General features: G+C 73.0%; 54 protein-coding genes and 1 pseudogene (2 of these 55 only partly in view). 30 read left to right on the top strand and 25 right to left on the bottom strand.

Annotated elements, in window-relative coordinates; all coding sequences use genetic code 11:
• From qcrA to ctaE, 3 genes are all read right to left on the bottom strand, one after another.
• A protein-coding gene (qcrA, locus tag ACSURM_RS26510; RefSeq protein ID WP_359042591.1) for a cytochrome bc1 complex Rieske iron-sulfur subunit crosses the window boundary here: on the bottom strand, positions 1–922 show its 5' portion. 137 nt of this gene lie to the left of the window's left edge; 922 of the gene's 1,059 nt are visible here — the first part of the coding sequence; its start codon is at positions 920–922; the stop codon falls past the left edge of the window.
• The gene (qcrC, locus tag ACSURM_RS26505; RefSeq protein ID WP_189752509.1) at positions 919–1,731 is read right to left on the bottom strand and encodes a cytochrome bc1 complex diheme cytochrome c subunit; all 813 of its coding nucleotides are present in this window, start codon (positions 1,729–1,731) and stop codon (positions 919–921) included. The genes qcrA and qcrC overlap by 4 nt, the downstream gene beginning before the upstream one ends.
• 61 nt (positions 1,732–1,792) lie before the next feature.
• The gene (ctaE, locus tag ACSURM_RS26500) at positions 1,793–2,413 is read right to left on the bottom strand and encodes an aa3-type cytochrome oxidase subunit III (RefSeq protein ID WP_030783240.1); all 621 of its coding nucleotides are present in this window, start codon (positions 2,411–2,413) and stop codon (positions 1,793–1,795) included.
• Between the two features lie 154 nt (positions 2,414–2,567).
• Between ctaE and ACSURM_RS26495 the strand changes: the two genes are divergently transcribed.
• Positions 2,568–2,969: a hypothetical protein gene (locus ACSURM_RS26495; protein WP_436958254.1), complete on the top strand. Its 402-nt coding sequence runs from the start codon at positions 2,568–2,570 to the stop codon at positions 2,967–2,969.
• 104 nt (positions 2,970–3,073) lie between these two features.
• Here ACSURM_RS26495 and ACSURM_RS26490 read toward each other — a convergent pair whose 3' ends face one another.
• The 4 genes from ACSURM_RS26490 to ctaC form a co-directional block, all read right to left on the bottom strand.
• On the bottom strand, positions 3,074–4,336 hold the full coding sequence (locus tag ACSURM_RS26490) for an Ig-like domain-containing protein (RefSeq protein WP_436958253.1): 1,263 nt from the start codon (positions 4,334–4,336) through the stop codon (positions 3,074–3,076).
• 130 nt (positions 4,337–4,466) lie between these two features.
• The gene (locus ACSURM_RS26485) at positions 4,467–4,865 is read right to left on the bottom strand and encodes a cytochrome c oxidase subunit 4 (RefSeq protein ID WP_030616654.1); all 399 of its coding nucleotides are present in this window, start codon (positions 4,863–4,865) and stop codon (positions 4,467–4,469) included.
• The gene (gene ctaD / locus ACSURM_RS26480) at positions 4,862–6,595 is read right to left on the bottom strand and encodes an aa3-type cytochrome oxidase subunit I (protein ID WP_436958252.1); all 1,734 of its coding nucleotides are present in this window, start codon (positions 6,593–6,595) and stop codon (positions 4,862–4,864) included. Before ctaD ends, ACSURM_RS26485 begins: the two co-directional genes overlap by 4 nt.
• Positions 6,592–7,551: an aa3-type cytochrome oxidase subunit II gene (gene ctaC / locus ACSURM_RS26475; protein WP_391337388.1), complete on the bottom strand. Its 960-nt coding sequence runs from the start codon at positions 7,549–7,551 to the stop codon at positions 6,592–6,594. Before ctaC ends, ctaD begins: the two co-directional genes overlap by 4 nt.
• A gap of 258 nt (positions 7,552–7,809) precedes the next feature.
• Between ctaC and ACSURM_RS26470 the strand changes: the two genes are divergently transcribed.
• Positions 7,810–9,186 carry a cysteine desulfurase/sulfurtransferase TusA family protein gene (locus ACSURM_RS26470; RefSeq protein ID WP_436958251.1) on the top strand — a complete coding sequence of 459 codons (1,377 nt, stop codon included), beginning with the start codon at positions 7,810–7,812 and terminating at the stop codon, positions 9,184–9,186.
• Positions 9,187–9,200: 14 nt separating this feature from the next.
• Here ACSURM_RS26470 and ACSURM_RS26465 read toward each other — a convergent pair whose 3' ends face one another.
• On the bottom strand, positions 9,201–10,175 hold the full coding sequence (locus ACSURM_RS26465; RefSeq protein ID WP_436958250.1) for a carbohydrate kinase family protein: 975 nt from the start codon (positions 10,173–10,175) through the stop codon (positions 9,201–9,203).
• A gap of 129 nt (positions 10,176–10,304) precedes the next feature.
• Here ACSURM_RS26465 and ACSURM_RS26460 point away from each other — a divergent pair, with 129 nt between their 5' ends.
• The gene (locus ACSURM_RS26460) at positions 10,305–10,514 is read left to right on the top strand and encodes a hypothetical protein (protein WP_436958249.1); all 210 of its coding nucleotides are present in this window, start codon (positions 10,305–10,307) and stop codon (positions 10,512–10,514) included.
• A 98-nt stretch (positions 10,515–10,612) separates the two neighbouring features.
• Positions 10,613–12,076, top strand: a complete 1,464-nt coding sequence (locus ACSURM_RS26455) for a hypothetical protein (protein WP_436958248.1) — start codon at positions 10,613–10,615, stop codon at positions 12,074–12,076.
• A 107-nt stretch (positions 12,077–12,183) separates the two neighbouring features.
• Here ACSURM_RS26455 and ACSURM_RS26450 read toward each other — a convergent pair whose 3' ends face one another.
• The gene (locus ACSURM_RS26450; protein WP_030340884.1) at positions 12,184–12,540 is read right to left on the bottom strand and encodes an iron-sulfur cluster assembly accessory protein; all 357 of its coding nucleotides are present in this window, start codon (positions 12,538–12,540) and stop codon (positions 12,184–12,186) included.
• A gap of 264 nt (positions 12,541–12,804) precedes the next feature.
• Between ACSURM_RS26450 and nadA the strand changes: the two genes are divergently transcribed.
• Positions 12,805–13,989, top strand: coding sequence for a quinolinate synthase NadA (gene nadA, locus ACSURM_RS26445; RefSeq protein WP_436958247.1), 1,185 nt, complete (start codon positions 12,805–12,807; stop codon positions 13,987–13,989).
• A gap of 142 nt (positions 13,990–14,131) precedes the next feature.
• On the opposite strand, the gene ACSURM_RS26440 is transcribed toward nadA, so the two are convergent.
• Together ACSURM_RS26440 and ACSURM_RS26435 are read right to left on the bottom strand one after the other, a co-directional pair.
• Positions 14,132–14,812 carry a response regulator gene (locus tag ACSURM_RS26440; protein ID WP_436958246.1) on the bottom strand — a complete coding sequence of 227 codons (681 nt, stop codon included), beginning with the start codon at positions 14,810–14,812 and terminating at the stop codon, positions 14,132–14,134.
• Positions 14,809–16,026, bottom strand: coding sequence for a sensor histidine kinase (locus ACSURM_RS26435; protein ID WP_436958245.1), 1,218 nt, complete (start codon positions 16,024–16,026; stop codon positions 14,809–14,811). The genes ACSURM_RS26440 and ACSURM_RS26435 overlap by 4 nt, the downstream gene beginning before the upstream one ends.
• A 162-nt stretch (positions 16,027–16,188) precedes the next feature.
• On the opposite strand from ACSURM_RS26435, the gene ACSURM_RS26430 reads away from it, so the two are divergent.
• Positions 16,189–16,680: an EF-hand domain-containing protein gene (locus ACSURM_RS26430; RefSeq protein WP_436958244.1), complete on the top strand. Its 492-nt coding sequence runs from the start codon at positions 16,189–16,191 to the stop codon at positions 16,678–16,680.
• Positions 16,681–16,699: 19 nt separating this feature from the next.
• Here ACSURM_RS26430 and pspAA read toward each other — a convergent pair whose 3' ends face one another.
• Both pspAA and ACSURM_RS26420 read right to left on the bottom strand, forming a co-directional pair.
• The gene (gene pspAA / locus ACSURM_RS26425) at positions 16,700–16,978 is read right to left on the bottom strand and encodes a PspA-associated protein PspAA (protein ID WP_436958243.1); all 279 of its coding nucleotides are present in this window, start codon (positions 16,976–16,978) and stop codon (positions 16,700–16,702) included.
• Between the two features lie 33 nt (positions 16,979–17,011).
• Entirely contained in the window at positions 17,012–17,806 is a 795-nt protein-coding gene (locus tag ACSURM_RS26420) for a PspA/IM30 family protein (protein ID WP_436958242.1), read from the bottom strand.
• Positions 17,807–18,090: 284 nt separating this feature from the next.
• On the opposite strand from ACSURM_RS26420, the gene ACSURM_RS26415 reads away from it, so the two are divergent.
• The 3 genes from ACSURM_RS26415 to ACSURM_RS26405 all read left to right on the top strand — a co-directional run bounded on the left by ACSURM_RS26415 (position 18,091) and on the right by ACSURM_RS26405 (position 20,608).
• Entirely contained in the window at positions 18,091–18,687 is a 597-nt protein-coding gene (locus ACSURM_RS26415; RefSeq protein WP_436958241.1) for a DUF3043 domain-containing protein, read from the top strand.
• Positions 18,688–18,770: 83 nt separating this feature from the next.
• Complete coding sequence (locus ACSURM_RS26410) at positions 18,771–19,472, top strand: class I SAM-dependent methyltransferase (RefSeq protein WP_289970452.1); 702 nt, start codon at positions 18,771–18,773, stop codon at positions 19,470–19,472.
• Between the two features lie 56 nt (positions 19,473–19,528).
• Complete coding sequence (locus ACSURM_RS26405) at positions 19,529–20,608, top strand: S1C family serine protease (RefSeq protein WP_436958240.1); 1,080 nt, start codon at positions 19,529–19,531, stop codon at positions 20,606–20,608.
• 73 nt (positions 20,609–20,681) lie between these two features.
• On the opposite strand, the gene ACSURM_RS26400 is transcribed toward ACSURM_RS26405, so the two are convergent.
• Complete coding sequence (locus tag ACSURM_RS26400; RefSeq protein ID WP_436958239.1) at positions 20,682–20,897, bottom strand: hypothetical protein; 216 nt, start codon at positions 20,895–20,897, stop codon at positions 20,682–20,684.
• 79 nt (positions 20,898–20,976) lie between these two features.
• Here ACSURM_RS26400 and ACSURM_RS26395 point away from each other — a divergent pair, with 79 nt between their 5' ends.
• Entirely contained in the window at positions 20,977–22,179 is a 1,203-nt protein-coding gene (locus ACSURM_RS26395) for a bifunctional adenosylcobinamide kinase/adenosylcobinamide-phosphate guanylyltransferase (RefSeq protein ID WP_359042608.1), read from the top strand.
• A gap of 38 nt (positions 22,180–22,217) precedes the next feature.
• On the opposite strand, the gene ACSURM_RS26390 is transcribed toward ACSURM_RS26395, so the two are convergent.
• Entirely contained in the window at positions 22,218–23,201 is a 984-nt protein-coding gene (locus ACSURM_RS26390; protein WP_436958237.1) for a class I SAM-dependent methyltransferase, read from the bottom strand.
• Positions 23,202–23,334: 133 nt separating this feature from the next.
• On the opposite strand from ACSURM_RS26390, the gene cobT reads away from it, so the two are divergent.
• The 11 genes from cobT to ACSURM_RS26335 all read left to right on the top strand — a co-directional run bounded on the left by cobT (position 23,335) and on the right by ACSURM_RS26335 (position 38,723).
• On the top strand, positions 23,335–24,444 hold the full coding sequence (gene cobT / locus ACSURM_RS26385; RefSeq protein ID WP_436958236.1) for a nicotinate-nucleotide--dimethylbenzimidazole phosphoribosyltransferase: 1,110 nt from the start codon (positions 23,335–23,337) through the stop codon (positions 24,442–24,444).
• A gap of 59 nt (positions 24,445–24,503) precedes the next feature.
• On the top strand, positions 24,504–26,303 hold the full coding sequence (locus tag ACSURM_RS26380) for a phosphatidylglycerol lysyltransferase domain-containing protein (RefSeq protein ID WP_436958235.1): 1,800 nt from the start codon (positions 24,504–24,506) through the stop codon (positions 26,301–26,303).
• Between the two features lie 7 nt (positions 26,304–26,310).
• On the top strand, positions 26,311–27,039 hold the full coding sequence (locus tag ACSURM_RS26375; protein WP_436958234.1) for a hypothetical protein: 729 nt from the start codon (positions 26,311–26,313) through the stop codon (positions 27,037–27,039).
• 112 nt (positions 27,040–27,151) lie between these two features.
• Positions 27,152–27,967, top strand: a complete 816-nt coding sequence (locus ACSURM_RS26370; protein WP_436958233.1) for an adenosylcobinamide-GDP ribazoletransferase — start codon at positions 27,152–27,154, stop codon at positions 27,965–27,967.
• A gap of 228 nt (positions 27,968–28,195) precedes the next feature.
• Positions 28,196–29,734 carry a leucyl aminopeptidase gene (locus tag ACSURM_RS26365; protein WP_436958232.1) on the top strand — a complete coding sequence of 513 codons (1,539 nt, stop codon included), beginning with the start codon at positions 28,196–28,198 and terminating at the stop codon, positions 29,732–29,734.
• A 268-nt stretch (positions 29,735–30,002) separates the two neighbouring features.
• Positions 30,003–31,391, top strand: coding sequence for a dihydrolipoyl dehydrogenase (lpdA, locus tag ACSURM_RS26360; RefSeq protein ID WP_436958231.1), 1,389 nt, complete (start codon positions 30,003–30,005; stop codon positions 31,389–31,391).
• 63 nt (positions 31,392–31,454) lie between these two features.
• Entirely contained in the window at positions 31,455–33,260 is a 1,806-nt protein-coding gene (gene sucB / locus ACSURM_RS26355) for a 2-oxoglutarate dehydrogenase, E2 component, dihydrolipoamide succinyltransferase (protein WP_436958230.1), read from the top strand.
• 257 nt (positions 33,261–33,517) lie between these two features.
• Positions 33,518–34,141, top strand: coding sequence for a GntR family transcriptional regulator (locus tag ACSURM_RS26350; protein ID WP_030783170.1), 624 nt, complete (start codon positions 33,518–33,520; stop codon positions 34,139–34,141).
• A gap of 259 nt (positions 34,142–34,400) precedes the next feature.
• Positions 34,401–37,103 carry a pyruvate dehydrogenase (acetyl-transferring), homodimeric type gene (gene aceE / locus ACSURM_RS26345; RefSeq protein WP_436958229.1) on the top strand — a complete coding sequence of 901 codons (2,703 nt, stop codon included), beginning with the start codon at positions 34,401–34,403 and terminating at the stop codon, positions 37,101–37,103.
• 59 nt (positions 37,104–37,162) lie between these two features.
• On the top strand, positions 37,163–38,146 hold the full coding sequence (locus ACSURM_RS26340; RefSeq protein ID WP_436958228.1) for a helix-turn-helix transcriptional regulator: 984 nt from the start codon (positions 37,163–37,165) through the stop codon (positions 38,144–38,146).
• 58 nt (positions 38,147–38,204) lie between these two features.
• Positions 38,205–38,723, top strand: coding sequence for a DUF4240 domain-containing protein (locus ACSURM_RS26335; RefSeq protein ID WP_436961189.1), 519 nt, complete (start codon positions 38,205–38,207; stop codon positions 38,721–38,723).
• Positions 38,724–38,932: 209 nt separating this feature from the next.
• Here the strand turns inward: ACSURM_RS26335 and ACSURM_RS26330 are convergent.
• A pseudogene (locus ACSURM_RS26330) lies at positions 38,933–39,757 on the bottom strand (peptidoglycan recognition protein family protein); the annotation flags it as partial.
• A 108-nt stretch (positions 39,758–39,865) separates the two neighbouring features.
• On the opposite strand from ACSURM_RS26330, the gene ACSURM_RS26325 reads away from it, so the two are divergent.
• Positions 39,866–41,047, top strand: coding sequence for a MarP family serine protease (locus ACSURM_RS26325; protein WP_436958226.1), 1,182 nt, complete (start codon positions 39,866–39,868; stop codon positions 41,045–41,047).
• Between the two features lie 31 nt (positions 41,048–41,078).
• Here the strand turns inward: ACSURM_RS26325 and ACSURM_RS26320 are convergent, their stop codons facing one another.
• Positions 41,079–41,567 carry an N-acetyltransferase family protein gene (locus ACSURM_RS26320; protein ID WP_436958224.1) on the bottom strand — a complete coding sequence of 163 codons (489 nt, stop codon included), beginning with the start codon at positions 41,565–41,567 and terminating at the stop codon, positions 41,079–41,081.
• Positions 41,568–41,655: 88 nt separating this feature from the next.
• On the opposite strand from ACSURM_RS26320, the gene ACSURM_RS26315 reads away from it, so the two are divergent.
• The gene (locus tag ACSURM_RS26315) at positions 41,656–42,534 is read left to right on the top strand and encodes a TIGR01777 family oxidoreductase (protein ID WP_436961188.1); all 879 of its coding nucleotides are present in this window, start codon (positions 41,656–41,658) and stop codon (positions 42,532–42,534) included.
• A 182-nt stretch (positions 42,535–42,716) separates the two neighbouring features.
• Entirely contained in the window at positions 42,717–44,198 is a 1,482-nt protein-coding gene (locus tag ACSURM_RS26310) for an NAD(P)/FAD-dependent oxidoreductase (protein ID WP_436958223.1), read from the top strand.
• A gap of 18 nt (positions 44,199–44,216) precedes the next feature.
• On the opposite strand, the gene ACSURM_RS26305 is transcribed toward ACSURM_RS26310, so the two are convergent.
• The gene (locus tag ACSURM_RS26305) at positions 44,217–45,686 is read right to left on the bottom strand and encodes a regulator (protein ID WP_436958222.1); all 1,470 of its coding nucleotides are present in this window, start codon (positions 45,684–45,686) and stop codon (positions 44,217–44,219) included.
• 240 nt (positions 45,687–45,926) lie between these two features.
• On the opposite strand from ACSURM_RS26305, the gene lipB reads away from it, so the two are divergent.
• The 6 genes from lipB (at position 45,927) to ACSURM_RS26275 (ending at position 51,347) form a co-directional block, all read left to right on the top strand.
• Positions 45,927–46,724: a lipoyl(octanoyl) transferase LipB gene (lipB, locus tag ACSURM_RS26300; protein WP_436958221.1), complete on the top strand. Its 798-nt coding sequence runs from the start codon at positions 45,927–45,929 to the stop codon at positions 46,722–46,724.
• Positions 46,725–46,838: 114 nt separating this feature from the next.
• Positions 46,839–47,804 (top strand): lipoyl synthase, encoded by a 966-nt coding sequence (lipA, locus tag ACSURM_RS26295; RefSeq protein ID WP_436958220.1) that lies wholly within the window; start codon positions 46,839–46,841, stop codon positions 47,802–47,804.
• A gap of 253 nt (positions 47,805–48,057) precedes the next feature.
• A complete protein-coding gene (locus tag ACSURM_RS26290; protein WP_436958219.1) occupies positions 48,058–48,258 on the top strand; it encodes an SCO2195 family GlnR-regulated protein in 201 nt (66 codons plus the stop codon).
• A 70-nt stretch (positions 48,259–48,328) separates the two neighbouring features.
• On the top strand, positions 48,329–49,033 hold the full coding sequence (locus tag ACSURM_RS26285; RefSeq protein ID WP_436958218.1) for a DUF4191 domain-containing protein: 705 nt from the start codon (positions 48,329–48,331) through the stop codon (positions 49,031–49,033).
• Between the two features lie 120 nt (positions 49,034–49,153).
• Entirely contained in the window at positions 49,154–50,239 is a 1,086-nt protein-coding gene (locus ACSURM_RS26280; protein WP_436958217.1) for a right-handed parallel beta-helix repeat-containing protein, read from the top strand.
• 112 nt (positions 50,240–50,351) lie between these two features.
• Positions 50,352–51,347 carry a methyltransferase gene (locus tag ACSURM_RS26275; RefSeq protein ID WP_436961187.1) on the top strand — a complete coding sequence of 332 codons (996 nt, stop codon included), beginning with the start codon at positions 50,352–50,354 and terminating at the stop codon, positions 51,345–51,347.
• A gap of 76 nt (positions 51,348–51,423) precedes the next feature.
• Here ACSURM_RS26275 and ACSURM_RS26270 read toward each other — a convergent pair whose 3' ends face one another.
• The 7 genes in view from ACSURM_RS26270 to ACSURM_RS26240 are tightly spaced (at most 36 nt apart) and all read right to left on the bottom strand, a layout consistent with a single transcriptional unit that may run on beyond the window.
• Entirely contained in the window at positions 51,424–51,756 is a 333-nt protein-coding gene (locus ACSURM_RS26270; RefSeq protein WP_436958216.1) for a TcmI family type II polyketide cyclase, read from the bottom strand.
• A gap of 21 nt (positions 51,757–51,777) precedes the next feature.
• Positions 51,778–52,257, bottom strand: coding sequence for an SRPBCC family protein (locus tag ACSURM_RS26265; RefSeq protein WP_436958215.1), 480 nt, complete (start codon positions 52,255–52,257; stop codon positions 51,778–51,780).
• Between the two features lies 1 nt (position 52,258).
• Positions 52,259–52,513: an acyl carrier protein gene (locus tag ACSURM_RS26260; protein WP_030783119.1), complete on the bottom strand. Its 255-nt coding sequence runs from the start codon at positions 52,511–52,513 to the stop codon at positions 52,259–52,261.
• A gap of 22 nt (positions 52,514–52,535) precedes the next feature.
• The gene (locus ACSURM_RS26255; RefSeq protein WP_436958214.1) at positions 52,536–53,780 is read right to left on the bottom strand and encodes a ketosynthase chain-length factor; all 1,245 of its coding nucleotides are present in this window, start codon (positions 53,778–53,780) and stop codon (positions 52,536–52,538) included.
• Between the two features lie 9 nt (positions 53,781–53,789).
• Positions 53,790–55,049 carry a beta-ketoacyl-[acyl-carrier-protein] synthase family protein gene (locus ACSURM_RS26250; protein ID WP_436958213.1) on the bottom strand — a complete coding sequence of 420 codons (1,260 nt, stop codon included), beginning with the start codon at positions 55,047–55,049 and terminating at the stop codon, positions 53,790–53,792.
• Positions 55,046–55,486, bottom strand: coding sequence for a cupin domain-containing protein (locus ACSURM_RS26245; protein WP_359042632.1), 441 nt, complete (start codon positions 55,484–55,486; stop codon positions 55,046–55,048). The genes ACSURM_RS26250 and ACSURM_RS26245 overlap by 4 nt, the downstream gene beginning before the upstream one ends.
• 36 nt (positions 55,487–55,522) lie before the next feature.
• Positions 55,523–55,826: the 3' portion of a SchA/CurD-like domain-containing protein gene (locus tag ACSURM_RS26240; RefSeq protein WP_436958212.1), read on the bottom strand. The gene runs 779 nt beyond the window's last position; only the last 304 of its 1,083 coding nucleotides appear in the window; its start codon lies beyond the right edge, outside the window — the gene reads right to left on this strand; its stop codon occupies positions 55,523–55,525.

Raw genomic sequence — 55,826 nt, 5'->3', positions numbered from 1 at the left:
CGGTGAGGTCGAAGGTGGACTGGTGGCACGGGCACAGCACGTGGTGCGTCTGCTGCTCGTACAGCGAGATCGGGCAGCCCACGTGGGTGCAGATCTTCGAGTAGGCGACGACGCCCTGGTGCGACCAGTCGAGCTCACGCTTGTCCTTGATGTCGTCCGGCTGGAGCCGCACGATCATCAGCGCCGCCTTGGCGATCTCGTTCTGGAAGTCCTCGTCGTGCTCCGACATCCCGTCGGGCATGGCGAAGGTCAGCGAGCCGACGGCCACGTCCTCCGGACGCAGCGGCTGGCCGGTGTTCATGTTGACCAGGCGCTTGCCCTTGGCCCACATCGTGTGCCGCAGCTTCGTCTTCGGCGCCGGGCCCAGGCCGCCCAGCAGCATCACGCCGGAGAGCGGCACCAGCGCCATCGCGCCGAACATGGTGTTGCGGATCAGCTTGCGGCGGCCGAACCCGGACTCCGCGGCACCCTGGCGGAAGTCCGCGTGGACCTTGGCCCGCACCTCCGGCGTGGCCTCGATCGGGTGCCGGTCGTCGGCGACCTCCACGTCCGACATCAGGGTGCGCGCCCAGTGGACCGCGCCCGCGCCGATGCAGAACAGCGCCACACCCAGCGTCAGGCCCAGCGCGAAGTTCATCGCGCTCAGGTGCCCGATCGGGAAGACGAAGATCGACTTGTCGTTCGGGATCGCCAGGTACGAGACGATGAAGCCGATGGTGGCCAGCATCGACACCGTGAACAGGAACGCCACCGCGCGCTCGGACCGCTTGGCGGCCCGCTCGTCGATGTCCTGGATCCGGTGCTCGTGCGGCGGCAGCCCCGGGTCCGCGAACGGGTTCTCCTCGTCCGCGGTCGCTACCGCGCCGTGCGCGTGGTCCTGCTCAGCGGGCAGGTTCTCTTCAGGAATGTCTTGGCTACTCATGACTTCTTGGCCTTTGCGGTCCGAGCGGCGACCCAGACGGCGACCGCGATCAGCGTGCCGAGGCCGAAGATCCAGCCGAACAGACCCTCACTGACCGGCCCGAGGCCGCCCAGCTCCAGACCACCCGGGTTCTCCGTCTTGTCACCGTTGACCGCGTTCAGGTACGCGATGATGTCCTTCTTGTTCTTCTCCGACATCGTGGTGTCGGGGAAGGACGGCATGTTCTGCGGGCCGGTCTGCATGGCCTCGTAGATGTGCTTCGGAGCGACACCCTCCAGCGTCGGGGCGAACTTGCCCTTGGTCAGGGCACCGCCCTTGCCGGTGAAGTTGTGGCACTGCGCGCAGTTGGTGCGGAACAGCTCGCCGCCCTTGGCGATGTCCGCGCCGTCGGGGCCGTACTGCTGCTTGGTGGGCACGCTCGGGCCGGCACCCAGCGACGCGACGTACGCGGCGAGCTGGTCGATCTGGGCCTGCGTGTAGGTGGGCTTCTTGCGCGGGACCTGGGCGCCCTGCGAGGTCGCGGCGGGCATACGGCCGGTGCCGACCTGGAAGTCGACGGCCGCGGCGCCGACGCCGACGAGGCTCGGGCCGTCGGAGGAGCCCTGGCCACCGGTGCCGTGGCAGCTGGCGCAGCCGACCTCGTAGAGCTTCTTGCCCTCCTTGATGGTCAGGGACTGGGAGGATTCATCGGCCTGCGCCTTGCCCGCGGGCGCGAACGCGGCGTACAGCCCCCCAGTGGCCGCCAGCGCGAGGAGTAGGACGACGACCGCCGCCAGCGGATGGCGTCGTCGTGCGGAGAGCTTTTTCACGGATTACCCCGGTGTCAGGATCTTCTGCGTCGGTGCTTCTGGATGTGCGGGAGCGATCCCGCTACTTGATCAGGTAGATCGTGGCGAAGAGGCCGATCCAGACGACATCGACGAAGTGCCAGTAGTAGGACACGACGATGGCGGCGGTCGCCTGCTCGTGAGTGAACCTCTTGGCCATGTAGGTACGGCCGAGGACCAGCAGGAAGGCGATGAGGCCGCCCGTCACGTGCAGGCCGTGGAAGCCGGTGGTCAGGTAGAACACCGAGCCGTACGGGTCCGAGGACAGCGAGATGCCGTCCTTCTTCACCAGCTCGGTGTACTCGTAGATCTGACCGCCGATGAAGATCGCACCCATGATGAAGGTGATGATGAACCAGCCACGGAGCTTCTTCACATCGCCGCGCTCGGCGGCGAACACGCCGAGCTGGCAGGTGAGGGAGGAGAGCACCAGGATCGTGGTGTTCGTCGCGGAGAAGGGCACGTTGAGCGCGTGCGCCATCTCCTTCCAGTGATCCGGTCCGGTCACCGACCGGAGGGTGAAGTACATCGCGAAGAGGGCCGCGAAGAACATCAGCTCGGAACTCAGCCAGATGATGGTTCCGACGCTGGTGAGGTTCGGCCTATTGACCGACGGGTGCGCGTGCCCGGTTTCTACTGTCGTTGCTGTCGCCACGACCGACATTATGTCGGTCGCTTATCTCGCGCTCACTCCGGGGGGTGCCGTTCGGAGTGTTGCCGCCCGCCGAACCGGTGCTGACGTGGTGTTCGGGGGAGTAGCATCCGCCCAGACGGCCCTGCCCGTCCCGTCCGTACGACGCCGACGTCCCGGAGGAACAATGCAGCCGACCGCCACGGTGCTGGTCTATAGCGACGACTCCAACACTCGCGAGCAAGTACGGCTGGCCGCCGGGCGCCGGCCCGCCCCCGACGTGCCCCTGGTGGAGTTCGTGGAGTGCGCCACCCCCGACGCGGTGGTGCGGGAGCTGGACAAGGGGGGCATCGACGTCTGCGTGCTGGACGGCGAGGCCGTGCCGATGGGCGGCATGGGCGTGTGCCGGCAGATCAAGGACGAGGTGTTCGGCTGCCCGCCGGTGCTGCTGCTCATGGGACGGCCGCAGGACGCGTGGCTGGCCACGTGGAGCCGCGCGGACGCGGCTGTGACGCTGCCGGTGGACCCCGTGGAGTTCGCCTCCGCACTGGCCTCTCTGCTGCGCCAGAAGAGGCTTGTGGGCGCGTAGGAGGGGGGCCGGTAGCGCCTGGGAGCTCGGGGCGCGGAGGAGCGTGCGCGAGTGCGGGCCGGTGGGGCCTTCTCGCGCCGTTCCCCGCGCCCCTCTCGGGGCGCTTACGCGGCCCTCGGCTGTAGGCGCACCGCCTCTGCCGGGGGCGGGCCGTCCGGGGCCTTGTTCGTCAGGGCGCTGCCCGTGCGCCACTTCTTCCAGTCGACGTTCCAGTCGCCGAAGCCGTTGCCGAAGGGCTCCATGGTCTGGCCCTGGGAGTTGACGACCTTGACGATGTCGCCCTCGCGGATGTTGTCGTAGAGCCACTCGGCGTTGGACGTGCTCATCCCGACGCAGCCGTGGCTGACGTTCTCGTAGCCCTGCGAGCCGACGGACCAGGGCGCGGCGTGGACGTACTCGCCGGACCAGGTGACCCGGGTGGCGTAGTACACCGGCAGGTCGTAGGAGTCCGAGGTGCCCTCGGCGATGCCGACGGTGGTGCCGCGCATCCGTACGAAGTACTGCTTCTCCAGTACGACCTTGACGCCGTTGCGGGTCTCGAAGCCCGCCTTGCCGGCGGTGACCGGGATCTGCTCGATGGGCTGGTCGTTCCTGTAGTACGTCAGCTGGTGGGCGGCGGCGTCCGCGACGACCTCGACCTTGTCCCCCGTGGTGATCTTCAGCGGCTTCGACTTCGCGCCCCACAGCCGGTCGCCCACGCGGACGCCCTCCAGGTTGCTGTGCACCCGGATGGTCGCGTGGGCCGGCCAGTACTCCTTGGGCCGGTAGTGGAGTTCCTTGTCGTTCACCCAGTACCAGGAGCCCGGCACGGCCGGCAGGGACTCCACCCGCAGGGCACGCTCCACGACGGCGCGCTGCGCCTTGTCCTTGACCCCCTGGTCCAGTTGGGCCGTGATGGGCTGTCCGACGCCGTAGGTGCCCGCGCCCGGCCCGAAGGCGACGTTCAGGCGCTTCTTGCCGGCGGGCTCGCCGGTGTCGAACGCGAGGGTCTTGCGGCCGGGCGCGCCGTCCTCGTCCTCGGTGCTCACCGTGACCGTGTAGTGGGCGCCGGCGGCCAGCGGGGAGGTGCTGTGCCAGCGGCTGCCGTCGGCGGCCAGTTCGCCCGTCACATAGCGCCCTGTGGAGTCCCGGGCGGTGACGTCCGTGATCCGGCCCTCACCGCTGTTGGCGGTGACCTCCAGGGGCTTGTCCGGGTCGGCTCGCTTGCCCGCTTCGGTGGGGCCGTTGAAGGAGATCAGGTCCGCTGCGTCGTACGGCCTGGCCGACAGGGGGTTGCCGTCCGAACCGCAGGCGGTGACGCCCGCCCCGAGGGCAATCACCAGCAGGGTGCAGCCGACGACGGTACGGGTCCGCACAGTGTGGTTCATGCGATCACGTTATGAGATCAAATGATTACCGGCACGGTGGGTCATTCATCCGAGCGAACGATGCTCCGGCAAACGAGGAGAGCCCGGACCCTCCGTGAGGAAGGTCCGGGCTCCCGGTGCGTCCGGCGCCCTACTGGGTCCGGTTCTCACCGTGGTAGTACTCGAACACCCAACCGAACAGGCCGATCAGGATGAACGGGGCGGAGAAGTAGATCAGCCACCAGCCGACCGCGATGCTGAGGAAGGCGATCGCGCCGCCGAAGCCCAGCATGAGCGGCTGCCAGCTGTGCGGGCTGAAGAAGCCCAGCTCGCCCGCGTCGTCCGCGACGTCGGCCTCCTTGTCGTCCTGGGCGCCCGCGTCGACCCGCCGGGCGGTGAAGCCCAGGTAGAAGCCGATCATGACGGCCAGGCCGAAGGCCAGGAAGAGCGCGGTGGTACCGGCCGGCTCCTTCGACCACACGCCATACACGATGGCCATGATCAGGATGAAGACGCTCAGCCAGATGAACATCCGACCCTGGATCTTCACTTGCCGGCCTCCTTGCTGCCCGCGACGGCGGTGCCGTGACCGGCGTGCTCGAGCTGCTCGAGCGCGGCGATCTCGGGGTGGTGCAGATCGAACGCCGGGGATTCGCTGCGGATCCGCGGCAGGGTGAGGAAGTTGTGCCGCGGCGGCGGGCAGGAGGTCGCCCACTCCAGGGAGCGGCCGTAGCCCCACGGGTCGTCCACGCCGACCGGCTTGCCGTACTTGGCCGTCTTCCAGACGTTGTAGAGGAACGGCAGGATCGACAGGCCGAGCAGGAAGGAGCTGATGGTCGACACCGTGTTCAGCGCGGTGAAGCCGTCGGCGTTCAGGTAGTCGGCGTACCGGCGCGGCATGCCCTCGGCGCCCAGCCAGTGCTGGACCAGGAAGGTGCCGTGGAAGCCGATGAACAGCGTCCAGAAGGTGATCTTGCCGAGGCGCTCGTCCAGCATCTTGCCGGTCCACTTCGGCCACCAGAAGTGGAAGCCGGAGAACATGGCGAAGACGACCGTACCGAAGACCACGTAGTGGAAGTGGGCCACCACGAAGTACGAGTCGGAGACGTGGAAGTCCATCGGCGGCGAGGCCAGGATGACACCGGTCAGACCACCGAACGTGAAGGTGATCAGGAAGCCGGTGGCCCAGAGCATCGGCGTCTCGAAGGACAGCGAGCCCTTCCACATCGTGCCGATCCAGTTGAAGAACTTCACACCGGTCGGCACGGCGATCAGGAAGGTCATGAAGGAGAAGAAGGGCAGCAACACCCCGCCGGTGACGTACATGTGGTGGGCCCACACGGTCACGGACAGACCGGCGATCGCGATCGTCGCGGCGATCAGGCCCATGTAGCCGAACATCGGCTTGCGGGAGAACACCGGGATGACTTCGGAGATGATGCCGAAGAACGGCAGGGCGATGATGTACACCTCTGGGTGTCCGAAGAACCAGAAGAGGTGTTGCCACAGCAGTGCGCCGCCGTTGGCCGCGTCGAAGATGTGGGCGCCGAACTTACGGTCCGCCTCCAGGGCGAACAGCGCGGCGGCCAGCACCGGGAAGGCCAGCAGGACCAGCACACCGGTCAGCAGCACGTTCCACACGAAGATCGGCATGCGGAACATGGTCATGCCCGGGGCACGCATGCAGATGATCGTGGTGATGAAGTTGACCGAGCCGAGGATCGTGCCGAAGCCGGAGAAGGCCAGACCCATGATCCACATGTCGGCGCCGACGCCCGGCGAGCGGACCGCGTCCGACAGCGGGGAGTAGGCGAACCAGCCGAAGTCGGCGGCACCCTGCGGGGTGAGGAAGCCGGCCACCGCGATGAGCGAGCCGAACAGGTACAGCCAGTAGGCGAACATGTTCAGCCGCGGGAACGCCACGTCGGGCGCGCCGATCTGGAGCGGCATGATCCAGTTCGCGAAACCGGCGAACAGCGGCGTCGCGAACATCAGCAGCATGATCGTGCCGTGCATCGTGAACGCCTGGTTGAACTGCTCGTTCGACATGATCTGCAGGCCCGGACGGGCCAGCTCGGCGCGCATGACGAGCGCCATCACGCCACCGATCAGGAAGAACGCGAACGACGTCGCCAGATACAGCGTGCCGATCGTCTTGTGGTCGGTGGTCGTCAGCCACTTCACCACGACATTGCCGGGTTGCTTGCGCCTGACCGGCAGCTCGTCGGCGTACGAGCCTTCAGCTGCCGCGGCACCCTGGGGTTCGTTGAGGATGCTCACAGGTTGTTCGTCTCCCGGTTCTTCTCGTGGCTCGTCTGCGCGATGCCGGCGGGAATGTAACCGGTCTGCCCCTTCTTGGCGAGGTCCTTGAGGTGCTGCTCGTAACGCTCGGGGGAGACGACCTTCACGTTGAACAGCATCCGGGAGTGGTCGACGCCGCAGAGCTCGGCGCACTTGCCGAGGAAGGTGCCCTCCTGGTTGGGGGTCACCTGGAAGGCGTTGGTGTGGCCCGGGATGACGTCCTGCTTCATGAGGAACGGCACCACCCAGAAGGAGTGGATGACGTCACGCGAGGTCAGGACGAAGCGGACCGTCTTGCCCTTGGGGAGCCAGAGCGTCGGACCGGGGTTGTTCGTCTGCGGGTTCCGCGTGCCGGGCGTACCGACGTCGTAGACGCCGCCGGCGTTCGCCGGGAATTCCTTCTTGAACCGGTCCGGAATGGCGTCCAGGTTCTTGTCGGTCTTGGCATCGCCGGTGGAACCGGGGACGTTCTCGATGTAGTTGAAGCCCCAGCTCCACTGGAAGCCGACCACGTTGACCGTGACGTCGGGCTTCTTGGAGGTGTCCAGGAGCTTCGACTCGTCCCGGGCCGTGAAGTAGAAGAGCACCGAGATGATGATGATCGGGACCACGGTGTACAGGGCCTCGATCGGCATGTTGTACCGGGTCTGCGGAGGAACCTCGACCTTGGTGCGGCTGCGCCGGTGGAAGAAAGCACTCCACAGGATCAGGCCCCACACCAGCACGCCGACGGCGAGCGCGGCAGCCCAGGAGCCCTGCCACAGGGAGAGGATCCGCGGAGCCTCTTCCGTGGTCGGGGTGGGCATGCCAAGGCGGGGGAAGTCCTTGTATGTGCAACCGGTTGCGGTCGCCAGGACCAGGCCCGCGGTCAGTGCCTGCAGCAGCTTCCGCCGCATCGGGCGCCGCGGCGAGCGGTCGGAGCCGTTGGGACTCACGTAGCGCCTTCCCGAGAGTCTCGCCCGCGCGGTCGGCTGCGGCCTTCTCGCTGGTCGGTCGCCGCCCTGCGTCGGGCAGGGGTTTGGATGTTTATGCGGACCAAACCCTAGCCCACCCTCTCCGAGGGTTCGCGAGGAGGGGTGCCTACTAGGTGGGGTGGTTCGCTTGATTGGCGGCTGCGGGTGCGTTGTGGCTGGTCGCGCCGTTCCCCGCGCCCCTTCGGGGCGCTGCCCTGACCGGCGGTTTAGCGTTGCCGTATGGCCTACTTTGACGCTGCCTCCGCCGTTCCTCTTCACCCTGTTGCCCGACAAGCTCTGTTGGCCTCCCTGGATGAAGGATGGGCCGATCCCGCGCGGCTGTACCGGGAGGGGCGCAAGGCTCGGATGTTGCTGGACGCGGCCCGGGAGGCGGCCGCGGAGGCCGTCGGCTGCCGGGCCGACGAGGTGGTGTTCACGCCGTCCGGGACGCGGGCCGTACACACCGGTATCGCGGGGGCGTTGGCCGGGCGGCGACGGGTGGGACGCCACCTGATCGTGTCAGCCGTCGAACATTCCTCCGTACTCCATTCGGCGGAGGTGTGGGAGGCGGACGGCGGGACCGTCACCCAGGTGGCCGTCAACCGGGCGGGAGCCGTCGACCCTTCGGGGTACGCGGAGGCGCTCCGGGCCGACACCGCGCTGGCCTGCCTCCAGTCGGCCAACCACGAGGTGGGCACCGAGCAGCCGGTGGCCGAGGTGGCCGAGGTGTGCCGGGCCGCCGGGGTGCCGCTGCTGGTGGACGCGGCGCAGTCGCTGGGCTGGGGGCCGGTCGGGGGCGACTGGTCGCTGCTGACGGCCAGCGCGCACAAGTGGGGCGGGCCCTCGGGGGTCGGGCTGCTCGCCGTCCGCAAGGGGGTGCGGTTCGCCGCCCAAGGGCCGGTGGACGAGCGGGAGTCGGGCCGGGCGCCCGGTTTCGAGAACATCCCGGGCATCGTGGCGGCCGTGGCCTCGCTGCGCGCGGTACGGGCCGAGGCGGCCCGGGAGGCGGTACGGCTGCGGGAGCTGACGGAGCGGATCCGGGCCCGGGTGCCGGAGCTGGTGCCGGACGTGGAGGTGGTCGGCGACGCCGGGCGCCGGCTGCCCGGGATCGTCACCTTCTCCTGCCTCTACGTCGACGGCGAGGCCCTGCTGCACGAGCTGGACCGGGCCGGCTTCTCGGTCTCCTCCGGCTCCTCGTGCACGTCCGGCACACTGACGCCCAGCCATGTGCTGAGGGCGATGGGGGTGCTGAGCGAGGGCAACGTCCGGGTGTCGCTGCCGCCCGGCACGGCGGAGGAGGACGTGGAGCGGTTCCTTCAGGTGCTGCCGGGGGCGGTGGCGGGCGTCCGGGAGAAGCTGGGCGCACCGGCCCCGGCGACGGCCGTCCGGGCGGCGGAGCTGGTCGTCGACTCCCTCGGCAAGCGCTGCCCGATCCCGGTCATCGAACTGGCGAAGGTGTTCGGCGGGGTCCCGGTGGGCGGGCTCGTACGGGTCCTGTCGGACGACGAGGCCGCCCGCCTGGACATCTCGGCGTGGTGCCAGATGCGGGGGCAGGAGTACGTGGGCGAGGAACCGGCGGAGCGGGGTACGGCGTACCTGGTCCGCCGGGTGAGCTGAACGCCCGGGAGACCTCAGGCGAGGTGGGTCCGGACTTCCTCCCCCGCCTCGTCGCCGTACGCCTTCACGAACCGCTCCATGAAGTGGGTCCGCCGCAGCTGGTACTCCTGCGTCCCCACGGTCTCGATGACCAGCGTGGCGAGCATGCAGCCGATCTGCGCCGCGCGCTCCAGCGAGACGCCCCAGGCCAGGCCGGACAGGAACCCGGCGCGGAAGGCGTCGCCGACGCCCGTGGGGTCGGCCTTGCGGTCCTCCTCGGGGACGCCGACCTCGATCGGGTCCGCGCCGGTCCGCTCGATGCGCACGCCCCGCGAGCCGAGGGTGGTGACCCGGTGGCCGACCTTGGAGAGGATCTCCGCGTCGCTCCAGCCGGTCTTGGACTCGATGAGCCCCTTCTCGTACTCGTTGGAGAAGAGGTAGGTCGCGCCCTCCAGCAGTATCCGGATCTCCTCGCCCTCCATGCGGGCGATCTGCTGGGAGAAGTCGGCGGCGAACGGGATGTTCCGGGAGCGGCACTCCTCGGTGTGGCGGAGCATCGCCTCGGGGTCGTCGGCGCCGATGAGGACCAGGTCGAGGCCGCCGACGCGGTCCGCGACGGTCTTCAGCTCGATGAGGCGGGCCTCGCTCATCGCGCCGGTGTAGAAGGAGCCGATCTGGTTGTGGTCGGCGTCGGTGGTGCACACGAAGCGGGCGGTGTGCAGGGTCTCGGAGATGCGGACCGAGTCGGTGTCCACACCGTGCCGGTCGAGCCAGGCCCGGTATTCGTCGAAGTCGAAGCCGGCGGCGCCGACCAGGATCGGGCGGGTGCCGAGCTGGCCCATGCCGAAGGCGATGTTGGCGGCGACGCCACCGCGGCGGACGTCGAGGTTGTCGACCAGGAAGGAGAGCGAAACCGTGTGCAGCTGGTCCGCGACGAACTGGTCGGCGAAGCGGCCGGGGAAGGTCATGAGGTGGTCGGTGGCGATGGAGCCGGTGACTGCGATGCGCACGACGGGGATTCTCCTGGGGAGGCTGGGTTGACAGTTCACGCTACCGGTTCGGCCGCCCTCGCTGAAGCTGACGAAACTACCCGATAGTAGATCTTTCTTCGCGGCCCGTGCCGTGCGTACGGTGCGCTCATGACGAACCCCGAGGTCCACTTCTCCGCCCCGGCCGAGCCCGACGGCGGCCTCGCCTCCCTGTGGGGCGACTGCGCCCGGATGGTTCCGCACTGGGCGGCCCCGGAGCGGGCCGAGTCCCGTCCGGTGTCCCCGTCCCGCATCCACGGGGTGTCCGTGCCGGCGCGGTCCGCCCGGCTGCTGGACGCGATGTCGGACTACGGCGACTGACCCGGGGCGAGGGCCCGGGAACCGCGCGCCGCCGTTCCGCGTCCCATCGCCGTCCCCCGCGCGGGGGGCGCGGGACACGACCAGCGAGGAGCGATGCGGTGAACACCGAGCACCCTGACAGCGCCCCGGAGCGCCACGGGACCGGGCGGACGAGGCGGCGCCCCACCGCGCTCGTCGTCTCCGTCGCCACCGCCGCCGTGCTGCTCGTCGGCGGCGCCGGGGCCTACCTGGGGGCCGGCGGCCAGGGCGAGTCCACGGACGACCCGGCCGCGCCCGCGGGGGCCCGTACTCCCCCGCCGCTCGTCCTGGACGGCTGGACCGGTTCCGGCACGGGCACCGGTTCCGGTTCCGGTTCCGGTTCCGGTTCCGGCGGTATCGCGCCCGGCGAGCCCGACCCGTCCGGCGCCCGGTACGTGGCCGCCGGGGAGCTGCCGGAGGGACCCGGCTCGGCACCGGTGTACGAGCCGGGGGCCGAGGTCGGCCGGGAGCGGGTGGCACGCCTGGCGCGGGCGCTCGGCATGGACGGGACCCCGGTGGCCGGGGGACGGAGCTGGCGGGTCGGCGGCCAGGACGGCTTCGGGCCTTCCCTGACGGTGCGTCGGGACGCCCCGGGCGGCTGGACGTACAGCCGGTACGCGCCCGGCACCGACGACTGCCGCAAGGTGACCGTCTGCTCCCCGGACCCGGGCACCCCGGCCGGCGGTCCGGTGAGCGTGGCCGACGCCGAGCGGGCGGCGAAGCCGGTGCTGGAGGCGGCCGGACTGGAGGGCGCGCGGACCGACGCGAGCCGGGTGACGGGCGGCGGGCGGGTGGTGACCGCCGACCCGGTGGTGGGCGGGCTGCCCACGTACGGCTGGACGACCGGCCTGACCGTCGGCCGCGGGGGCGAGTTGCTCGCCGGTCACGGAGTGCTGGCGGCGCCGGTGAAGGGGGACACGTATCCGGTGCTGGGCGCGGCGCGCGTGCTGGAGCTGATGAACGGGACGGCCGGGGGCGGCCACCGGGCGGGGATCGGCGGGTGCGCGAGCCCGGTGCCGCTGAAGGACCGGCTGGAGGAGCCGTGCGGAGCGTCCACGGGGGTGCCGAAGCGGACGCGGGGGACGGTCACCGTGGACGAGGCGGTGTTCGGGCTGGCCGCGCACTCCGTGGGCGGGCGGCAGACTCTGGTGCCGTCCTGGCTGTTCCGGGTGCGGGGGGCCGGTGGGGGCGAGGCGGTCACGGTGACGTATCCGGCGGTCGACCCGGCGTACCTGGCGTCCGCGTCCGTCTCCTCCGCGCCGGCGCCGTCCGGGAAGAGCGGGAGCGGGCCGGTGACCTCGTACTCGGCGGACGGGCGGAGGCTGAGCGTGCGGTTCGCGGGCGGGGTGTGCGCCGACCACCGGGTCTCGGCGCGGGAGAGCGGCGACCGGGTGACGGTGACGGTCACCGAGAGGGCTTGGCCGGACCGGATGTGCGTGATGATCGCCAAGGAGCACGTGCGGACCGTGACGCTGGACGCACCGCTGAACGGGCGGACGGTGACCGGCGCGGACGGCCGGGAGATCCCCGAGGCGGCTTCCTGACGGACGAAGGTCCTCCGGTTCCCGGAAGGTCCACCGGTTCCCGACGGACGAAGGCGGCGGCCCCCGTGGAGGGGACCGCCGCCTTCACCGTCCGGTGTCGGCTCGGCTCAGCTGAAGGAGTCGCCGCAGGCGCAGGAGCCGGTCGCGTTCGGGTTGTCGATCGTGAAGCCCTGCTTCTCGATCGTGTCCACGAAGTCGACGGTGGCGCCGCCCAGGTACGGAGCGCTCATGCGGTCCGTGACGACCTTGACCCCGCCGAAGTCCTTCACGACGTCGCCGTCGAGCGAGCGCTCGTCGAAGAAGAGCTGGTAGCGCAGGCCGGAGCAGCCGCCGGGCTGGACGGCGACGCGCAGCGCGAGGTCGTCGCGGCCTTCCTGGTCGAGCAGGGCCTTGACCTTGGCCGCGGCGGCGTCGGTCAGGATGATGCCGTCGGTGACGGTGGTGGTCTCGTCCGATACGGACATCTACATCTCTCCCGGGTTGTACGGAGACTGCTTGCCGACGAGTGCAACCGGCGCTTCCGCGGATTCATTCCGGGCCGGGCAATCGCGTTGTCGCGTTTCCTGTCGCTTCCTCATGCTCGCACATGGCCCGCCGGTGGGACAGCGGCCCGGAGAGGCGCCCCGGCGGGATTCACGTCACATCGACGCTATGGCCATCGTCAAAGTGACATGAACCGGTTATGATAGATAGCGTCAGTTAGACGAAAAGTAGAAAGGGTGCGTGTCGTGACCACCGCCCAGACCCCGGAGCTCGACGTGCAGCCGAGTCCGCTCGCCCTGCTGCTGCTCGGCCGCGAGGCCGACCCGAAGAGCGAGCGGGGCGTCGAGTGTCCCGGCGACCTGCCGTCGCCGTCCGACCCCGACCTGGTCGCACGCGCCCGCGCGGCCAAGGAGAAGCTCGGCGACAAGGTCTTCGTGCTCGGCCACCACTACCAGCGCGACGAGGTCATCCAGTTCGCCGATGTCACGGGTGACTCCTTCAAGCTGGCCCGGGACGCCGCCGCGCGCCCGGAGGCCGAGTACATCGTCTTCTGCGGTGTGCACTTCATGGCCGAGTCGGCGGACATCCTGACGTCCGACGACCAGAAGGTGGTCCTGCCCGACCTGGCCGCCGGCTGCTCCATGGCGGACATGGCGACCGCCGAGCAGGTCGCCGAGTGCTGGGACGTGCTCACCGAGGCCGGGATCGCCGAGCAGGTCGTCCCGGTCTCGTACATGAACTCCTCCGCCGACATCAAGGCCTTCACCGGCAAGCACGGCGGCACGATCTGCACCTCGTCCAACGCCAAGCGGGCGCTGGACTGGGCGTTCGAGCAGGGGGAGAAGGTGCTCTTCCTGCCGGACCAGCACCTGGGGCGCAACACCGCCGTCCGGGACATGGGGATGTCCCTGGACGACTGCGTGGTCTACAACCCGCACAAGCCGAACGGCGGCCTGACCGCCGACGAGCTGCGGGCCGCGAAGATGATCCTGTGGCGCGGCCACTGCTCGGTGCACGGCCGGTTCAGCCTGGAGTCGGTCAACGACGTGCGCGCCCGCATCCCCGGGGTGAACGTCCTGGTCCACCCGGAGTGCCGGCACGAGGTCGTGGCGGCGGCGGACTACGTCGGCTCGACCGAGTACATCATCAAGGCCCTGGAGGCCGCCCCGGCCGGTTCCAAGTGGGCCATCGGCACCGAGCTGAACCTGGTCCGGCGGCTGGCGAACCGGTTCGCGCCCGAGGGCAAGGAGATCGTCTTCCTCGACCGCACGGTCTGCTTCTGCTCGACCATGAACCGCATCGACCTGCCCCACCTGGTCTGGGCGCTGGAGTCCCTGGCCGAGGGCAACCTGGTCAACCGGATCGAGGTCGACAAGGAGACGGAGACGTTCGCCAAGCTGGCGCTGGAGCGGATGCTGGCGCTGCCGTAGCCTCCGGCCGTCCGTACGCGGAAAGGGGGGCCGCGCCTTCGGGTGCGGCCCCCCTTCACTGTCGTGGCTCAGACCCCGGCCGGCTCCGGCGTCCGCTCCGTGTCCGGCCGCCGCTTCGCCGCCCGGTACACGCGGGTGGAGATCAGTCCGTCCTCGGACGGACCAGCCCCGACTCGTAGGCGATGACCACCAGCTGCGCCCGGTCCCGCGCGCCCAGCTTGGCCATGGCCCGGTTGACGTGCGTCTTCACCGTCAGCGGGCTGACCGCCAGGCGCTCGGCGATCTCGTCGTTGGAGTGCCCGCCGGCCACTTGGACGAGGACCTCCCGCTCCCGGCCGGTGAGGGCGGCGAGCCGCTCGGCGCGGGCGGGGTCGGGCACGGCGCCGGTGTCGCCCTGGGCGAGGAAGCGGGCGATCAGGCCCTTGGTGGCGGCCGGTGAGAGCAGGGCCTCCCCGGCGGCCGCGACGCGGATGGCGGTCAGCAGCTCCTCCGGCTCGCTGCCCTTGCCGAGGAAGCCGGAGGCGCCGGCGCGCAGCGCCTGGACCACGTAGTCGTCCACCTCGAAGGTGGTCAGGATGACCACGCGGACCCGGTCCAGGGTGGGGTCGGCGCCGATCTGCCGGGTGGCGGCGAGGCCGTCGGTGCCGGGCATCCGGATGTCCATCAGGACGACGTCGGGGGCGTGCTCGCGGGCCAGCCGGACCGCCTCCGCGCCGTCGGACGCCTCCCCCACCACCTCCATGCCGGGCTCGGAGTCGACCAGCACCCGGAACGCGCTGCGCAGCAGCGCCTGGTCGTCGGCGAGCAGGACACGGATGGTCATGCGGGCTCCCCCTGGGCGGTCGTCGGGTGGACCGGCAGGATCGCATGGACGCGGAAGCCGCCGCCGGGGCGGGGTCCGGTGGTCAGGGTGCCGCCGAGGGCGGTGACCCGCTCGCGCATGCCGAGCAGCCCGTGCCCGCCGCCGTCCTCGGGCGCGCCGGGCCCGCCCGCCCCGTCGTCCAGCACGGTGACCTCCAGGTGGGGTCCGACGCGGACGACGCTCACCTCGGCCCGGGCCGCGGGACCGGCGTGTTTGCGCACGTTGGTCAGCGCCTCCTGCACGATCCGGTAGGCGGCCAGGTCTACGGCGGCGGGCAGTTCGCCGGGCCGGTCGGTGCGGGCCACCTCCACCGGCAGGCCGGCGCTGCGGAAGGTGGCCGCCAGCTCCGCCAGGCGGCTCAGGCCGGGGGCGGGCTCGGTGGGCGCCTCGGGGTCGTCGGACTGGCGCAGCAGGCCGACGGTGGCGCGCAGTTCGTTCAGCGCGCTGCGGCCGGCCTCGCGGACGTGGGCGAGGGCCTCCTTGGCCTGGTCGGGCCGCTTGTCCATGACGTGGGCGGCGACCCCGGCCTGGACGTTCACCAGGGCGATGTGGTGGGCGACGACGTCGTGCAGGTCGCGGGCGATGCGCAGGCGTTCCTCGGCGACCCTTCGGCGGGCCTCCTCCTCCCGGGTGCGTTCGGCGCGTTCGGCGCGGTCGCGGATGGCCTGCACGACCGCGCGGCGGCTGCGCACGGCGTCCCCGGCGGTGGCGCCGATGCCGGTCCAGGCGAGCACGCCCAGGTTCTCCTGGGCGTACCAGGGCAGCGGGCCGGCGAGCATGGCGGCGGCCGTCAGCACGGTCATGGTGAGCAGGCCGAGCCGCCAGGTGGTGGGGCGGTCGGTGGTCGCGGCGACGGTGTACAGGGCGACGACGGCGGACATCGCGACCGGGGCGCGCGGGTCGCCGGTGACGCACTCGACCACGGCGAGCGTGCCGGTGACGGCGAGTACGGCGCGGGGCCGGCGGCGGCGGAAGACCAGCGCGACGGCGCCGAGCAGCATCAGCAGGAGGCTGAGGGTGTCCGGGGTGCGCACGCCCCAGGTGACGCCGTGCCCGTCCTTCGGCACCACGAAGGAGCCGGCGACCATGCACACCAGGACGCCGGCGGCCAGGGCGGCGTCCAGGGCGAGGGGGTGGGCCTTCAGACCGCTCCAGGCGCGTTCGAGAGTGCTCACCCAGGAACAGTACGGCGCCCCTCGGGCCGCGTGACCCGGGCCGGAGGACGCCGGGTCGCCCGATCGGGTGATCACCGGGTGAACGCCCGTTCCGGCGCTCGGCTCCTTCGGCACTCTGAGGTCACACGTGACCGGCGAGACGCATGAGGACGGGTGAGAGCCATGGTGACCAAGGCCGAACGCGACTACTTCCAGACGCTGTTCCGGCAGCTCGACGCCGACGGGGACGGGAAGATCGCGCAGGTGGACCTCGACCAGCTGGTGCAGACGACGCTGCTGCGGTCCGGCGCCGCCCCGGGCAGCGAGCGCTGGCGGCGGGTCACCGGCCTGAGCAACCGGCTCTGGGACGGACTGCGCGCCGGGGTGGACGCCGACCAGGACGGCACGGTCTCGGCCCGCGAGTTCGTCACCGCCTACCGCCGCCCCGAGTTCCTGGAGCGGACCGCCATCCCCTTCGAGGTCGCCGTGCTGGAGATGTCCGACGAGGACGGCGACGGCAGGGTCTCGGTGGCCGAGTGGCTGGCGTGGCAGCAGGCCAAGGGGCAGCCCGTGCACGAGGCCCTGGCGGAGTTCTCGGAGATCGACGCCGACGGTGACGGGTACCTCGCCAGGAGCGAGTACGTCCTGCACCTGGAGACGCGGTACAAGTCCTAGTCCGGGGGGCCGGGCCCGGTCAGCCCGGGATGAGGCCCTCGTCGGTCAGGAGCTCCCGGACCTCTTCCAGGGTCGCGTCGGACGACGGCAGGATCAGGCCCGACGGTTCCAGCGCGGCGTCCGGGAGCGGAGCGCCGAGGCGGCGGACGGCGTCCAGCAGTGCGGTGAGCGTGCGGCGGAAGCCGTCCTCGTCGCCGCTCTCCATCTCGGCGAGCAGGTCGTCGTCCAGCCTGTTCAGTTCGGCGAGGTGGGTGTCGTCCACCCGCACCTGGCCCTCCCCCATGATCCGTACGATCATGTCGGCCTCCTCGGCTCGGGCCCCGGCGCCCGGCTACTGCTTGTCGAAGCGCGGGGTGTCCTGCGGCTGCTGCTGGGACTGCCCCTGACCGGCGCCGCCGCCCTCGATGGCCTGCTGCGGGGCGCCTCCGGCCAGCTCGGCCTTCATGCGCTGCAGTTCCAGCTCTACATCCGTACCACCGGAGAGCCGGTCCAGCTCGGCCTGGATGTCGTCCTTGTGCATGCCGGAGGGGTCGTCCAGGGCGCCGGAGGCGAGCAGCTCGTCGATGGCGCCGGCCCGGGCCTGCATCTGGGCGGTCTTGTCCTCGGCGCGCTGGATGGCGAGGCCGACGTCGCCCATCTCCTCGGAGATGCCGGAGAACGCCTCGCCGATGCGGGTCTGGGCCTGGGCGGCGGTGTAGGTGGCCTTGAGGGTCTCCTTCTTCGTGCGGAAGGCGTCCACCTTGGCCTGGAGGCGCTGGGCCGCAAGGGTCAGCTTCTCCTCCTCGCCCTGGAGGGTGGCGTGCTGCGACTCCAGGTCGGTGACCTGCTGCTGGAGCGCGGCCTTGCGGGACAGCGCCTCGCGGGCCAGGTCCTCCCGGCCGAGCGCGAGCGCCTTGCGGCCCTGGTCCTCCAGCTTGGCGGACTGCTGCTGGAGCTGGCCGAGCTGGAGCTCCAGGCGCTTGCGGCTGGTCGCCACGTCGGCGACGCCGCGCCGCACCTTCTGCAGCAGCTCCAGCTGCTTCTGGTACGAGTAGTCGAGGGTCTCGCGCGGGTCCTCGGCCCGGTCCAGGGCCTTGTTCGCCTTCGCGCGGAAGATCATCCCCATACGCTTCATGACACCGCTCATGGGCTTCGCGCGCCCCCTTCTGACGGACTCCAGCTCACCGATCCTGCGACAAGACCCACAGTACGGGCCCTGTCTCCATTACCGCACTGTTCGCGGGGCGATGCGCTCCTCCCCGAGAACGACTGCGGACCGCTCCGCTCCCGCTCAAGGAGTAGGCGACCCCACTCCCCGGTCCACCGCCGCCCGCTCCGTGTCCCCCTCTGTCCTTTTCGGACGAGCGGCGTTGCCGGATCGTTCCCCACCGGGCTGGGTCCATGCCGGTGCAGCCCTTACCCTTGGGATTTGTGTTCCGTAGCCGTGCCAAGGAAGAGAAGGCCCCCGCCACCAAGGCGGCGGTGACCGACTCCAAGCAGCCCCGTGACCCGCAGGCCCCCAAGGGCAGGCCCACGCCCAAGCGCAGTGAGGCCCGTACCCAGCGCCGCAGCGTCGCCCATACGCCGACGAACCGCAAGGAGGCCGCGAAGCGCCAGCGCGAGGAGCGGCGGCAGGCCCTGGAGCGGCAGCGCCAGGCGCTCGCCAACGGGGACGAGCGCTATCTGCCCGCCCGGGACAAGGGTCCGGTCCGCCGGTTCGCCCGGGACTGGGTCGACTCGCGGTTCAACGTGGCGGAGTTCTTCCTGCCGCTCGCCGTGATCATCCTGGTGCTGAGCGTGGTGCGGGTCGGGGCGATCCAGAGCCTGGCGCTGCTGCTGTGGCTGATCGTGATCGTGCTGATCGTGCTGGACGCGGCGGTGAGCGGCTTCCGGCTGAAGAAGCGGCTCGCGGAGCGCTTCCCGGACGAGAACACCCGCGGCGCGGTCGCCTACGCGCTGATGCGGTCCCTCCAGATGCGCCGGCTGCGCCTGCCGAAGCCGCGGGTCAAGCGCGGAGAGCGGCCCTGAGCGCCGACTCGTTCACCGGGGGCGCGTCCCCGGCCCGGCCGCACGAGCTGGGCGGGCTGCGCGACCTCGTGTCCCAGGAGCTGGTGACCCGGCAGCTGGACGAACAGATAGCCGGGCGGTTCCCGGTCGGGCGGCGGCTGCGGGTGCTCGACGTGGGGATGGGCCAGGGCGCGCAGGCGCTGCGGCTGGCCCGGCTGGGCCACGAGGTGACCGGGGTCGAACGGGACCCCAGGATGATCGCCGCCGCCCGCGCGAACCTGGCCCGGGAGCCGGAGGGCATCCGGCAGCGGGTGCGGCTGGTGCAGGGCGACGGCCGGGACACCGGGGTGCACTTCCTGCCCGGCGGCTTCGACGTGGTGCTGTGCCACGCCGTACTGATGTACGTGGAGGACCCCGATCCGCTGGTGGCGGGCCTGGCCCGGATGCTGGCCCCCGGCGGACTGCTCTCCCTCCTGGTCCGCAACGGCGACGCGCTCGCCATGCGGCCGGGTCTCGGCGGTGACTGGGCGGGCGCCCTGGCCGCCTTCGACACCACCACCTACCGCAACCGGCTGGGCCTGGACGTGCGCGCCGACCGGCTGTCCGCGCTGACCGCCACGCTCGCCGGGATCGCCGCCCCCCTGCAGGCCTGGTACGGCGTCCGGGTCTTCACGGACACGGCGGCGCACAACGCGGCGCTGCCCCAGGACCTGCCGACGCTGCTCGCGGTCGAGGAGCGGGCCGGGCGCACGGACCCCTACCGCGGGGTGGCGGCGCTGCTGCATCTGTGCGGGGTACGGGGCTGAGCCCGTTCGGGGCAAGCGCGCGGGACGGATGATCACCCTGCGGTGACACTCGGGACATGGACGCTTCCCGTATCCGCGCGCGTTCCCCCCGTACCGCCGTCTTCGCCGCCGCGCTGGCGTGCTGCGCGGCGCTCGCCACCGGCTGTACCACCGCCGCCGCCCCGGCCGGGCGGGACGTCCCGGCGAGCCCCGGGGCGGCCGTGCCGATGGCCGCGGACGATCTGCAGAGCCGGTACCTGCGCGTCATCAAGGAGGCGCTGCCCTCGGTCGTGCAGATCCAGGCGAGCCGGGACCTGGGCTCCGGGGTGGTGTACGACGGCGACGGGCACATCGTCACCAACGCGCACGTGGTGGGCTCGGAGACGACGTTCCAGGTGACCACGGCCAACAGCGAGGAGCCGCTCACCGCGCGCCTGGTCTACTCCTACCCCGAGCAGGACCTCGCCGTGATCCGGCTGGAGAAGGTGCCGGACGGGCTGCGGCCGGCGGTGTTCGGGGACTCCGGGAAGGTGGCGGTGGGCCAGATCGTGCTGGCCATGGGATCGCCGCTGGGGCTGTCGTCCAGCGTGACCCAGGGCATCGTCTCGGCGACCGGGCGGACCGTCAGCGAGGGTGACTCGGGCGGCGGCACGGGCGCGACCATCGCCAACATGGTGCAGACCTCGGCCGCGATCAACCCGGGCAACAGCGGCGGCGCCCTGGTCGACCTGGACGGGCGGGTGATCGGCATCCCGACGCTGGCGGCGGTCGACCAGAGCCTCGGCGGCGGCGCGGCGCCGGGCATCGGGTTCGCCATCCCGGCGACGATGGTGAAGACGGTCGCCGACCAGATCGTCAAGGAGGGCAAGGTCGTCGACTCCGGGCGGGCGGCCCTCGACATCACCGCGCGGACCGTCGTCGACGACCGCTACCAGCCGGTCGGGGTGGCGGTGGTCAGCGCCCGGGCGGGCGGCGCCGCCGACCGGGCGGGGCTCGGGCCCGGTGACATCATCACCAGGCTGGGCAGCCGGCGGATCACCACCGTCACCTCGCTCGCCGAGGCGCTGGCCACGGCCCGGCCGGGCCGGCGGACGACGGTGACGTTCCTGCGGGACGGCGACGAGCGCACGGCGCAGGTGACACTGGGCGAGCAGTGAGGAGAGCGGGCCCCTCCGGGAGAGCGAGGCTTTCCAGGAGAGCGGGCCCCTCCCCACCGCCCGTGCCGGTCCGTCAGGCCTGGGCGTCGGCGTGCAGGCTCATCGGCCCGTAGATCTCGGTCCCCTCCTCGAACAGCCGCACCTGGTCGGCCCCGCCCTCCAGCAGCGCCTTCCAGTTCTCGCCGATCCAGGACTCGGCATCGCCCTGCGTGGTGAACTCCTCGGGCCGGACGGCGGGCTCGACCTCCGTCCCGTCGGCCTTCTCGAACCGCCACGTCCATGCCGTCATACAGGCCTCCTTTGATCCAACACCTGCTGGCAGCCTAGCCGGAAGCGCAAGACCCACCGGGAGGGGCGAAAATCGGTCCGTGGAAATCACTCTGCTCGGTACCGGTGCCCCCGCGGGACTGCCTCGCCCCGACTGCTCCTGCGCCGTCTGCGCCACCGCGCTCGGGCCGGACGCGCGGGCCGCGACCGCGGTGCTCGTGGACGACGCGCTGCTGCTCGACCTCACGCCGGGCGCGGCGTTCGCCGCGGCGCGCGCCGGGCATTCCCTGGGCGGGGTACGGCAGGTGCTGCTGTCGCATCCGCACGACGGCCCGGCGGTGGAGGTGCCGGCCGGGCTGCCGCAGCCCGGCCGGGTCCCGGACGGCCGGGAGCTGGCGCTGCTGACGGGGCATCGGGTGCGGGCGGTGGCGATGGACGCGGGCGGCACCGGGTACGCGGTGACCGGGCCGGAGGGGCAGCGGCTGCTGTACCTGCCGCCGGGCGCGGCACCGGCCGGACTGGAACAGGCCACCGCGCAGTCCTACGACATGGTCCTCGCGGACGTCGTGGGCCGCCCGGACGCGCTCGCCCGGCTCCGGGCGGTGGGCTCGGCGGGCCCCACGACGGACGTGGTCGCCGTCCACCTGGACCACGACGTGCCGGCCGGCCCGGAGCTGCGGCGCCGGCTCGCGGCGGCCGGGGCGCGGGCGGTGCCGGACGGTACGACGCTGGTGGTCGGGGCGTACGAGGAGGTGCCGGACGTGCCGCGCCGGACGCTGGTGCTGGGCGGCGCCCGCTCGGGCAAGTCGGTGGAGGCGGAGCGGCGGCTGGAGACGTTCCCGGACGTGCTGTACGTGGCGACGGGCGGCACGCGCGCCGGGGACACCGAGTGGGCGGCACGGGTGGCCGCGCACCGGGAGCGGCGGCCGGGGTCGTGGCGTACGGCGGAGACGACCGACCTGGTGCCGCTGCTGGCCGAGGACGGGCCGCCGGTGCTGATCGACTGCCTGTCGCTGTGGCTGACGGACGCGATGGACGCCGTGGGGGCGTGGGACGACGCGGAGTGGGCGGGCGGGGGCGAGAAGCTGCTGCGGGAGCGCGTACGGGAGCTGACCGACGCGGTGCGCGCCACCCGGCGGACCGTGGTCGCGGTGTCCAACGAGGTCGGCTCGGGCATCGTCCCCGCGACCCCCTCCGGCCGCCGCTACCGCGACGAACTCGGCCGCGTGAACACGGCGTTCGCGAACGAGTGCGAACAGGTGGTGCTGGTGGTGGCGGGCCAGGCGGTGGTGCTGCGGGGGTGAGCGGCCACGGCGCACCCGCGGCCGGCGACGCGCCGCGGTTACCCTCTCCCCTTCCGCACCACCACCCGGTAGGCGTTGGAGAACCGGGTCCGCCGGAACAGCGGTGCGCCCCCGTGATCCAGGGCCGAGGCCAGCGCCGTCACCGGCGTGGCGGCCAGGTGGAGCAAGGGGTGGGCGTGGGCCAGGGACAGGGCGACGGCCGCCGACAGGTCGTAGGGGATGTGCGGGGCCGCGCGGTCCACGACGAGGATCGCGCAGCCCAGCCCGGCCAGCTCCGCGCACAGGTTGGCGCGCGGCACCAGGTGCAGATGGCGCGGCTGCCCGTAGGGGAGCCACCACCGGCCCAGCAGCGCGGCGAACACGCACGCCGGGTCCGGGACGTCGACGACCAGATGGCCGCCGGGACGCAGCACGGCCAGCGCGGCGCGGAGTTCGGCGCGCGGGTCGGGAGTGTGCTCCAGGTGGTGGAACATGGTGACCACGTCGTAGCGGGCACGCAGCCGGGCCGCCGTCCCGGGCGTCGTCAGATAGCCGCGGTGCGCCTCCTCCACCCGGCCCTCCAGCAGCGCCTGTTCGACCCGCGCCGTGGGGTCGAGCCCGTCGAAGCTCGTGTACGGGAAGAACTCCTTCGCCGCCTCGGGGAAGCGGGCGTGCCCGGTGCCGACGTCCAGCCAGCTCTCCGGTTCGCCGAGTGCCGACAGGCGCCAGGCGGTGGCCCGGTGCCGGCGCCGGACCGCGCGGGCGGACAGCACCCGGGCGGCGAACTCCTCCAGTTGCCGCTCGTAGAAGTCCCGGTGGAAGAAGGCGAGTCCCTCCGCGCTGAGCCGGGGGTTCTGGAAGGCGTGGCCGCAGTCGCCGCAGGCGTCGACGGTGAACGTGCCGGCCCGGTGGCGCAGCGGGTCGGGGGCGCGCAGCCGGGTGCGCAGGCGCCGGGAGCCGCACCAGGGGCAGTCCTCGCGGCGCGGCTCCTGGAAGGGGTCGTGGGGGGTGGTGAACTGCGGGGTGAGGGGCGAGGTCGGCATGGGCGGCTCCCTGTGCGACATTCCGCGGCAAAGCGGAACGTATGGGATGCCGATCCGAGGTGCAAAGACCCCGTGGGGGTGAGGTGGCGATGTGGCGCGGAGCGGTGCGCGGCCGGGCGGTACTGTTCGGCGAATGAGCAGCCTTAATCTGGACGACTTCACCGATCTGATCGAGCGCCCGGACGGGGGCGTACGCCGTGACGCCGAGACCCGGCGGGAGCGCCAGATCGTGCCGCCCGGGGCGCTGGGCCGCCTCGACGAGCTGGGCGAGTGGCTGGCCGCCGCGCGGGGCGAGGTGCCGGTGCGGCCGGTCGAGCGGCCGCGGGTGGTGCTCTTCGCCGGTGACCACGGCGTCGCCGGGCTGGGCGTCTCCGCGCGGCCGGCGGGCGGCGCGGAGCGGCTGGTGCGGGCGGTGCTGGAGGGCGCGAGCCCCGTCTCGGTGCTCGCCCGCCGGCTGGAGGTGCCGGTACGGGTCGTGGACATGGCGCTGGACTGCCCGCCGGACGCCTTCCCGCCGGACGTGGCGCGGCACCGGGTGCGGCGCGGCAGCGGCCGTATCGACATCGAGGACGCGCTCACCCTGGAGGAGGCGGAGGCCGCGCTGCGGGCCGGGGTCGCGGTCGCCGACGAGGAGGCCGACTCGGGCACCGATCTAGTGGTGCTCGGCGATGTGAGCGTGGGCGGGACCACGCCGGCGGCGGTGCTGATCGCCGCGCTGTGCGGCACGGACGCGTCCGTGGTGACCGGGCGCGGCGGGCTCGCGATCGACGACCTGACGTGGATGCGCAAGTGCGCGGCGATCCGGGACGCGCTCCGGCGGGCCCGGCCGGTGCTCGGCGACCAGCTCCAGTTGCTGGCGGCCGTGGGCGGGGCGGATCTGGCGGCGATGACCGGGTTCCTGCTGCAGTGCGCGGTGCGCAGGCTGCCGGTGATCCTCGACGGGGTCGTGGCCACCGCGTGCGCGCTGGTCGCCCAGCGGATCGCCTTCCGGGCGCCGGACTGGTGGCTGGCCGGGCACGCGAGCGGGGAGCCGGGGCAGGCCAAGGCGCTGGACCGGATGGCCCTGGAGCCGCTGCTGGAGCACGGGGTGAAGGTCGGCGAGGGCGTGGGCGCGCTGCTGGCGCTGCCGCTGGTGCGGGCCGCCGCCGCGCTGGCCGCGGAGCTGCCCGAGAAGGAGCCGGCGGAGGAGACCGCCGAGGAGCCGGTGGACGAGACGGCGAAGAAGGAACAGTCCGTGGACTGATGGCACAAGGCGGAGGAAAAGTGCGATTTGCAGCAATTACGCACTTATGATCCTCGCTTATGAAAGATGCCCGCATTGCCGTGCCGCGGCGGCTGAGGGCGCGGTGGGCCGCCGGGGCCTCCCGGCGGGCCGCCGCGTGCGCCGTCTGGTATCTGCGGACCGTCGCGTTCGTCAACTTCCTCAGCGCGGTGTGGGTCTCGCTCGGCCAGGACGTGCGCCGGCACAACCAGGACGACCTCTTCACGCCGTACCTGCTCACGGCCGGCTTCGCCTCCGGTGTCCTCACCGCCTTCCTGGCCATCACCATGCGCCGCCGCAAACGGGCCGCGTGGATCCTGAACCTGGTGACGAGCGGGCTCTTCCTGGCCCTGTTCGCGTTCGCCATGACCTTCCCGGAGATCCGCCGGTACGCCCAGAACTGGGTCTCCCTGGCACTGACGGCCGCCTTCGTGGGCGCGCTGCTCATCGGCCGCCGGGAGTTCTACGCCAAGGGCGACCGCGCCAACCCCCGGCTCGCGGCGACCGTGGCCGTCGGTGGCGGCCTGGCCGCGAGCCTGCTGGCCGGACTGCTGGTGACGGTCACCAACCAGGCGCCGGACGCGGCCCGCTCGACGTTCCCCGAGCGCTGGTACTACGGCACCCTGCGGCTGGTGTCGGTGGCGGCCGAGGAGTCCCGCTTCCCCGGACTCGACCCGCCCAACTGGGCGAACGTGGCCGTCAACGTGCTCAGCACCGCCCTGCTCCTCGCCGTGCTGTACGCCGCCTTCCGCTCCCGGCGCGCCGTCGACCCGCTCACCGAGGACGACGAGAAGCGGCTGCGGGAACTGCTGGAGCGGCACGGTGACCGGGACTCGCTCGGCTACTTCGCGCTGCGCCGGGAGAAGAGCGTGGTGTGGTCCCCGACCGGGAAGGCCGCCGTCGCCTACCGCGTCGTCGGCGGGGTGAGCCTGGCGTCCGGTGATCCGCTCGGGGACCCGGAGGCCTGGCCGGGGGCGATCGCGCCGTGGCTGGCCGAGGCGCGATCGCACGGGTGGATCCCGGCGGTGATGGGCGCGAGCGAGGAGGCCGGCACGGTCTACGCCCGGCACGGCCTGGACGCGCTGGAACTCGGCGACGAGGCGGTCGTGGAGGTCGCCGAGTTCACGCTGGAGGGGCGGGCCATGCGCACCGTCCGGCAGGCGTACAACCGGGTGCGGCGGGCCGGGTACCGGGTGCGCGTGCGGCGCCACGAGGACATCCCGGCGCCCGAGATGGCGTACCTCGTGGAGCGCGCCGATCACTGGCGGGACGGCGCGACCGAACGCGGCTTCAGCATGGCGCTGGGGCGGCTCGGGGACCCCCGCGACGGCCGGTGCGTGATGCTGGAGTGCGTGGACGCCGAGGGGCGGCTGCGGGCGCTGCTGTCCTTCGTGCCGTGGGGCCCGCACGGGCTGTCGCTGGACCTCATGCGGCGGGAACGGGACGTCGACGGCCACGCCAACGGGCTGACGGAGTTCATGGTCATCGAGCTGCTGCGGCGCGCCCGCGAGATCGGGATCACGCGGGTCTCGCTCAACTTCGCGATGTTCCGCTCGGTCTTCGAACGTGGCGCGCGCCTCGGTGCCGGACCGGTGCTGAGGCTGTGGCGGTCGCTGCTCGGCTTCTTCTCCCGCTGGTGGCAGATCGAGTCGCTGTACCGCGCCAACGCCAAGTACCGGCCCGGCTGGGAACCGCGGTTCCTGCTCTTCGAGAAGACCGCGGACCTGCCGCGCATCGGCCTCGCCTCCGCCCGCGCGGAGGGGTTCCTGGAGGCGCCGGGGCCGCCCGGGTGGCCGCGCCGGGGACGGCTGCGGAACGCACCGACGACCGTACGGGGATGAGGAGCACATGAGGAGAACGCTCGCCCGCTGGGCCCGGGCCGAGTGGGGCCCGCTGTACGCCGCCGTGCGCGACGCCGCGCGCCGGCGGGGGCCGGCCGCGCTGCCGCTGACCGCGGCCGCGGTGGGCCTGACGGGGTTCCTCCACTACGCGCAGCACCAGCCGTGGGGGTACGCGCTGGTGCGGGACCTGGGTGCGGTACGGGCCGACGACCCGCTGGGGACGGCCCTGCTGCGCACCCCGCTGTCGCTGTTCGTGCCCGCGCCGGACCTGCCGGTGTGGGGGGCGCTGGCGCAGATCCTGCTGGTGTTCGGGATCGCGGAGCTGTGCCTGGGGCGGTGGCGGACGCTGGCCATCGCCTACGCCGCCACGCTCGCCGGGACCCTGTACGCGCGCCTCGGCGTCACCCTCGGCGCGCACGCCCCGTTCGGGCTGCCGTGGACCGACGCCCAGGTGGTGGACACCGGCCCGTCGGCGGCGGTGGTGGGACTCGCGGTGTACGTGGGCTGGCGGTACGGCGCCTACGCGACGGCGGGCGCGGTGACCCTGGCGATGGTCGCCGAGGTGCTGCTGAAGGAGAACCTGGCGGGCAAGGAGCACCTGGCCGCGCTCACCGCGGTGGGCCTGCTGTGCCTGCTGACGGCACTACGGGACCGCCCCCCGGCCCGCCCCCGCCCGCACCGGCCCCCGCCCGGCTGGACCGGCCGGCACCCGGGCACCCCGCCGGTCCGCACCTGAGACCGGCCCCGGACCCGCCACCGGAAGCCCGGACCCTCCGGAAGCCCGGACAAGCGGGAGGGCCGGACAGGCGGGAAGCCGGGGGCCCGGAACCGCCCGGTACCCTGCGCCGGTGGTCACGTCCTCCGCCTCGTCGCCCCCTTCCCCCGCGGCCTCCGCCTCCGACGGGCTGCGGTTCGCCTTCGGCACGCTCACCGTGCTGCCCGTGCGGGTGCGCCGGTGGGACCGGGTGGCGGCGCGCGGCGGGATGCTGTGCGCGCCGGTGGCCGGGCTGGTCGTCGGCGGCTGCGCGGCCGGGCTCGGCCTGCTGCTGCTCCTGCTCGGCGCCGGCGCGCCGCTCGCCGCCGTCGCCTCGGTCGCCGTACCCGCCGCGCTGACCCGCGGGCTGCACCTGGACGGGCTGGCCGACACCGCCGACGGGCTGGGCAGCGGCAAAGGCGCCGAGGACGCGCTGCGCATCATGAAGCAGTCGGACATCGGGCCGTTCGGAGTACTCACCCTCGTCCTGGTGCTGCTGGCCCAGGTGGCCGTACTGGCCCAGCTCTACGGCGGCTCCTGGGCGCGGGGCGCCCTGGCGGCCGTGGTCTCGGCGGTCACGGCCCGGCTGGCGCTCACCCTGGCCGCCCGGGCCGGGGTGCCGGCCGCCCGCCCGGAGGGGCTCGGGGCGGCCGTCGCCGGGGTGGTGCCGGGGCCCGCCGCGCTGGGCACCGCGGCCCTGGTGACGGCGGCGGCCGGGGCGGCGGGCGCCTGCCTCGGCGGGTACGACGGCGTGCGCACCGCCCTCGCGGCGGCCGCCGGACTCGCCGTCGCCGAGCTGCTGCTGCGGCGGTGTGTGCGCCGGTTCGGCGGGGTCACCGGCGACGTGTTCGGCGCGCTCGCGGAGACCGCGGCGACGACCGCGCTCGTGGTGCTGTCGCTGGGCCGCTAGCGTGCGTCGGGGAGCCCCGGCCGGACGCGACGCCACACGCGGGTGAACACCCGAAGGAATGATCGACCGCACCCACGCGCGTAGTCTCGTCCCGGGTGTTCGCCGGCAGGGTGAAGGCCCCGGTTGCCACCTGTCCCCAGGCCTGGACCTAGGGTCGGCTGTCGGGCCCGGTCGACCCACCCCATTTCGGCCACTGCAACTTCACATCGGAAGCGAGAACTCACCACCGTGACTGCTCTGACTCTCAGCACCGCCGCGGCGCCCGGCCTGCGGGCCGACGCGATCGTGATCGGTGTCGCCAAGGGCGCCCAGGGGCCCGTCGTCGCGCCGGGCGCCGAGGCCGTGGACAAGGCGTACGACGGCAAGCTGGCCGGCGTCCTGGAGACCCTCGGCGCCTCGGGTGCCGAGGGCGAGCTGACGAAGCTGCCCGCGCCGGCCGGCTTCAAGGCCCCGCTCGTGGTGGCGGTGGGCCTGGGCGCGGAGCCCGCGGACGGCGACGCCGGCTACGACGCCGAGGCGCTGCGCAAGGCCGCCGGTGTGGCCGCCCGCGCGCTCTCCGGGGCCAAGAAGGCCGCGTTCGCGCTGCCCGTCGACGGCCCCGGCGCGCTCGGCGCCATCGGCGAGGGCGTCCTGCTCGGCGCCTACTCCTTCGACGTCTACAAGGGCGGCGCCCAGGACGCGAAGAACGCCAGGGCCAAGAACGGCAAGGCGCCGCTGGCCGAGGCCGCGCTGCTTGGCGGCAAGCCGCGCGACGCCGCCCACAAGGGCGCGCTGGCCCGCGCGGTCGCGGTCTCCGAGGAGCTGAACCGCGCCCGCGACCTGGTCAACATGCCGCCGAACGACCTCACCCCCGCCGCCTTCGCCGCGCTCGCGCAGACCGCGGCCAAGGAGCACGGCATCAAGGTGCAGGTGCTCGACGACAAGGCGCTGGCCAAGGGCGGCTACGGCGGCATCCTCGGCGTCGGCGGCGGCTCGGCGGCCACCCCGCGCCTGGTCAAGCTGTCGTACAAGCACCCGAAGGCGGACAAGCACCTGGCCTTCGTCGGCAAGGGCATCACCTACGACTCGGGCGGCATCTCGCTGAAGCCGGCCGGGCACAACGAGACGATGAAGTGCGACATGAGCGGTGCCGCCGCCGTGTTCGCCGCGGTCGTCGCCGCCGCCCGGCTCGGCCTGGAGGTCGAGGTCACCGGCTGGCTGGCGCTGGCCGAGAACATGCCGTCCGGGTCCGCCGTCCGCCCGGGCGACGTGCTGCGCATGTACAGCGGCAAGACGGTCGAGGTGCTCAACACCGACGCCGAGGGCCGGCTGGTGCTCGCCGACGCGCTGTGGGCGGCCTCGCAGGAGAACCCGGACGCGATCGTGGACGTCGCCACGCTGACCGGCGCGATGATGCTGGCGCTGGGCACCCGGACGTTCGGGGTCATGGCCAACGACGACGCGTTCCGCACCGCGGTGCACGAGGCGGCCGAGGAGGTCGGCGAGCCGGCCTGGCCGATGCCGCTGCCGGAGCACCTGCGCAAGGGCATGGACTCGCAGGTGGCCGACATCGCGAACATGGGCGAGCGCTGGGGCGGCGGGCTGGTGGCCGGCCTGTTCCTGCGCGAGTTCGTGGGCGAGGGCATCGCCTGGGCGCACCTGGACATCGCCGGGCCGGCGTTCAACGAGGGCGGCCCGTTCGGGTACACCCCGAAGGGCGGCACGGGTTCGGCGGTGCGCACGCTGGTCCGGCTGGCCGAGCTCACGGCCGAGGGCGACCTCGGCTGAGGCCGTCCGAGAGGCTCGTCCGGTGTGACGTCCGGCGGCTTGTGGGGCGTGGGGGGCCCGCGGTGCGGCTCCCCCCGCCCCCTTCGGGCGCCGAACGTGGGACGTCTCACACACCGGCCCGGCGTCTCGATCCCGTCCGACAAGTGCAAAGATGGAGCCCGGCAGGACAGGGCCCCCACCGAAGGGCCGAAGCATCAAGCGGCCGGACACCAGCCGCCTGCCGGTCATCGCCGACCGGCGCACGGCGCACATGCATGGAGGACGTGACGTGGCGAACGACGCCAGCACCGTTTTCGACCTAGTGATCCTCGGCGGTGGTAGCGGTGGTTACGCCGCGGCCCTGCGCGGGGCTCAGCTGGGCCTGGACGTCGCCCTGATCGAGAAGGACAAGGTCGGCGGCACCTGCCTGCACAAGGGTTGCATCCCCACCAAGGCTCTGCTGCACGCGGGCGAGGTCGCCGACCAGGCCCGCGAGAGCGAGCAGTTCGGCGTCAAGGCCGCCTTCGAGGGCATCGACGTCCCGGCCGTCCACAAGTACAAGGACGAGGTCATCTCGGGCCTGTACAAGGGTCTGCAGGGTCTGATCGCCTCCCGCAAGGTGACGTACATCGAGGGCGAGGGCCGCCTGTCCTCCCCCACCTCCGTCGACGTCAACGGCCAGCGCGTCCAGGGCCGCCACATCCTGCTGGCGACCGGCTCCGTGCCGAAGTCCCTGCCGGGCCTGGAGATCGACGGCAACCGCATCATCTCCTCCGACCACGCCCTGGTCCTGGACCGCGTGCCGAAGTCCGCCATCATCCTGGGCGGCGGTGTCATCGGCGTCGAGTTCGCCTCGGCGTGGAAGTCCTTCGGTGCCGACGTCACGGTCATCGAGGGCATGAAGCACCTCGTCCCGGTCGAGGACGAGAACTCCTCCAAGCTTCTCGAGCGCGCCTTCCGCAAGCGCGGCATCAAGTTCAACCTGGGCACGTTCTTCCAGAAGGCCGAGTACACCCAGGACGGTGTGAAGGTCACGCTGGCGGACGGCAAGGAGTTCGAGGCCGAGCTGCTGCTCGTCGCCGTCGGCCGCGGCCCGGTCTCCCAGGGCCTCGGCTACGAGGAGCAGGGCGTCGCGATGGACCGCGGCTACGTGCTCGTCGACGAGTACATGCGCACCAACGTCCCGACCATCTCCGCCGTCGGTGACCTTGTCCCGACCCTCCAGCTCGCGCACGTCGGCTTCGCCGAGGGCATCCTGGTGGCGGAGCGCCTGGCCGGTCTGAAGGTCGTTCCGATCGACTACGACGGTGTTCCGCGGGTGACGTACTGCCACCCGGAGGTCGCCTCCGTCGGCATCACGGAGGCCAAGGCCAAGGAGGTCTACGGCGCGGACAAGGTCGTCTCCATCAAGTTCCCGCTCGGCGGCAACGGCAAGAGCCGGATCCTGAAGACCGCGGGCGAGATCAAGCTCGTCCAGGTCAAGGACGGCGCCGTGGTGGGCGTCCACATGGTGGGCGACCGCATGGGCGAGCAGGTCGGCGAGGCGCAGCTGATCTACAACTGGGAGGCGCTGCCGTCCGAGGTGGCCCAGCTCATCCACGCCCACCCGACGCAGAACGAGGCGCTCGGCGAGGCCCACCTGGCCCTGGCCGGCAAGCCCCTCCACATGCACGACTGACGCCTTCCGTCTTCGGGCGCGACGACCACAGACTTCCGCAATTCGTTAGGAGCAACCGAAACCATGGCGGTTTCCGTAACCCTTCCGGCGCTCGGCGAGAGCGTCACCGAGGGCACTGTCACCCGCTGGCTGAAGGCCGAGGGCGAGCGCGTCGAGGCCGACGAGCCGCTGCTCGAGGTCTCGACCGACAAGGTCGACACCGAGATCCCCGCCCCCGCCTCGGGCATCCTGGCCTCCATCAAGGTGGCCGAGGACGAGACGGTCGAGGTCGGCGCCGAGCTGGCCCTCATCGACGACGGCACGGGTGCGCCCGCCGCCGCTCCGGCCCCGGCCGCCGAGGCCGCCGAGGCCCCCGCCGCCGAGCCCGCCCCCGCCCCCGCCCCGGCCGCCGAGGCTCCGGCTCCGGCGCCCGCCGCCGAGGCCGCTCCGGCCGCTCCGGCCGGTGGCGCGCAGGGCACCGACGTGGTCCTGCCCGCGCTGGGCGAGTCCGTCACCGAGGGCACCGTGACCCGCTGGCTGAAGTCGGTCGGCGAGACCGTCGAGGCCGACGAGCCGCTGCTCGAGGTCTCCACGGACAAGGTCGACACCGAGATCCCCGCCCCCGCCTCCGGTGTGCTGCTGGAGATCGTGGTCGGCGAGGACGAGACGGCCGAGGTCGGCGCCAAGCTCGCCGTCATCGGTGCCCCGGGTGCCGCTCCGGCCCCCGCCGCCGAGGCCGCCCCGGCCGCCCCCGAGGCCGCTCCGGCTCCGGCTCCTGCTCCGGCTCCGGCCGCTGCCCCGGCGCCCGCCCCGGCCCCGGCTCCGGCTCCGGCTCCGGCCCCCGCCGCTCCGGCCCCCGCCGCTGCCGCCCCGGCTCCGGCGCCCGCCCCGGCTCCGGCTCCGGTCACCCCGGCCACCGCGCCGACCTCGCCGACCGCCACCCAGGCGACCGACGAGGGCGCGTACGTGACCCCGCTGGTGCGCAAGCTCGCCGCCGAGAACGGCGTCGACCTGGCCACCGTCAAGGGCACGGGCGTCGGCGGCCGGATCCGCAAGCAGGACGTCCTCGCCGCCGCCGAGGCCGCGAAGGCCGCCGCCGCTGCCCCGGCCCCCGCCGCGGCCGCCCCGGCCGCCGCCGCGAAGAAGGCCCCGGCGCTGGAGGCCTCCCCGCTGCGCGGCCAGACCGTCAAGATGCCCCGCATCCGCAAGGTCATCGGCGACAACATGGTCAAGGCGCTGCACGAGCAGGCGCAGCTGTCGTCGGTCGTCGAGGTCGACGTCACCCGCCTGATGAAGCTGCGCGCCCGGGCGAAGGACTCCTTCGCGGCCCGCGAGGGCGTCAAGCTCTCCCCGATGCCGTTCTTCGTCAAGGCCGCCGCGCAGGCACTGAAGGCCCACCCGGTCATCAACGCCAAGATCAACGAGGCCGAGGGGACCATCACCTACTTCGACACCGAGAACGTCGGTATCGCGGTGGACTCCGAGAAGGGCCTGATGACCCCGGTCATCAAGAACGCCGGCGACCTGAACATCGCGGGCATCGCCAAGGCCACGGCGGAGCTGGCCGGCAAGGTCCGGGCGAGCAAGATCACCCCGGACGAGCTGTCCGGCGCGACCTTCACCATCTCCAACACCGGTTCGCGCGGCGCGCTGTTCGACACGATCATCGTGCCGCCGGGCCAGGTCGCGATCCTCGGCATCGGTGCCACGGTCAAGCGTCCGGCCGTCATCGAGACCGAGGAGGGCACGGTCATCGGCGTCCGCGACATGACCTACCTGACCCTCTCCTACGACCACCGTCTGGTCGACGGCGCCGACGCGGCCCGTTACCTGACCGCGGTCAAGGCGATCCTGGAGGCGGGCGAGTTCGAGGTCGAGCTCGGCCTCTGAGCGGCTCTCGGGCCGAGGCCCGAAACGACGTAGAGCTGGGGCTCTGACCCCATCGCGCCTGATCAGGCGTACGAACGCCCCGTCCGGAGCTTGTTCCGGGCGGGGTGTTCGTGTTTGTCCGGGTACCCAGCGTGTAAGGCTCGTCTCACCTGCGTCGAAGCGCCCCCGCGCGCCCTTCCCGCGCAGCGAACCCGCCGTATTGTCTAAGCGTCAAAGCCCCCGGGGGCCGCAGGACGGCCCCTCCCTAAGGAGCCGTCATGACCGCGCCCGTCGTCCACTCGCTGCGCGAGCAGATCCGCGAGCACATCGTGGAGGGAATCGTCAGCGGGCGCTGGCAGCCGGGCGAGCGGATCGTGGAGCGGCGGATCGCGACCGAGCTGGAGGTCAGCCAGACCCCGGTGCGGGAGGCGCTGCGCGAGCTGGAGTCGCTGCGGCTGATCGAGTCGGCCCCGAACAAGGGCGTGCGCGTCCGCAATCTGACGGCGGCCGACCTGGAGGAGAGCTACCCGGTCCGGGCGGGCCTGGAGGCGATCGCCGCCGAGCTGGCGGCGGAGCGGCTCGCGGAGGACTGCTCGGCGCTGGAGCCGCACGTCGCGGCCCTGTACGAGGCCGACCGGAAGGCGGACGGCACGGCCCAGGTGCGGCACACGGTCGGCTTCCACCGGGAGCTGGTGCGGGCCGCGCACAACTCGGTGCTGCTGCACACGTGGGAAGGGCTGGGCATCGAGGTGTTCACGGCGCTGTCGATCCGCTGGCTGGGCACGGTCCAGCAGTCGTACGCGGAGGAGCACGAGGAGCTGGTGCAGGCGTTCCAGCGCCGGGATCCGCGGATCGCGGAGCTCGTGAAGGCGCATGTGCTGGGGTGCGCGCCGCGCGCCTGACCCAGCCGAGCATACCCCCGCTCACCTGCGAAAACCCCCCTCCAAGGCGGCACCGGGTGCCCATTTCGAAGGCACCGGGTGCCTACTTTCTCGGATTCGAGACTTTTTCCCCCTCAACCCTTTGATCGATCATCGATCAGAGGGTTACAGTCGCCGACGGACTTCCACCGAAGTCCACTGCCCTGTCCTGCCAAAGACCTAGGGCACCCCCGAACCCTTGACGATGAGGGAACCCCCTTCGACTGAGGAAGGCGGCGACATGACCGACCCCAACGCCATCCAGCCGAGCGCGCTCGACCAGCTCCCGGACCGCGACCCGGAGGAGACCGCCGAATGGCAGGCCTCCCTGGACGCCGTGGCCAGGGAGGCCGGACCGCACCGCGCCGCGTACCTGATGCGTCGCACGCTGGAGCGCGCCGAGGCGGGCGGCATCGCGCTGCCGAAGCTCCTCGAGACCGACTACGTCAACACCATCCCCACCTCCGCGGAGCCGGCCCTGCCCGGTGACCCGGAGATGGAGGCCCGGATCACCGCGTGGAACCGCTGGAACGCGGCGGCCATGGTGACCCGGGGCAGCAAGCACGGCGTCGGCGGCCACATCGCGACCTTCGCCTCCGCCGCCTGGCTGTACGAGACCGGCTTCAACCACTTCTTCAAGGGCAAGGAGGGGGACGGCTCCGGCGACCAGCTGTACATCCAGGGCCACGCCTCCCCCGGCATCTACGCCCGCGCCTTCCTCGACGGCCGCCTGAACGAGGCGCACCTCGACAACTTCCGCCAGGAGGCCGGCGGCAACGGCCTGCCGTCCTACCCGCACCCGCGCCGGCTGCCCTGGCTGTGGGAGTTCCCGACGGTCTCCATGGGCCTCGGCCCGCTGTCGGCGATCTACCAGGCGCGGTTCAACCGCTACCTGACCAACCGCGGCATCAAGGACGTCTCCGCCTCCCACGTCTGGGCCTTCCTCGGCGACGGCGAGATGGACGAGCCGGAGTCCACGGCCGCCCTCGCGCTGGCCGCCCGTGAGGAGCTGGACAACCTCACCTTCGTCATCAACTGCAACCTCCAGCGCCTGGACGGCCCGGTCCGCGCCAACTTCAAGATCGTGCAGGAGCTGGAGGCCCAGTTCCGCGGCGCCGGCTGGAACGTGATCAAGACGCTGTGGGGCTCGGCCTGGGACGAGCTGTTCGCCCTGGACACCACGGGCGCGCTGGTCCGCCGGCTGCGCGAGGTGCCGGACGCGCAGGTCCAGACGTACCAGACCCGCGACGCCGCCTACATCCGCGAGGACTTCTTCGGCAAGGACCCGGCGCTGGCCGAGATGGCCAAGCTGCTGAGCGACGACAAGATCCTCGAGTGCTTCCACCTCTCGCGCGGTGGCCACGAGGCGAGCAAGGTCTACGCCGCGTACAAGGCCGCCGTCGAGCACAAGGGCGCGCCGACCGTGATCCTGGCCCAGACGGTCAAGGGCCACACCCTGGGCGAGGGCTTCGCGTCGAAGAACGCCAACCACCAGATGAAGAAGCTGACGGTGGACGAGTTCAAGGCGATGCGCGACCGGCTCGGCCTGCCGATCAAGGACAGCGACTTCGTCGACGGCGTGGTGCCCTACGGCCACCCGGGCGCCGACTCCCCGGAGGTGCGCTACCTCCAGGAGCGCCGCGCGGCCCTCGGCGGCCCGGCCCCGGCCCGCCGTACCCAGCCGCTGCCCGCGCTGCCGGCCCCGGCGGAGAAGGCGTTCGCCTCCTTCGACAAGGGCTCCGGCTCCCAGAACGTGGCCACCACGATGGCGTTCGTCCGCCTGGTCAAGGACCTGGTCCGCGACAAGGAGACGGGCAAGCGCTGGGTGCCGATCGTCCCGGACGAGGCGCGCACCTTCGGCATGGAGAGCCTCTTCCCGTCCCTGGGCATCTACTCGCCCAAGGGCCAGACGTACGAGCCGGTCGACCGTGACCAGCTGATGTACTACAAGGAGGCCAAGAACGGCCAGATCCTCAACGAGGGGATCACCGAGGCCGGCTCGATGGCCGACTTCATCGCCGCTTCGTCGTCGTACGCGACGCACGGCGAGGCGATGATCCCGTTCTACATCTTCTACTCGATGTTCGGCTGGCAGCGCACGGCCGACCAGATGTGGCAGCTCGGCGACCAGCTCGGCCGCGGCTTCCTGGTCGGCGCGACGGCGGGCCGTACGACCCTGACGGGCGAGGGCCTCCAGCACGCCGACGGCCACTCCCCGGTGATCGCCGCGACCAACCCGGCCGCGCTGACGTACGACCCCGCGTTCGCCTACGAGATCGCGGTGATCGTCCGTGAGGGTCTGCGCCGGATGTACGGCGAGGCCAAGCCGGGCGAGGACCAGAACGTCTTCTACTACCTGACGGTCTACAACGAGCCGCTGCCGCAGCCGGCCAAGCCGCAGGGCCTCGGCATCGACGAGGGCATCGTCAAGGGCCTGTACCGCTTCAACACGGCCGAGTCCGCGGGCATCACCGTGGCGGCGGGCGCCCCGCGCATCCAGCTGCTGGGCTCCGGCACGGCGATCCACTGGGCCCTCAAGGCGCAGAAGCTGCTGGCCGAGGAGTGGGGCGTGGCCTCGGACGTGTGGTCCGCGACCTCCTGGACCGAGCTGCGCCGGGACGCGCTGGAGGCCGACGCGGCGCTGCTGCGCGGCGAGGACCGGGTGCCGTACGTCCGCCAGGCGCTCCAGGGCGCCGAGGGTCCGGTGCTCGCGGTGTCCGACTACATGCGCCAGGTCCCGGACCAGATCGCGCAGTGGGTCGAGCAGGACTGGTCCTCGCTGGGCGCCGACGGCTTCGGCCTGTCGGACACCCGTGAGGCCGCCCGCCGCCACTTCGGCGTCGACGCCGAGTCGATCGTCGTGGCCGCCCTGTCCCAGCTCGCCCGCCGCGGCGAGATCAAGGCGACGGCGGTCAAGGAGGCCCGGGAGAAGTACGGGCTGTAACAAACCGGTCGGATGAGCAGGCCCCCGCTTCGGCGGGGGCCTGTTGGCATGATGGGCGCATGCGCGCGGCCCGGCTCATCAAGATGGTTCTGCTTCTCCAGTCGCGGCCCGTCATGACCGCCGCCGAGCTGGCCCGGGAGCTGGAGGTGTCGGAGCGGACGGTGACGCGGGACGCCCAGGCGCTCTCCGAGGCGGGGGTGCCGGTGTACGCCGACCGGGGGCGGGCCGGGGGGTACCGGCTGGTCGGGGGGTACCGGACGCGGCTGACCGGGCTGGCCCGCGGCGAGGCCGAGGCGCTGTTCCTGAGCGGGGTGCCGGGGGCGCTGCGGGAGATGGGCCTGGCGGACACCGCCTCGGCGGCCCGGCTGAAGGTCTCCGCGGCCCTGCTGCCCTCGCTGCGGGACGCCCCGGACACCGCCGCGCAGCGCTTCCACCTGGACGCGCCCGCCTGGTTCCGGGAGCCCGAGACGCCCGCGCCGCTGCCGGTGCTCGCCGAGGCGGTGTGGGACGACGGCCGGGTCCTCGCCCGTTACCGGCGCGCGGAGGACACGGTGGAGCGGCGGCTGGAACCGTACGGGCTCGTGCTGAAGGCCGGTGTCTGGTACCTGTGCGCGCGGGTGGCCACGAACGGCTCCTTCCGGACGTACCGGATCGACCGGTTCACCGCCGTGGACCCGCTCGGCGAGCGGTTCGACCGCGATCCGGAGTTCGATCTGCCGGGTTTCTGGGCGGAGCAGGCCGAGCGGTTCGCCCGGTCGATCCTGCGGGCCGAGGTCGTCGTACGGCTCTCTCCGGAAGGGCTGCGCAGGCTGCCGCACGCCGTGGACCCGCTCGCCGCGCGGACGGCCCTCGCGGAGCCGGGCGCGCCGGACGCGGCGGGCCGGGTGACGGTGACGCTGCCCGTGGAGTCGGAGGAGGTCGCGTACGAGCAGCTGACGGCGCTCGGGCCGGAGGCCGAGGTGCTGGCCCCGGCCGCGCTGCGCGAGCGGTTCGCGGCGGACGCGGCCCGCGCCGCCGCCTTGTACCACCCCGGGGACGGCTGAGCATCCGGGCCGTACTCCGGGTGCGTGCCACCGGGTCAGGGCCGATGCTGGTGGCGTGATGGACGAGACGGAGTTCTGGGAGCTGATCGACTCCAGCCGCGGGGCCGCCGAGGGGGACCCCGAGGAACAGGCCGACCTGCTCGTGGAGCGCCTGCTGCGGCTGGACCCGGAGCAGGTGCTGGACTTCGCCCGCCACTTCGAGGCCCGCTACAACCGCGCCTACCGCTGGGACCTGTGGGGTGCCGCCTGGCTGCTGCTGGACGGGTGCAGCGACGACGCGTTCGACTACTTCCGGTGCTGGCTGATCGGGCAGGGCCGGGAGGTGTTCGAGGGGGCCCTGCACGACCCGGACGCGCTGGCCGGGCTGCTGGGCGAGTTCGACGAGGAGATCGACGGCGACGGCGAGGAGCTGGGGTACGCGGCGGACGAGGCGTACGAGCGGCTGACCGGCACCGTCGCCCCCGAGCTGGGCCTCGCCCCGCCCCCGGCCGAGCCGGCGGGCACGCCGCTGGACCTGGAGGACGACCGGGTGCTCGCCGAGCGGTTCCCCCGGCTGTGGGAGCGGTTCAGGACATGACGGCCTCACGGCTGTTCCTCGGGTGTCCCGCCTCCGGTCGGCTCGGCCCGCCCGGGGCCGGGGCTGCTGCCGGCTTGGGCACTGGCGCTGGCGCTGGGCGCGACCGTGGGGCGCGGGGAGGTGCGCGGGCCGTGCGTCTTGGGGGGCGGCGTCGCGGCCGGCTCGCGGGGTGGCGCGGTGACCGGCTTCCGGTGGGGCGTCGCGGCCGGGCGGCCCTGGAGTTGGGCGGCCCGTTCCCGGATGGCCGGGAGGCGGGCGGTCAGGGCCGCGCCGGGGCAGCTGGTGTGGAATCCGGCGTCGTGCCCGGCGAGGGCGGGCAGGGTGGCGGTGGCGCCCGACCGGTAGCGGCTCTGGCCGCTGCTGGAGACCAGCCGGGCCCGGCCGCGCGGGTCGATGTCGGCGAGCCCGAGCTTCCAGGCCGCGAGGGCGGCAATGGCCTCGGTCATGGCCCGGGGCACGGGGACGCCCGCGGTGAAGGTGCCGAGGGCGGCGATCCCGGCGGTGCGGTGGTTGAAGCCCTGGGAGTGGGCGCCGGTGACGGGCCGGTCGACGCCTCCGGCCCGGCCCTCGTAGATGGTGCCGCAGCGGTCGACGAGGAAGTTGTAGCCGATGTCGTCCCAGTGCCGGGCGCCGGTCTGGCCGGCGTACAGGCCCCGGATGATGCGCGGCGCGTCGGCGCAGGCGTAGTCGTTGGGCGAGTCGGTGTGGTGCAGGAAGACGGCCACCACCTTGTCGTCGTAGCGCGGGGGCGGCTGGGTGTGCCCGGTGACGCGGTCCAGCCAGGCGGAGCGCGGCACGATGCGCGGCCGGGCGGCCCGGTGCCCGGCGGGCGGCCGGGCTCCGGCGGCGGGGCGGTCGGGGCGGGAGGCGGCGCGCTCGGCGCCGCGGGCGCACAGGACCAGCGCGCCGACGGCGAGCAGCCCGGGCAGGCAGCCGAGCAGCACCAGCAGCGCCCCGGGTATCCGCCGTGCGGTGCGGGGACTCCCCGCGGCGGCCCGTGCCGGGGCCTGCGGGGCTCTTCGGAGGACACGCATGATCCCACTGTCAAGCCGCCGGGCCGTACCCGCGCCGCGCGCTCTGCCACCTGGCGGAACCTTCGTCCCGGTCCGGGTCACTTCCGGGGGACGGGAAAGGCGGCTGCCGTGAACGTGCTGGACCTGCTGCTCGCTGTGGTGACCGTCTGCTCCGCGGTGTCGGGATACCGGCGCGGGCTGGTGGCCGGGTGCGTCTCGCTGGCCGGGTTCGCGGGCGGCGCGGCCGTCGGGATGTGGCTGCTGCCGTGGGCGACGGGCCAGGTGCGGGGTTCGGCGGCGGTCACCGCGCTCGCCGCGCTGACGCTGCTGGTGCCGGCGGTGCTGGGGCGCGGGCTGGCGGGCCGGGCGGCGCGGCGGCTGCGCGGGCGGATGGACCGGGGCCCGCTGCGGGCGGCGGACGGCGTCGGGGGCGCGGCGGCGCACTCGGTCGCGGTGCTGGTGGTGGCGGGGATGGTGGCGGGCGTGCTGGGCGCGGCCCCGGCCCCGGCGCTGACGGCGGAGGTACGGGAGTCGACGCTGCTGAGCGCGGTGCGGCAGCGGATGCCCGAGGCCACGCCCGCCTGGTTCGCGCGGGCCACGTCCGCGCTGTCCGGGGCGGGCTTCCCCCGGGTGCCCGGCCCGTACGGGTCCGAGCCGGCAATCCCGGCGGCCCGGCCGGAGAGCGACGGTGTCGCCCCGGCCGCGACCCGGGCGGCCCGGCGCAGCACGGTCAAGATCGAGGGGTTCGCGGGCGCCGAGGGCCGCGAGGGCAGCGGGTTCGTCTACGCGTCCCGGCGGGTGCTGACCAACGCCCACGTGGTGGCCGGCATCGACCGGCCCGGCGTGCGGGTCGGCGGGGCCGGGCGGACGTACCCGGCCCGGGTGGTGCTGTTCGACCCGGGCCGGGACGTGGCGGTGCTGTACGTGCCCGGGCTGCGCGCCCCGGCGCTGCGGTTCGCCCCGGACGCCGGGCGCGGGGACCCGGCGGTGGTGGCGGGCTACCCGGAGGCCGGCGGCCTGGACCTGCGGGCGGCGACGGTCACGGACCGGGTGCGGGCGGTCGGCCCGGACATCTACGACGAGCGCACGGTCACCCGGGACGTGTACGCGATCCGTTCCGAGGTCCTGCCGGGCAACTCCGGGGGCCCGCTGCTGACCCGGGACGGCCGGGTGCTCGGGATGATCTTCGCCCGGTCCGCCTCGGACGCGGGGACGGGGTACGTGCTGACGGCGGGCGAGCTGACGGGCGTCGCCCGGCGGGCGGCCACGGCGACGGCGCGGGTGGACACCGGGGAACTGGTCGCCGCGTAGCGCCGCCGCCGGGGCCCGGTGGCGCCCGGGTTCACAGGGACCGGCCCATGCACACGTCGTCGACGTAGCGGCCGTCGAGGTGGAACTCCCCCGGCAGCACGCCCTCGACGACGAAGCCCTCGGACTCGTACAGCCTCCGGGCCGGGGTGTTGTGCCCGAGCACCCGCAGGGTCAGCCGGCGGGCGCCGCGCTCGCGGGCGCGGTCGACGGCGGCCCGGATCAGCGCGCGCCCGACGCCCCGGCCGCGCGCCTCGCCGGCGACGGCGATCCCCTGGATCTGCAGGACGTGCGCGTTGGAGGCGAGCGGGGTGGGGTGGGCGAGGCGGACGTAGCCGAGCAGGCGCCCGCCGTCCTCGGCGACGAGGAAGTCCTCCGGGCGGTGCCTGTCGTCGAAGAACGGCGGGTACGGCGGCACCGGCCGGGGCGTGACGGCGTGCAGGGTGGACCAGACGGCCCGGTCGAGGAGGGCCAGTTCCCCCTCGTCACGGGCCTGGGCGGTACGTATGCGGAGCTCGGACATGACGCTCACCCTAGGCCGCGCCGTCCGGGCCTCCAACGGGTTTCCGGGGTGCGGGTGGGGTCATGCTTGGGGCCATGGAACGTCACGTATCGCGGTGGCCGGCGCGTCCGGTCTGATCGGCGGTGCCCTGGTGCGGTCCCTGACCGCCGACGGGCACGAGGTGGTGCGGCTGGTGCGCCGGGCGCCCGAGGGCCCGGACGAGGTCCGCTGGGACCCGGAGCGGGGCCGGGTGGACGCGGTCGGGCTGACCGGGTGCGACGCGGTGGTCAATCTGGCGGCGGCCGGGGTGGGCGACCGGCGCTGGACCCCGGAGTACAAGCGGGTGCTGCGGGACAGCCGGGTGCTGGGCACGGCCGCGCTCGCCGAGGCGGTGGCCTCGCTGCCCGAGCCGCCCCGGGTGTTCGTGAACGGCAGCGCGATCGGTTTCTACGGCGACACCGGCGCGCGGGTGGTGGACGAGGACGCGCCCCCGGGCGACGGCTTCCTGGCCCGGCTGTGCGTGGAGTGGGAGGAGGCGGCGGCGCCCGCCGAGGAGGCCGGGGTGCGGACGGTGTTCCTGCGCACGGGGCTGGTGGTGGCCCGGGGCGGTGGGGCCTGGGGGCGGCTGTTCCCGCTGTTCCGGGCGGGGCTCGGGGGCCGGCTGGGCGACGGGCGGCAGTACTGGTCGTACATCGCGCTGCACGACGAGGTGGCCGCGATCCGGCACCTCATCGACCGGGAGGACCTGTCCGGCCCGTTCAACCTGACCGCCCCGCAGCCGCTGCCGAACCGGGAGATCACCGCGGCGATGGGCCGGGTGCTGCGCCGGCCGGCGGTGTGCGCGGTGCCCGGCGCGGTGCTGCGCGTGGCCCTCGGGGAGATGGCCGGGGATGTGCTGGGCAGTCAGCGGGTGGTGCCGAAGCGGCTGCTGGAGTCGGGCTTCCGGTTCGCGTTCCCCGGCATCGAGGAGGCGATCCGCGCGGCGTGATGAGCCGATTGCAACACGGGCGAACAAAAGTGACCGTATGCGACCTCCATGCGACCGTGCCCTGTTGATGCGCGACTCCTCCTGACCGATCACCGCCCTAACCTCGATCCGAACTCGGGTATCCGTGGCGCCAGTCGGAGGCATGGCTCCTCCACCGGCCGCGTAACCACAGGAGGGGCCTCGTGCTTGAGCCCGCGTACCAGGTGGACGTCGTCATCGTGGGGGCCGGCCTCGCCGGTCTCTCGGCCGCTCACCGGCTGACCAGCGCCGGAATCACCACCGCGGTCCTGGAGGCCGCCCCGTACGTCGGCGGTCGCATGTCGACGGAGAAGGTCGACGGCTTCCGGCTCGACCGCGCCGGACAGCTGCTGTCCACGTCCTACCCCGAACTCCGGCTGACCCCGGGCCTGGCCGAGCTGACCGTGCGCCGCTTCGCGCCGGGCGTGCTGCTGCACCGCGACGGGCGCCTCCAGCGCGCGGGCGCCCCGGCGCTCGGGGGAAGCGCGAGGGGCGCACGGGGCGCACTCCACGCGGTGCGCGCCCTCGCCGGCACGCCCAGGGCCACGGCCGCCCGGGGCACGGCCCTCAGGACCACGGTCCTCGGGAGCACGGCCCTCGGCGGTACGGCCGCCAGGGCCACGGCGGCCCGGGCCACGACCGGCCGGGGCACGACGGTCACGCCCGGCCGGACCGGCGGCGCGCCGGTGGGCGGCGCGGTGGACCAGGCCCGGCTGGGCGCCGCGCTCGGCCGGCTCGCGGCGACCCCCGTCGAGCGCGTCCTGGCCCGCCCCGAGCTGCCCGCCGCCCAGGCGCTGGCCCGGCGCGGGGTGCCGGCCCGCACCATCGACGGCTTCCTGCGCCCGCTGCTGGCCGCGCTGCTGTGCGACCCGGAGCTGACCACGTCCAGCCGGTGCGCCGACCTGGCGCTGCGCGCCTTCGCCAGCGGCCGGCTGTGCGTGCCGGAGGGCGGCGCGGAGGCGCTGCCGGAACTGCTGGCGCGGGCGCTGCCGCCGGGCACGGTGCACACCGGGGTGCGGGTCACCTCGGTGTCCACGACCTCGGTGGCCACCGCCGAGCACGGCGAGATCCGCTGCCGTGCGGTGCTGTTGGCCACCGGCGCGCGGGCCGCGGCGGAGCTGCTGCCCGGGCTGCGGGTGCCGGACTTCCATCCGGTGACGGTGGTCCACCACACCACGGACGAACCCGCGGAGGCCCTCCCGACCGGCGCCTCGCTGCTGCTGGACGCGGACCGGGGCGGGCCGGTGGCGCACACGGCGGTGCTCAGCACCGTGGACCCGAGCCGGGCGCCGGCCGGCCGGGTGCTGATCTCCTCGACCGTGCTGGGCCCGCCGCCGGAGGGCGTCGACACCGCCGTGCGCATCCACCTGGCCCGGCTCTACGGCACCTCCACGCGCCGCTGGGAGACGCTGGCCGTGCACCACACCCCCGAGGCGGTCCCGGCCATGCGCCCCCCGCACGACCCGCGCCGCCCGGTGCGCCTCCTGGCGGGCCTGTACGTCTGCGGCGACCACCGCGACACCAGCACGGTCCAGGGCGCGCTGCACTCCGCCCGCCGGGCGACGTCGGCCATCCTGGCGGACCTGGGCGCGACGGGCTCGATGCACCGCGCGGACCCGGCCCCGGTGCTGCCGAGGGCGGCGTAGCCCCGGCTTCGCGCGGTCCTACCCCAGCGCGGCGACCTTCTCCCGGTAACCGCGCACCGGCGCCGCGTCCCGGTACGGCTCCAGGCGGCGCTCGAAGTCCTTGACGTATTCCACCGCGCGGGCGGACCGCATCTCGGCGGCCTGCCCCGCGGCCTCCGCGGCGAGCGCGCACGCCTGGTCGAGCTCGCCGAGGCCGAGCCGCGCGGTGGCGAGGACGACCCGGCAGAACAGCCGGCTGCGGGCGAAGACGGGCGCCCGCAGCTGGAGGGCGCGCTCGGCGTGCTGCGCGGCGGCCCGGAACTGCTGGAGGTCCCGGTGGCAGTGCGCGAACTCGTCGGCGAGCTGCCCCTCGTCGAAGAACCGGGCCCAGTGCGGCACCTCGTCCCCGGGCCGGGCCGCCTCCAGCGCGCGCTCGGCGCGCACCAGCGCCGCGGTGCACGCCCGCACCTCGCCGAGGACGGCGTGCGCCCGCGCCTCGGAGGCGTGCAGCAGGGACTGGACGACGGGCGGGGCGCCGGTGCCCACGCCCTGCTGGGCGACCCGGGTCAGCTGGACGGCCTCCCTGCCGTGCCCGAGGTAGACGGCCTGGCGGCTCATGGTGACCAGCACGTAGGAGCCGTAGGCCCGGTCGCCGGCGGCCTGGGCGAGCCGCAGGGCCTGGACGAAGTAGCGCTGGGCGAGCCCGTGCGCGGCGATGTCGTACGACGTCCAGCCCGCCAGCCGGGTCAGGTCGGCGGCGGCGCCGAACAGCCGGCGGCCGACCTGCTCGCCGTAGCTGCCGCGGAGCATCGGCTCGCACTCGTGCTCCAGGTAGCGCACCAGCGCCTGCCGGGCGTGGCCGCCGCCGAACCGGTCGTCCAGGGTGCGGAACAGCTCGCCGACCGAGCGCAGCGCGGCGATGTCGCCGGCGGTGACCCGGTGGCCGGGGGCGCGTTCGGCGCTCGCGCGGGCGCGGGCCGCGGCCGCCGCCCCGGGCGGGAGCGGGGGCCTGGCCGCGCCGGGCCGGCCCTGCTGCGGCACCCGGGGCCCCGGCTCGCGGGCCACCCGGTCGTCGGGCTTGCCGATCAGCCAGTCCCGGCTGGGCACGACCAGGCCCGCCGGGGTGAAGGCGATCTTGCGCAGCTCGGCGTGGCTGCCGGAGTCCTTGCGCCACAGGCCGCTGACGATGTCGACGGCCTCCTCCGGGGTGGCCGCGAACTCCAGCCCGGCGTACACCGGCGCACAGGAGTCCAGGCCGAGATCCTGGGCGGTGAGCCGGCGCCCGAGCCGGCGGGTGAAGACCTCGGCGATGAGGGCGGGGGTCGTGCCGCGCGGCTGCTGCCCGCGCAGCCAGCGGGTGACCGATGTCTTGTCGTATCTGAGGTCCAGCCCGTGTTCCAGACCGAGCTGATCGACGCGACGCGCCAGACCCGCGTTGGAGAACCCCGCTTCTGCGATGAGCGCGGCGAGCTGGCGGTTGGGGGTGCGCTGCGCGGGTCGGTCCGTCATCTGCGGTGCGGTCTCCTGCCTTCCGGGCCGGTGGGCGTGCCCGGATTGCCTTTGAGCAGCCCTTATGGCCTCACGAACGGCGCGAATGTAGCGGAGAGTGAGCAGACGATCACACACTTTGCGCCACCTTCATCCGATCGTGTGAGGAATGCCCGCCGGGCTGACGCGCGCGGCCCGGACGTACAGTGGCGTGGGCGCGATACATGTCTGACACACCCATCGCCGAGGGAGGCGCTTGCCGTGAGTGAGTTGCGGTTCGTCCGCAGGGGATTCGGTGCCGATGCCGTCGACTACCAGGAGGCCTGGGACGAGCAGCGCCGGATCCACGCGGCCCGGTTCGCCGACGAGGTCCCCGACACCGTGCTGCTGCTGGAGCACCCCCCGGTGTACACGGCCGGCCGGCGCACCGAGGACAGCGAGCGCCCGCTGGACGGGACCCCGGTCGTCGACGTGGACCGCGGCGGCAAGATCACCTGGCACGGCCCGGGCCAGCTGGTGGGCTACCCGATCCAGAAGCTGCCCCGCCCGGTGGACGTGGTCGCGCACGTACGGCGGCTGGAGGAGGCGCTCATCCGCACCTGCGCCGAGTTCGGCCTGGAGACCACCCGGGTCGAGGGCCGCAGCGGCGTATGGGTGCTCGGCGACCCGGTCGAGCGGCGGCCGGCGCTCGGGGGGCTGTCCCTGGACCTCGACCCGCGCCTGACCGACGAGGAGTTCGACCCCCGCCTCAACGGCCCCGAGTACGCCCCGTCCAACGCGGGCCAGCGGCGCGAGGACCGCAAGATCGCGCAGATCGGCATCCGGGTGGCCAAGGGCGTCACGATGCACGGCTTCTCGTTCAACGTGAACCCGGACATGAAGTGGTTCGACCGCATCATCCCGTGCGGCATCCGCGACGCGGGCGTGGCCTCCCTCGCGGGCGAACTGGGCCGGGACATCACGGTCGAGGAGGTCGTGCCGGTGGTGGAGAGGCACCTCAGGGACGTCCTGGAGAACGCGGACCTCAGGCCCCGGGAGATCGAGAAGGCGTCCGCCTGACCGTCGGCACCGGGAATGCGCCCTGTGGTCGGGAGGTTGGTCTCACCGGCAGGGCGCAATGAGCACGGGCGTACCCTGGTGTACGCCGAAGAATCGAAGTCACAGGGAGCCGACGTGTCCGCAGTCTCACCCGACGGACGCAAGATGCTGCGCCTGGAGGTCCGCAACAGCCAGACCCCCATCGAGCGCAAGCCCGAGTGGATCAAGACCCGGGCGAAAATGGGCCCCGAATACACGAAGATGCAGAACCTCGTGAAGAGCGAGGGCCTGCACACGGTGTGCCAGGAAGCCGGCTGCCCGAACATCTACGAGTGCTGGGAGGACCGCGAGGCGACCTTCCTCATCGGCGGCGACCAGTGCACCCGGCGCTGCGACTTCTGCCAGATCGACACCGGCAAGCCCGAGGCGCTCGACCGCGACGAGCCGCGCCGGGTGGGCGAGTCCGTGGTGACGATGGACCTGAACTACGCCACCATCACCGGCGTGGCCCGCGACGACCTGGCGGACGGCGGCGCCTGGCTGTACGCCGAGACCGTGCGCCAGATCCACGAGCAGACGGCGGACCGCGAGGGCGGCCGGACCAAGGTGGAGCTGCTGGCCCCCGACTTCAACGCGGTGCCCGAGCAGCTGGCGGAGGTGTTCGAGTCCCGTCCCGAGGTCTTCGCGCACAACGTCGAGACGGTCCCCCGGATCTTCAAGCGGATCCGCCCCGGCTTCCGCTACGAGCGCTCCCTGAAGGTCATCACCGAGGCCCGCGACTTCGGCCTGGTCACCAAGTCCAACCTGATCCTCGGCATGGGCGAGACCCGCGAGGAGATCAGCGAGGCGCTGAAGCAGCTGCACGAGGCGGGCTGCGAGCTGGTCACCATCACCCAGTACCTGCGCCCCTCCGTCCGGCACCACCCGGTGGAGCGCTGGGTGAAGCCGCACGAGTTCGTGGAGCTGAAGGAGGAGGCCGAGCAGATCGGCTTCTCCGGTGTGATGTCCGGCCCGCTGGTGCGCTCCTCGTACCGCGCCGGGCGGCTGTACCAGATGGCCGTCGAGAAGCGGGGCGCGTTCGTCGCCGCCCAGGCGGTGTGAGTCCCGCTCCGGTTGCGCGGCGTGAGCCGCGCGTGTGAATCGTCGCACAAATTGCTACTGGCCGGTAATGGCCGGGTCGACGCGGCCCCGGCCGTCCTCGCTGATGAGGGCGGCACCGGGGCCGCGCCGTTCGTCGCGGCCCCGGCAGGGGGGGTTCACCACTGTTTGACCGGCCGGTCACGCCCTGGTAACACCAGACAGTGACCCTGGTGTCACGCCCCTGACTCCACCGTCTTCGAGGGGGATCCCGTCCATGCAGGCACCGCCCGTGCGCGCCACCGCCATCCCGTCCGTCACCGACGCGCTGCGCCGCGTCGAGTCCCTGCTGCTGAGCGGCGGCCAGCGCACCGCCCGCCGCAACGCCTGGACCTCCGTCCTGGAGGACCGCCGCCGGGCCAAGGACCGCGTCGAGGCCCAGCGGTTCCTGGAGCGGGCCGCCACCGGCCGCTCCTGACCCGGTCCCGGGCCGGTCCCGCCGGGCACTGCCGTCGTAGGCGCTCCCGGGGGCACGTAGACTTCGTGGCATGGCGAGGAAGGAAACCGCGGCGGACGCCGCGAATGCCGGGCGACTGAAGCAGATCGCCCTCACGTACCGGATGACCCGCAAGGCCGACAAGACGATCGGCCTGGTACTCGCGGCCGTCGGCATCGGCACGCTCGGTGTCTTCCTCGCGATCGGCTTCCTGGTCGGACACCCGGTCTACCTGGGCATCTTCGGTCTGCTGATCGCCCTGCTGGCGACGGCCATCGTGTTCGGCCGCCGGGCCGAGCGGGCGGCCTTCGGCCAGATGGAGGGCCAGCCGGGCGCCGCCGCGGCCGTGCTGGACAACATCGGCCGGGGCTGGACGACGACCCCGGCGGTGGCGATGAACCGCAGCCAGGACGTGGTGCACCGGGCCGTCGGCAAGGCCGGCATCGTGCTGGTCGCCGAGGGCAACCCGAACCGGGTGAAGACCCTGCTGGCCGCCGAGAAGAAGAAGATGAACCGGATCGTCGCGGACGTGCCGGTGCACGATGTGATCGTGGGCGACGGCGAGGGCCAGGTGGAGCTGAAGAAGCTGCGCACGACCCTGCTGAAGTTCCCGCGGGTGCTCACCGGCCCCCAGGTGACCACCACCAACGACCGGCTGCGCGCGCTCGGCGACCTGATGAGCAACATGCCGCTGCCGAAGGGCCCGATGCCGAAGGGGATGCGCCTCCCGAAGGGCGGCAACCCCCGAGGGCGCTGACCCGCACTCGTACGCCATCGACGAAGCCCCGCACCCCCTCAGGGTGCGGGGCTTCGTTGACACGCCACCGAACGGAGCATCCGGCGGGTTATCGGCTCATCCGCTTTTAGCCTTCGGAATGTGACAAAACGCCATATTACGTACCTCGCATGCGCCACGGCTTTCGTCGGTGCGTTCGCCGGCGCCGCCCCGGCGTCGGCGGCCCACCGCACCCTCGTGGTGCACCCGGGAGAATCCATCCAGAAGGCGGTGAACGCCGCCCGGCCCGGCGACACCGTGCTGGTCCTGGCCGGCACCTACCGCGAGAGCGTCACGGTCAGGACGGCCGCGCTGACCCTGCGCGGCGTGGGCCCGCGCACCGTCGTCCGGCCGCCCGCCCGCGCCAAGACCCGACCGCCCGCCAAGGGCGCCACCCCCACCTGCCTCGGCGCCGGCAACGGCATCTGTGTGGTCGGCGGGAAGAACAAGGCCCTGCGGGACGTCACCGTCGCCGATCTGACGGTGACCGGCTTCGCCAAGGTCGGCCTGTGGTCCATGGGCACCGACCACCTGACCGTGACCGGCGTGACCGCCGACGACAACGGCCAGTGGGGCATCGCCCAGGAGCACTCCACCCGGGGCGTCTTCCGCCGTGACACCGCCCGCCGCAACGGCGACGCCGGCCTGTTCCTCGCCAACAGCGTGAAGGCCGAGCAGGGCGCCAAGGACAGCAAGGGCGCGGTGGTCGAGCGCTCCCTGCTGGAGGGCAACCGGATCGGCCTCACCGTCCGCCGGCTGCGCAACCTCACCGTCCGGCGCAACCACGTCACCGGCAACTGCGCCGGCGTGTTCGTCGTGGGCGACGAGAACAAGCCCCGGGCGGGCGCGCTGACCGTGCGCGCCAACCTGGTCGAGCGGAACAACAAGTACTGCCCGAAGACCGCCCGGCTGCCCCACCTCCAGGGCTCCGGCATCGTGCTGACCGGCACCGAGACGGCCCTGGTCGCCCGGAACACCGTCACCGGACACTCGGGCGAGTCCCCGCTGTCGGGCGGCATCGTCCTGTTCAAGAGCTTCGTCGGCGTCACCAGCGAGCGGAACCGGATCACCGGCAACCACCTGTCGGCCAACTCCCCGGCGGACCTGGTCAACCAGGAGGCGGCGAAGAGCGGCAACGCCTTCAGCCGCAACTCCTGCCGCGCCTCCAGGCCCGCGGGCCTGTGCTGACCGGACCGCCGTACCCGACCCACGCAAGGAAGGAAGGCGGCACATGACCGCACCATCCCCCGCGCTCTCCACCGCGCCGGAGCCCGGGGCACCCCCCACCCCGCCGCCGTCGATGCGGCTGCGCGAGCTCGTGTTCGGGGCGGCCTGCGCCGCCGCCGTCCGCGCCGCCGCCCGGCTCGGTGTCGCCGACGCCCTCGGCGACGCCCCCATGACCGCCCAGAGCCTGGCGGCGGCCGTGCACTCCGAGCCCGGGCCGCTGCGCCGGCTGCTGCGCGCCCTGTCCTGCTACGGCGTCTTCGCCGAGCGGCCCGACGGCACGTTCGCGCACACCGAGATGTCCCGGCTGCTGCGCGAGGACGACCCCAACAGCCTGCGCGCCATCGCCCTGTGGTGCACCGAGCCGTGGACCTGGGACGCCTGGCCCCGGCTGGACCGGGCGGTGCGCACCGGCCACGACGTCGTACAGGAGCTGTACGGCAAGGAGTTCTTCGAGTACCTCAACGAGGACGCCCCGGAGTCCGCCGACGTCTTCAACCGGGCGATGACCCGCTCCAGCGAGCAGTCGGCCCGGGAGGTCGCCGCGCTGCTCGACCTGTCCGGCAGCGACTCGGTCGCCGACCTCGGCGGCGGGCAGGGGCACGTGGTGGCCAGCCTGCTCGACAAGTACCCGGCGATGCTGGGCTATCTGCTGGACCTGCCGCGGGTGGTGGACAACGCGCTGCCCCGGCTGCGCGCGGGCGGCGACCTGGCCGGCCGGACGCGGATCGTGCCGGGTGACATCCGCGAGGCCGTCCCGGTCAGGGCCGACGTCTACATCATCAAGAACATCCTGGAGTGGGACGACGAGTCCACCGCCCGGCTGCTGCGCAACGTGGTCGAGGCGGGCGGCCCCGGCGCCCGGGTCGTGGTGATCGAGAACCTGGTGGACGACACCCCGTCCATGCGGTTCAGCACCGCCATGGACCTGCTGCTGCTGCTCAACGTGGGCGGGGCCAAGCACACCACCGCCAGCATGACCGGCCGGCTGCGGGCGGCGGGCCTGGAGGTCGGCGACGTCCGCCCGGTCAACCCGTTCCTGCACGCGTTCGACTGCACGGTCCGCGGGTGAGACCGCTCCCCCACGGCACACCGGTGCCGGGTCCGCGTCGGACGCGGGCCCGGCACCGGTGCTCCGGACGGGGACCTCAGATTCCGGTGTCGCGCTCCCAGACGTAGAAGCGCTGGGCCATGGCGTCCTTCGGGGACCGCCAGGTCTCGGGGTCGTACGCGCTGACGTACGCCGACAGCCGCTCGCTGACCTCCTGGAACTCGGGGTGCGAGGTGACCTTGGCGATGGCCGGGCCGGGCTCGCGCTCGGACTCGATGAGGTGCATGTACACATCGCCGAACTGGAAGAGGCTGCGCCGGACCACCCCGACGAGGTGGGGCAGCTCTCCGCGGTCGGACTCCGCGAACACCTTGGCGATGTCCGGTGCGGAGCCCGGGGCCATGCGGGCGACGATCAGGGCCTGGTGCACGGTCGTCTCCTGCTCTCCGGCTCAGTCGGCCAGGGCCGGGGCGGGCCGCCGGCCGGCCGCCGCCTTCTCGATCTTGTCCCGGATCAGGGCGAGCTGGACCTTGGAGTTCTTGTTGATGTTGTCGGTCATCCAGTCGTCGTCGACCGGCGCGTCCGGCTTCATCGCGAAGTCCTGGGTCCACACCATCCGGGTGCCGGCCGGGACCTCCTCGTAGCTCCAGTGGATGTCCATGTGGGCGAAGGGGCCGGTCTCCACCCGGCGGGCCGTGACGGTGCGCGCGTCACGGTCCGGCTCGCGCTCGGAGACCCAGCTCCAGACGGTGCCGTTCTCGTCCGGGTGCATGGTCAGCCGGAACGTGGTCTTGGCGCCCTCCCGCTTGAGGACCTCCACCGACGCGTACTCGCTGAACAGCTGCGGCCAGCGCTCCAGGTCGTTGGTCATGTCCCAGACCAGGTCCAGCGGGGCGGCGATGGTGATCTCGTTCTGGGTGTGTCCTGCCATGTCAGGCTCCTGCCATCAGGGTGGTGTTGACGAGGTTGAGGAACTGCTGCGGTGTCTTGCAGCGTTCGGCGTCGACCGGCATCGGGGTGCCATGGGTGTTCTCCAGCTCGCCGACGATGCCGAGCAGGCCGAGCGAGTCGACGCCGAGGACGTCGAAGCCGGTGTCCGGCTTCTCCATCAGCTGCTCCGGGCTGACGGTGACCCCGGCGGCCTTCTTCATCAGCGCGGCGAGTTCTTCCACGGTGATCTGCGGCATGTGCTTTCCTCCTTTGCTGTGCTCACTGCCTGGTGCCGGCTCGCAGCACCAGCGCCGAGTTCGACCCCATGAGTCCGCGGCTGAGCACCAGGGCGGTGCGCGGTTCGGCGACGCGGGCGTGGCCGGTCACGAGGTCGAGGTCGTGGCAGACGTCGAAGACGTTCGGCGTCGGCGGGATCAGGCCGTGCTCCATCGCCAGGACGGCCGCGGCGGTGTCCAGCACGGGGGCCGCGCAGTAGCCGCGGCCGATCCCGGTCTTCGGCGCGGTGACCGGGACCCGTGCGGCGTGCGGGCCGAGGGCGTCGGCGAGCGCCAGCGCCTCGGCCCGGTCGGCCTCCGGTACCCCGAGGGCGTCGGCGAAGACGACGTCGATCTCCTCGGGGGCGCAGCGGGCCTCCGCCAGGGCCTGCCGGACGGCGTGCGCGAGGCCGTCGCGGGAGTCCGCCCAGCGGGAGGCGCCGGTGAAGGTGGCCCCGTGGCCGGCGACGACGGCCCGGACGGCGGCGCCGCGGTCCTCGGCGGTGCCCGCCGACTCGATGACGAGCATGGCACCGCCCTCGGCCGGCACGAACCCGCGCGCCCCCTCGGTGAAGGGGAGGTAGGCCCGGGCCGGGTCGGTCTCCCGGCTCAGTTCCGCGTAGCCGAGCTGGCAGACCATCGAGTACGGCGCGAGCGGCGCCTCGGTGGAGCCGGCCACGATCACGTCGGTGCCGCGGCGCACCGCCCGGGCCGCGTGGGCGAGGGCGTCCAGTCCGCCGGCCTCGTCGGAGGCGACGACGGAGCAGGGCCCCTTGAAGCCGCGGCGGATGGAGACCTGGCCGGTGCTGGCGGCGTAGAACCAGGCGATGGACTGGTACGGCCCGACGAACCGGCTGCCCTTGCCCCACAGTCGCTGCAGTTCGCGCTGGCCGAACTCGCCGCCGCCGGAGCCGGCGGCGGTGACGACGCCGATGGAGTACGGCGCGTCCGGGATGCCGGACGGCCCGAGCCGGGCGTCGTCCAGCGCGAAGTCGGCCGCGGCCATGGCGTAGTGCGTGAACCGGTCGGTCTGGACGAGGAAGCGCTCCTCGATGGTGGCCGCCGGGTCGAAGGCGCGGACCTCACCGGCCACCTTCAGGGGAAGGTGCTCGCAGCCCTCGCGGGTGACCCGGTCGAGGACGCTGAGGCCCTCCTGGGTCGCCTTCCAGAAGGTGTCGGTGCTGGTGCCGTTGGGTGCGACCACCCCGATGCCGGTGATGGCCGCCTGCCGGTCCTTCGGTTCGCTCATCGTGTGTCCTCACTCCCTCGGCCGGGTCAGGATCACCGCGGACTGGAAGCCCCCGAACCCGCTGCCCACGGACAGCACGCTGGACAGCTTGCGTTCGCGGGCGACGCGCGGGACGTAGTCCAGGTCGCACTCCGGGTCGGGGATCTCGTAGTTCGCGGTCGGTGGTACGACCTGCTTGGCGAGGGCCAGCACACAGGCGACCAGTTCGATGGCGCCGATCGCCCCGAGGCTGTGCCCCACCATGGACTTGATGGAGCTCATCGGGGTGTCGTAGGCGTGGTGCCCGAGCGCCCGCTTCACGGCCGCCGTCTCGTGGCGGTCGTTCTGCCGGGTGCCGGAGCCGTGCGCGTTGACGTAGTCGATCGCCGTGGGGTCGAGCCTCGCCTGGCCGAGGGCGGTTTCGATGGCCCGCGCCATCTCCAGGCCCTCCTTGGTCAGGCCGGTCATGTGGTAGGCGTTGCCGAAGGTGGCGTAGCCGCCGAACTCGCAGTAGACATGGGCACCGCGGGCCCGGGCGTGCTCCAGCTCCTCCAGGACCAGCACCGCGCCGCCCTCGCCCATGACGAAGCCGTCACGGTTGTTGTCGAAGGGCCGGGAGGCGTGGGCGGGGTCGTCGTTGTTCGGGGACGTGGCCTTGATCGCGTCGAAGCAGGCCATGGTGATCGGGGATATCGGGGAGTCCGAGGCACCGGCCACGCAGATGTCGGCCCGCCCCTCCTGGACGGTGTGGAAGGCGTATCCGACGGCGTCCAGGCCGGAGGTGCAGCCGGTGGAGACGGTCTGCACCGGACCCCGTGCGCCGAAACGTTCCGCCACCGCGGAGGCCACGGTGCTCGGCGAGAACGCCCGGTGCAGCTGCGGCTCCGCCTCGGTGTGGTCGACGTCCCAGCGCTGCCCACGGTGGCTGACCAGGACGTAGTCGTGCTCCAGGCGGGTGGTGCCGCCGACGGCGGTGCCCAGGGAGACACCGACCCGCCAGGGGTCCTCCCGGGCCAGGTCGAGACCGGAGTCCCGGACCGCCTCCTCCCCGGCGACCAGGGCGAACTGTATGTACCGGTCCGCCCGCTGGACCTGTTCCGCGTCCAGGCCGTGCGCGGCGGGGTCGAAGTCGCACTCGGCGGCGATCCGGGACCTGAGCCCGGCCGGGTCGAAGAACGTGATGCCCCGCGTCGCGGTACGGCCTTCGGCCAGCAGGTCCCAGAACGCCGGTACGCCGATCCCGCCCGGAGCGACGACGCCTATGCCGGTGACCGCCACGCGCCGGGTCATGAGCGGACCTGTTCCCGGCCGGCGGGCTCGGCGACGGCGGCCAGGGGCTGCGCCGTCTCCTCGGTGTCGACGTGGCCGAGGGCCGGCTTCGGGGCGAGCGGGCCCAGGTGGAAGACGAGCCGCGCCTCCACGTTGCCGACGTTGCGGAACCGGTGGCGCATGTTGATGGGGATCATCAGCCCCTGCTCGGGCCGCAGCGGGTGCGGCTCGCCGTCCAGGTCCACCTCCAGCTGCCCGCACAGGACGTAGACGAACTCCTCGGAGTAGGGGTGGTAGTGCTCGCCGATGCGGTCGCCGGGCTGGACGATGGCCACCCCCATGAAACCGCTGGTGGCGCCCACCGTGCTGGGGGTGAGCATGGCGCGCAGATCACCGCCGCGCCGGGTGTTGGGCTCGATCTCGCTCAGGTCCACGATCTTCGCAAGGGGTTTGATCACGGTGTTCCTCCGTTGGTTGGGCCGGCCCGTGGGGGGTCAGGCGTCGGGCGAACGGCGGTCGGTGACGAGGTCCATGCCGACGGGCTCGCCGTCCAGCAGTGCCTCCAGCCCGGCCAGGTGCCCGGGCTCCGCGAGGGCGGCCCGGGCGCCGAGGCCGGGGCGTACGTCGAGCAGCCGGACGACGACGTCGTCGCGCTGGAAGATCGTGCTGCGCAGCACGGCGCTGTCCGGGTCGTCCGCCGCCGCCTCGTCCCGCTGGGCGAGCAGCTCCGCCAGCCGCATCCCGCTGCCCGGCCGGGCCGGGTAGTAGCGGGCCAGCCGCTCGCCCTCGGTCAGCTCG

Origin of the sequence: Streptomyces sp. SudanB182_2057 (assembly GCF_964272715.1) — a bacterium.
In the GTDB taxonomy this organism is placed as follows: Bacteria; Actinomycetota; Actinomycetes; order Streptomycetales; family Streptomycetaceae; genus Streptomyces; species Streptomyces rubradiris.
Note: the sequence above shows the minus strand (reverse complement) of the source record. Positions and strands in the feature narration are given on the sequence as shown.

Excerpts from the sequence above, each read along its gene's own strand:
- ctaE (WP_030783240.1), bottom strand. The coding sequence starts at position 2,413 with ATGTCGGTCGTGGCGACAGCAACGACAGTAGAAACCGGGCACGCGCAC.
- ACSURM_RS26495 (WP_436958254.1), top strand. The coding sequence starts at position 2,568 with ATGCAGCCGACCGCCACGGTGCTGGTCTATAGCGACGACTCCAACACT.
- ACSURM_RS26490 (WP_436958253.1), bottom strand. The coding sequence starts at position 4,336 with ATGAACCACACTGTGCGGACCCGTACCGTCGTCGGCTGCACCCTGCTG.
- ACSURM_RS26470 (WP_436958251.1), top strand. The coding sequence starts at position 7,810 with ATGGCCTACTTTGACGCTGCCTCCGCCGTTCCTCTTCACCCTGTTGCC.
- ACSURM_RS26460 (WP_436958249.1), top strand. The coding sequence starts at position 10,305 with ATGACGAACCCCGAGGTCCACTTCTCCGCCCCGGCCGAGCCCGACGGC.
- ACSURM_RS26450 (WP_030340884.1), bottom strand. The coding sequence starts at position 12,540 with ATGTCCGTATCGGACGAGACCACCACCGTCACCGACGGCATCATCCTG.
- ACSURM_RS26440 (WP_436958246.1), bottom strand. The coding sequence starts at position 14,812 with ATGACCATCCGTGTCCTGCTCGCCGACGACCAGGCGCTGCTGCGCAGC.
- ACSURM_RS26430 (WP_436958244.1), top strand. The coding sequence starts at position 16,189 with ATGGTGACCAAGGCCGAACGCGACTACTTCCAGACGCTGTTCCGGCAG.
- pspAA (WP_436958243.1), bottom strand. The coding sequence starts at position 16,978 with ATGATCGTACGGATCATGGGGGAGGGCCAGGTGCGGGTGGACGACACC.
- ACSURM_RS26420 (WP_436958242.1), bottom strand. The coding sequence starts at position 17,806 with ATGAGCGGTGTCATGAAGCGTATGGGGATGATCTTCCGCGCGAAGGCG.
- ACSURM_RS26405 (WP_436958240.1), top strand. The coding sequence starts at position 19,529 with ATGGACGCTTCCCGTATCCGCGCGCGTTCCCCCCGTACCGCCGTCTTC.
- ACSURM_RS26400 (WP_436958239.1), bottom strand. The coding sequence starts at position 20,897 with ATGACGGCATGGACGTGGCGGTTCGAGAAGGCCGACGGGACGGAGGTC.
- ACSURM_RS26390 (WP_436958237.1), bottom strand. The coding sequence starts at position 23,201 with ATGCCGACCTCGCCCCTCACCCCGCAGTTCACCACCCCCCACGACCCC.
- cobT (WP_436958236.1), top strand. The coding sequence starts at position 23,335 with ATGAGCAGCCTTAATCTGGACGACTTCACCGATCTGATCGAGCGCCCG.
- ACSURM_RS26380 (WP_436958235.1), top strand. The coding sequence starts at position 24,504 with ATGAAAGATGCCCGCATTGCCGTGCCGCGGCGGCTGAGGGCGCGGTGG.
- ACSURM_RS26375 (WP_436958234.1), top strand. The coding sequence starts at position 26,311 with ATGAGGAGAACGCTCGCCCGCTGGGCCCGGGCCGAGTGGGGCCCGCTG.
- sucB (WP_436958230.1), top strand. The coding sequence starts at position 31,455 with ATGGCGGTTTCCGTAACCCTTCCGGCGCTCGGCGAGAGCGTCACCGAG.
- ACSURM_RS26350 (WP_030783170.1), top strand. The coding sequence starts at position 33,518 with ATGACCGCGCCCGTCGTCCACTCGCTGCGCGAGCAGATCCGCGAGCAC.
- aceE (WP_436958229.1), top strand. The coding sequence starts at position 34,401 with ATGACCGACCCCAACGCCATCCAGCCGAGCGCGCTCGACCAGCTCCCG.
- ACSURM_RS26340 (WP_436958228.1), top strand. The coding sequence starts at position 37,163 with ATGCGCGCGGCCCGGCTCATCAAGATGGTTCTGCTTCTCCAGTCGCGG.
- ACSURM_RS26335 (WP_436961189.1), top strand. The coding sequence starts at position 38,205 with ATGGACGAGACGGAGTTCTGGGAGCTGATCGACTCCAGCCGCGGGGCC.
- ACSURM_RS26320 (WP_436958224.1), bottom strand. The coding sequence starts at position 41,567 with ATGTCCGAGCTCCGCATACGTACCGCCCAGGCCCGTGACGAGGGGGAA.
- ACSURM_RS26305 (WP_436958222.1), bottom strand. The coding sequence starts at position 45,686 with ATGACGGACCGACCCGCGCAGCGCACCCCCAACCGCCAGCTCGCCGCG.
- ACSURM_RS26290 (WP_436958219.1), top strand. The coding sequence starts at position 48,058 with ATGCAGGCACCGCCCGTGCGCGCCACCGCCATCCCGTCCGTCACCGAC.
- ACSURM_RS26285 (WP_436958218.1), top strand. The coding sequence starts at position 48,329 with ATGGCGAGGAAGGAAACCGCGGCGGACGCCGCGAATGCCGGGCGACTG.
- ACSURM_RS26275 (WP_436961187.1), top strand. The coding sequence starts at position 50,352 with ATGCGGCTGCGCGAGCTCGTGTTCGGGGCGGCCTGCGCCGCCGCCGTC.
- ACSURM_RS26265 (WP_436958215.1), bottom strand. The coding sequence starts at position 52,257 with ATGGCAGGACACACCCAGAACGAGATCACCATCGCCGCCCCGCTGGAC.
- ACSURM_RS26260 (WP_030783119.1), bottom strand. The coding sequence starts at position 52,513 with ATGCCGCAGATCACCGTGGAAGAACTCGCCGCGCTGATGAAGAAGGCC.
- ACSURM_RS26255 (WP_436958214.1), bottom strand. The coding sequence starts at position 53,780 with ATGAGCGAACCGAAGGACCGGCAGGCGGCCATCACCGGCATCGGGGTG.
- ACSURM_RS26250 (WP_436958213.1), bottom strand. The coding sequence starts at position 55,049 with ATGACCCGGCGCGTGGCGGTCACCGGCATAGGCGTCGTCGCTCCGGGC.